The 57,671-nt window shown below is 44.6% G+C and carries 47 protein-coding genes (2 of these 47 cut by a window edge); 24 read left to right on the plus strand and 23 right to left on the minus strand.

All coding sequences use genetic code 11. The features are described 5' to 3' along the window. The 3 genes in view from apaG to ACO6S0_RS02340 are tightly spaced (at most 30 nt apart) and all read right to left on the minus strand, a layout consistent with a single transcriptional unit that may run on beyond the window. On the minus strand, positions 1-107 hold the 5' portion of the coding sequence (apaG, locus tag ACO6S0_RS02330) for a Co2+/Mg2+ efflux protein ApaG (protein WP_138838430.1). The gene continues 280 nt to the left of window position 1, outside the view; the window shows 107 of its 387 coding nt (coding positions 1-107); it begins with the start codon at positions 105-107; its stop codon lies off the left edge, out of view. A gap of 4 nt (positions 108-111) precedes the next feature. Next, positions 112-1,314 (minus strand): DUF3667 domain-containing protein, encoded by a 1,203-nt coding sequence (locus ACO6S0_RS02335; RefSeq protein ID WP_422350432.1) that lies wholly within the window; start codon positions 1,312-1,314, stop codon positions 112-114. Between the two features lie 30 nt (positions 1,315-1,344). Further along, entirely contained in the window at positions 1,345-2,589 is a 1,245-nt protein-coding gene (locus ACO6S0_RS02340; RefSeq protein WP_422350433.1) for a DUF5103 domain-containing protein, read from the minus strand. 153 nt (positions 2,590-2,742) lie between these two features. Here ACO6S0_RS02340 and ACO6S0_RS02345 point away from each other — a divergent pair, with 153 nt between their 5' ends. The 8 genes from ACO6S0_RS02345 to ACO6S0_RS02380 all read left to right on the plus strand — a co-directional run bounded on the left by ACO6S0_RS02345 (position 2,743) and on the right by ACO6S0_RS02380 (position 10,318). Next, on the plus strand, positions 2,743-4,095 hold the full coding sequence (locus ACO6S0_RS02345; RefSeq protein WP_422350434.1) for a Na(+)-translocating NADH-quinone reductase subunit A: 1,353 nt from the start codon (positions 2,743-2,745) through the stop codon (positions 4,093-4,095). 2 nt (positions 4,096-4,097) lie between these two features. Continuing rightward, positions 4,098-5,366 carry an NADH:ubiquinone reductase (Na(+)-transporting) subunit B gene (locus tag ACO6S0_RS02350; protein ID WP_422350435.1) on the plus strand — a complete coding sequence of 423 codons (1,269 nt, stop codon included), beginning with the start codon at positions 4,098-4,100 and terminating at the stop codon, positions 5,364-5,366. A gap of 2 nt (positions 5,367-5,368) precedes the next feature. Further along, the gene (locus tag ACO6S0_RS02355; RefSeq protein WP_422350436.1) at positions 5,369-6,118 is read left to right on the plus strand and encodes a Na(+)-translocating NADH-quinone reductase subunit C; all 750 of its coding nucleotides are present in this window, start codon (positions 5,369-5,371) and stop codon (positions 6,116-6,118) included. Between the two features lies 1 nt (position 6,119). Further along, positions 6,120-6,767: an NADH:ubiquinone reductase (Na(+)-transporting) subunit D gene (locus ACO6S0_RS02360; protein ID WP_422350437.1), complete on the plus strand. Its 648-nt coding sequence runs from the start codon at positions 6,120-6,122 to the stop codon at positions 6,765-6,767. Positions 6,768-6,777: 10 nt separating this feature from the next. Continuing rightward, positions 6,778-7,518 carry an NADH:ubiquinone reductase (Na(+)-transporting) subunit E gene (nqrE, locus tag ACO6S0_RS02365; protein ID WP_422350438.1) on the plus strand — a complete coding sequence of 247 codons (741 nt, stop codon included), beginning with the start codon at positions 6,778-6,780 and terminating at the stop codon, positions 7,516-7,518. A gap of 2 nt (positions 7,519-7,520) precedes the next feature. Next, positions 7,521-8,831 carry an NADH:ubiquinone reductase (Na(+)-transporting) subunit F gene (gene nqrF / locus ACO6S0_RS02370; RefSeq protein WP_420398886.1) on the plus strand — a complete coding sequence of 437 codons (1,311 nt, stop codon included), beginning with the start codon at positions 7,521-7,523 and terminating at the stop codon, positions 8,829-8,831. Between the two features lie 94 nt (positions 8,832-8,925). Further along, complete coding sequence (locus tag ACO6S0_RS02375; RefSeq protein WP_422350439.1) at positions 8,926-9,315, plus strand: Na(+)-translocating NADH-quinone reductase subunit F; 390 nt, start codon at positions 8,926-8,928, stop codon at positions 9,313-9,315. A 1-nt stretch (position 9,316) separates the two neighbouring features. Beyond that, positions 9,317-10,318, plus strand: a complete 1,002-nt coding sequence (locus tag ACO6S0_RS02380) for an FAD:protein FMN transferase (RefSeq protein WP_422350440.1) — start codon at positions 9,317-9,319, stop codon at positions 10,316-10,318. On the opposite strand, the gene ACO6S0_RS02385 is transcribed toward ACO6S0_RS02380, so the two are convergent. The 4 genes from ACO6S0_RS02385 to gpmI form a co-directional block, all read right to left on the minus strand. After that, complete coding sequence (locus ACO6S0_RS02385; RefSeq protein WP_422350441.1) at positions 10,315-11,082, minus strand: class I SAM-dependent methyltransferase; 768 nt, start codon at positions 11,080-11,082, stop codon at positions 10,315-10,317. The genes ACO6S0_RS02380 and ACO6S0_RS02385 overlap by 4 nt on opposite strands. 113 nt (positions 11,083-11,195) lie before the next feature. Further along, a complete protein-coding gene (locus ACO6S0_RS02390) occupies positions 11,196-11,570 on the minus strand; it encodes a GxxExxY protein (protein ID WP_422350442.1) in 375 nt (124 codons plus the stop codon). Positions 11,571-11,644: 74 nt separating this feature from the next. Continuing rightward, positions 11,645-12,463, minus strand: coding sequence for a type I methionyl aminopeptidase (map, locus tag ACO6S0_RS02395; RefSeq protein WP_422350443.1), 819 nt, complete (start codon positions 12,461-12,463; stop codon positions 11,645-11,647). 68 nt (positions 12,464-12,531) lie between these two features. Next, positions 12,532-14,049 (minus strand): 2,3-bisphosphoglycerate-independent phosphoglycerate mutase, encoded by a 1,518-nt coding sequence (gene gpmI / locus ACO6S0_RS02400; RefSeq protein ID WP_422350444.1) that lies wholly within the window; start codon positions 14,047-14,049, stop codon positions 12,532-12,534. 207 nt (positions 14,050-14,256) lie between these two features. On the opposite strand from gpmI, the gene ACO6S0_RS02405 reads away from it, so the two are divergent. Next, on the plus strand, positions 14,257-14,649 hold the full coding sequence (locus ACO6S0_RS02405) for an ankyrin repeat domain-containing protein (protein WP_422350445.1): 393 nt from the start codon (positions 14,257-14,259) through the stop codon (positions 14,647-14,649). A 94-nt stretch (positions 14,650-14,743) separates the two neighbouring features. Here ACO6S0_RS02405 and ACO6S0_RS02410 read toward each other — a convergent pair whose 3' ends face one another. The 8 genes from ACO6S0_RS02410 to ACO6S0_RS02445 form a co-directional block, all read right to left on the minus strand. Beyond that, a complete protein-coding gene (locus ACO6S0_RS02410) occupies positions 14,744-14,911 on the minus strand; it encodes a DUF6747 family protein (protein ID WP_313790998.1) in 168 nt (55 codons plus the stop codon). A 114-nt stretch (positions 14,912-15,025) separates the two neighbouring features. After that, positions 15,026-15,790: a M48 family metalloprotease gene (locus ACO6S0_RS02415; RefSeq protein WP_422350446.1), complete on the minus strand. Its 765-nt coding sequence runs from the start codon at positions 15,788-15,790 to the stop codon at positions 15,026-15,028. Between the two features lie 40 nt (positions 15,791-15,830). Next, positions 15,831-16,565: a M15 family metallopeptidase gene (locus tag ACO6S0_RS02420; protein WP_422350447.1), complete on the minus strand. Its 735-nt coding sequence runs from the start codon at positions 16,563-16,565 to the stop codon at positions 15,831-15,833. A gap of 73 nt (positions 16,566-16,638) precedes the next feature. After that, positions 16,639-17,778, minus strand: a complete 1,140-nt coding sequence (locus ACO6S0_RS02425; protein WP_422350448.1) for a gliding motility-associated C-terminal domain-containing protein — start codon at positions 17,776-17,778, stop codon at positions 16,639-16,641. 39 nt (positions 17,779-17,817) lie between these two features. Beyond that, positions 17,818-18,468: a hypothetical protein gene (locus ACO6S0_RS02430; protein ID WP_422350449.1), complete on the minus strand. Its 651-nt coding sequence runs from the start codon at positions 18,466-18,468 to the stop codon at positions 17,818-17,820. Between the two features lie 10 nt (positions 18,469-18,478). Beyond that, the gene (locus tag ACO6S0_RS02435; RefSeq protein ID WP_422350450.1) at positions 18,479-23,290 is read right to left on the minus strand and encodes a beta strand repeat-containing protein; all 4,812 of its coding nucleotides are present in this window, start codon (positions 23,288-23,290) and stop codon (positions 18,479-18,481) included. Between the two features lie 160 nt (positions 23,291-23,450). Next, positions 23,451-24,617 carry a gliding motility-associated C-terminal domain-containing protein gene (locus ACO6S0_RS02440; RefSeq protein WP_422350451.1) on the minus strand — a complete coding sequence of 389 codons (1,167 nt, stop codon included), beginning with the start codon at positions 24,615-24,617 and terminating at the stop codon, positions 23,451-23,453. A 3-nt stretch (positions 24,618-24,620) separates the two neighbouring features. Next, on the minus strand, positions 24,621-26,783 hold the full coding sequence (locus ACO6S0_RS02445; protein WP_422350452.1) for a beta strand repeat-containing protein: 2,163 nt from the start codon (positions 26,781-26,783) through the stop codon (positions 24,621-24,623). Between the two features lie 215 nt (positions 26,784-26,998). Between ACO6S0_RS02445 and ACO6S0_RS02450 the strand changes: the two genes are divergently transcribed. The 6 genes from ACO6S0_RS02450 to ACO6S0_RS02475 all read left to right on the plus strand — a co-directional run bounded on the left by ACO6S0_RS02450 (position 26,999) and on the right by ACO6S0_RS02475 (position 32,462). Continuing rightward, the gene (locus ACO6S0_RS02450; protein WP_420398901.1) at positions 26,999-27,739 is read left to right on the plus strand and encodes a hypothetical protein; all 741 of its coding nucleotides are present in this window, start codon (positions 26,999-27,001) and stop codon (positions 27,737-27,739) included. After that, a complete protein-coding gene (locus ACO6S0_RS02455; RefSeq protein ID WP_422350453.1) occupies positions 27,729-28,526 on the plus strand; it encodes a hypothetical protein in 798 nt (265 codons plus the stop codon). The genes ACO6S0_RS02450 and ACO6S0_RS02455 overlap by 11 nt, the downstream gene beginning before the upstream one ends. A 117-nt stretch (positions 28,527-28,643) precedes the next feature. Beyond that, positions 28,644-29,162, plus strand: coding sequence for a DUF6702 family protein (locus ACO6S0_RS02460; RefSeq protein ID WP_422350454.1), 519 nt, complete (start codon positions 28,644-28,646; stop codon positions 29,160-29,162). 62 nt (positions 29,163-29,224) lie between these two features. After that, positions 29,225-31,537 (plus strand): M1 family metallopeptidase, encoded by a 2,313-nt coding sequence (locus ACO6S0_RS02465; RefSeq protein WP_422350455.1) that lies wholly within the window; start codon positions 29,225-29,227, stop codon positions 31,535-31,537. Between the two features lie 85 nt (positions 31,538-31,622). Beyond that, positions 31,623-31,901 carry a Sec-independent protein translocase subunit TatA/TatB gene (locus ACO6S0_RS02470; protein WP_422350456.1) on the plus strand — a complete coding sequence of 93 codons (279 nt, stop codon included), beginning with the start codon at positions 31,623-31,625 and terminating at the stop codon, positions 31,899-31,901. Between the two features lie 3 nt (positions 31,902-31,904). Continuing rightward, positions 31,905-32,462, plus strand: coding sequence for a phosphatase PAP2 family protein (locus tag ACO6S0_RS02475; RefSeq protein ID WP_422350457.1), 558 nt, complete (start codon positions 31,905-31,907; stop codon positions 32,460-32,462). Here the strand turns inward: ACO6S0_RS02475 and ACO6S0_RS02480 are convergent. Further along, positions 32,440-33,081 carry an O-methyltransferase gene (locus ACO6S0_RS02480; protein ID WP_422350458.1) on the minus strand — a complete coding sequence of 214 codons (642 nt, stop codon included), beginning with the start codon at positions 33,079-33,081 and terminating at the stop codon, positions 32,440-32,442. The genes ACO6S0_RS02475 and ACO6S0_RS02480 overlap by 23 nt on opposite strands. 68 nt (positions 33,082-33,149) lie before the next feature. Here ACO6S0_RS02480 and ACO6S0_RS02485 point away from each other — a divergent pair, with 68 nt between their 5' ends. Both ACO6S0_RS02485 and kynU read left to right on the plus strand, forming a co-directional pair. Further along, positions 33,150-33,614 (plus strand): GNAT family N-acetyltransferase, encoded by a 465-nt coding sequence (locus tag ACO6S0_RS02485; RefSeq protein WP_422350459.1) that lies wholly within the window; start codon positions 33,150-33,152, stop codon positions 33,612-33,614. A gap of 49 nt (positions 33,615-33,663) precedes the next feature. Next, a complete protein-coding gene (gene kynU / locus ACO6S0_RS02490; protein ID WP_422350460.1) occupies positions 33,664-34,932 on the plus strand; it encodes a kynureninase in 1,269 nt (422 codons plus the stop codon). Here kynU and ACO6S0_RS02495 read toward each other — a convergent pair. Beyond that, positions 34,921-35,787, minus strand: coding sequence for a helix-turn-helix domain-containing protein (locus ACO6S0_RS02495; protein ID WP_422350461.1), 867 nt, complete (start codon positions 35,785-35,787; stop codon positions 34,921-34,923). The genes kynU and ACO6S0_RS02495 overlap by 12 nt on opposite strands. Positions 35,788-35,898: 111 nt before the next feature. Between ACO6S0_RS02495 and ACO6S0_RS02500 the strand changes: the two genes are divergently transcribed. Then, entirely contained in the window at positions 35,899-37,047 is a 1,149-nt protein-coding gene (locus ACO6S0_RS02500; RefSeq protein WP_422350462.1) for an MFS transporter, read from the plus strand. A gap of 11 nt (positions 37,048-37,058) precedes the next feature. Here ACO6S0_RS02500 and ACO6S0_RS02505 read toward each other — a convergent pair whose 3' ends face one another. Beyond that, entirely contained in the window at positions 37,059-37,733 is a 675-nt protein-coding gene (locus ACO6S0_RS02505) for a hypothetical protein (RefSeq protein WP_422350463.1), read from the minus strand. 101 nt (positions 37,734-37,834) lie between these two features. Between ACO6S0_RS02505 and ACO6S0_RS02510 the strand changes: the two genes are divergently transcribed. From ACO6S0_RS02510 to ACO6S0_RS02520, 3 genes are read left to right on the plus strand one after another with little or no spacing between them, the layout of a single operon-like run. Next, positions 37,835-38,461 carry an RNA polymerase sigma factor gene (locus ACO6S0_RS02510; RefSeq protein ID WP_422350464.1) on the plus strand — a complete coding sequence of 209 codons (627 nt, stop codon included), beginning with the start codon at positions 37,835-37,837 and terminating at the stop codon, positions 38,459-38,461. A 1-nt stretch (position 38,462) separates the two neighbouring features. Continuing rightward, positions 38,463-38,651: a hypothetical protein gene (locus ACO6S0_RS02515; protein ID WP_422350465.1), complete on the plus strand. Its 189-nt coding sequence runs from the start codon at positions 38,463-38,465 to the stop codon at positions 38,649-38,651. Between the two features lie 24 nt (positions 38,652-38,675). Further along, a complete protein-coding gene (locus tag ACO6S0_RS02520) occupies positions 38,676-39,503 on the plus strand; it encodes a mechanosensitive ion channel family protein (RefSeq protein WP_422350466.1) in 828 nt (275 codons plus the stop codon). A gap of 198 nt (positions 39,504-39,701) precedes the next feature. Here ACO6S0_RS02520 and ACO6S0_RS02525 read toward each other — a convergent pair whose 3' ends face one another. Next, positions 39,702-41,219: a Kelch repeat-containing protein gene (locus tag ACO6S0_RS02525; protein ID WP_422350467.1), complete on the minus strand. Its 1,518-nt coding sequence runs from the start codon at positions 41,217-41,219 to the stop codon at positions 39,702-39,704. A gap of 46 nt (positions 41,220-41,265) precedes the next feature. On the opposite strand from ACO6S0_RS02525, the gene ACO6S0_RS02530 reads away from it, so the two are divergent. Then, positions 41,266-41,526, plus strand: coding sequence for a hypothetical protein (locus ACO6S0_RS02530; protein ID WP_422350468.1), 261 nt, complete (start codon positions 41,266-41,268; stop codon positions 41,524-41,526). Here the strand turns inward: ACO6S0_RS02530 and ACO6S0_RS02535 are convergent. The 3 genes from ACO6S0_RS02535 to ACO6S0_RS02545 form a co-directional block, all read right to left on the minus strand. Continuing rightward, complete coding sequence (locus tag ACO6S0_RS02535; protein ID WP_422350469.1) at positions 41,518-43,488, minus strand: OmpA family protein; 1,971 nt, start codon at positions 43,486-43,488, stop codon at positions 41,518-41,520. The genes ACO6S0_RS02530 and ACO6S0_RS02535 overlap by 9 nt on opposite strands. An 11-nt stretch (positions 43,489-43,499) precedes the next feature. Beyond that, a complete protein-coding gene (locus ACO6S0_RS02540; RefSeq protein WP_422350470.1) occupies positions 43,500-44,408 on the minus strand; it encodes a type IX secretion system membrane protein PorP/SprF in 909 nt (302 codons plus the stop codon). A gap of 279 nt (positions 44,409-44,687) precedes the next feature. Continuing rightward, positions 44,688-54,236, minus strand: coding sequence for a Calx-beta domain-containing protein (locus tag ACO6S0_RS02545; RefSeq protein ID WP_422350471.1), 9,549 nt, complete (start codon positions 54,234-54,236; stop codon positions 44,688-44,690). Between the two features lie 450 nt (positions 54,237-54,686). Between ACO6S0_RS02545 and ACO6S0_RS02550 the strand changes: the two genes are divergently transcribed. Both ACO6S0_RS02550 and ACO6S0_RS02555 read left to right on the plus strand, forming a co-directional pair. Then, positions 54,687-55,235: a ClpP family protease gene (locus ACO6S0_RS02550; RefSeq protein WP_422350472.1), complete on the plus strand. Its 549-nt coding sequence runs from the start codon at positions 54,687-54,689 to the stop codon at positions 55,233-55,235. Positions 55,236-55,505: 270 nt separating this feature from the next. After that, the gene (locus tag ACO6S0_RS02555) at positions 55,506-56,864 is read left to right on the plus strand and encodes an FAD-dependent oxidoreductase (protein WP_422350473.1); all 1,359 of its coding nucleotides are present in this window, start codon (positions 55,506-55,508) and stop codon (positions 56,862-56,864) included. A gap of 31 nt (positions 56,865-56,895) precedes the next feature. On the opposite strand, the gene ACO6S0_RS02560 is transcribed toward ACO6S0_RS02555, so the two are convergent. Further along, positions 56,896-57,671, minus strand: the 3' portion of a protein-coding gene (locus ACO6S0_RS02560; RefSeq protein ID WP_422350474.1) for a zinc ribbon domain-containing protein. The gene runs 4 nt beyond the window's last position; 776 of the gene's 780 nt are visible here — the last part of the coding sequence; its start codon lies beyond the right edge, outside the window — the gene reads right to left on this strand; its stop codon occupies positions 56,896-56,898.

Consider the following 57,671-nt stretch of genomic DNA (forward strand, 5'->3'; position numbering starts at 1 on the left):
GTAATGGTATATCCAAAGGCGTAGTGCATTTTATAGTTCTTAAAAAATGTGCCTTCGAAGGTGGTTTGCACCGATACTTTAATTCCTTTGGTAATCTGAGTAAACATAATTCTAATATGTAAAGACGCTTCCTGTCAACAAACCTAACAACACAAACAGTGCCAAAAAGGCAAAAATAGTGTTCAGAAATACGTATTTAATAATTGTCTTTATCCTTCCTTGGCCGTAGAACCGTCTCATGGCTTTGTACAGGTAAAATCCGAAAATCAGCAAAAAGATTCCTGCACTGGCCGTATTGAAAATGGTATCAATTATTAGGCTAAGGATGAGCAAGATAAATAATAATGATTGGTTGTGAAAACTAAAGATCAGATGATCGGTGTAGGTGTATTTTTTTCTGATGTACACCATCGAAATGAAAAGAGTGAACACCGGAAGAAAGAAGAAAATGACAAAAGGGAGTTTGGAGATGGTCGTATTTACAAAACTTCCCGGTTCACGAATAACCCGTAATAGGCTAGCTGTTGAATTAAATGCCAGTCTGGAGGAGAAATTTTCTTGTACCCCATATCTGTCCCTTGCTTCTTTAAAATTGCTTATGGTGTCGTGCCGAATCACTTTGGAGAAAAACTCCATCTTTTCAGCAAGTCCGCCAATTCCAGAATTGTTCTTGATGCTATCAAAATAAGCTCTAGGGTTGGCAAGCATCATGGAGTCCTTGGTAGCTTGGTTCTGCGCCAATTTTTTACTAAAAACCCCTATGCTGTCCAGATACTTCAATTGCGCTGTAGCTGGAACATCACTCATGCCAAGGGAATCCATTCGTTGGAGCGCTTTTTCAGTTTGTTTGCGCATTTCTGTGCTGTCCGCTGTGAGCTGTCCTGTACCCACATCAAAAGAAACCGCGCTGGGATTCATTATTTTACCATTAAAGTTTTCCGCCGCCTTGTCCCAACTGGAAAACCTATTGTTGTAAGTGAACATCAGGAAATACAGAAAGGCCAAGCTCAAAAGAAATCTAAAGGGATTGGTGTAGGTAATTCGCTTTCCGTTGACATAATCTTTGGTGATGGTGCCCGGTTTTAGCAACATCGCATAAAGGGTTTTGATTAGTTTGGAATCGTAATTGATCAAACTGGAAAAAAATTCATCCCAAAAATCCTTTAGAACCAACTTTTTGGTGCTATTGGCTTGTGAACAATTGGGGCAGTATTTATCACTGATATCCAGTGGATGACCGCAATTTTTACATTCCGTACCCCTAAACTTCAGTTCGTACCGGCCTTTGGAAATTAAGCTTGGTTTGTTTCCCATTTCCTGATGGAGGTTATGGGTTAAAGATAATTAATTGCTGATTGTTCTGGAATTAACGGAGCCTATTCCAATGATGCTGTCATGCATGTCACCAAAATCCCGATAATAGACCAAAATGAGGTAATTGTTTTCCGTGAAATGAAAGTTACCTCCCACGTAGTTAAGGTCAACAACCCCATCTTCCCGTTCCACCACATATTTATAATTGTAAAATCCTTGCTTTATGGGTAGGGTTAGTTCCATTTTTCCATTATCGGAGTTGAAGGTCATCAAATTTTCCTCTTCCAAGGCATAGTTGTTGAACTTCCCAAAGACGTATACCTTGTCCAAACCAATGTCATTGGAGTAGGGAAGGCTAAAATGGACTTTGGAGTATTCCGCCTCCCTGGAAACATCATCACCCTGAAGCGTACGGATCACAAAATCCCCGTTGATATCCGGGAAATAGGTGTACGGCTGATCATGTCTGAACTCGTTAGTGAAAAGATAATGGTGGTACAGATCTTTAAATTCTACTTTGGAAATAGCAAAAGTGGGAGATCGTAAATCTTTGGTGTCAAAATTCAAAAATTCGTTGCCTCCATAAAAACTGGTTTCCTGGTCGTATTTATAAACCAACTCAGTTCCAAGGGTAAATTGGGGTTGAATATTGTAAATCGCCGTGGGCCAAAAATGATTTTGGATTATGGCAACCTTGACCTCCTTTTTGGGATTGACAACTGGGAATCCTGCAGTGTTGATGCGAAACTGAACTACTTGTTTGGTATTTAAAAACTGGAAATCCCGGGAACGTTTTATGGTGCCCCCAACCCGCACTAGATCCTTGTAAACCACAAACCTGCGGGAAAATTGGAGTTCCCCGTACATATTGTAAATCTCAAGAAGGTAGTTGCCACTGACTTTAAGTCCTACATTTTGGTTGGGTATGGTCAGCCTATAATTGGAATACGGTTGCAGGGTGTTGTAACTGTTCTCGTAATCAATAATGCGCTGGTTGTCGGTTCCGTTGAGGAATTGTGATTTTAACAATTGGGAAGGCGTCCAGTCGTAATCACAGTGAACGATCTTGTAGTAATAATCTTGTTCACTGGCTGTGAGGTCGTCAAACTCCAATGTCATTTTTTCGCCAAGCTGAATAACGGGGAATTGATCCTCCGTTGGGCCTGTAAAGACAACCGATTTTATGTGGGAAGGTGGATTTACTTCTTCTTGCACCTGTGCAAAAACTCCAGAAACAAAAAAACAACAGCACAATTGTTTAATCAATAAGCGCATATTAGGCCCAAATTTTGGGTAAAGGTAAACAAAAAGTGTGCCTAGCAAATTTAGCTCGATGTAATCCCATTTTTATGGTCAATTATTATGAAAACTATCCTTTTAATGCTAAATTTGCCTGCGATTTTTCATAACACTAAGGTCTACAACAATATGTCTAAAGACATCCGGATTAAGAAAGGGTTGGACATCAACCTTGTCGGGGCAGCAGAACAGACTACTTCCAAAGCCGTTTTAAGCAACGTTTACGCCCTAAACCTAGATGATTTTCACGGAATAACCCCTAAAATGCATATCAAGCAAGGTACTGAGATCAAGGCAGGGGAACCTCTTTTCTATAACAAGAACAAGGAGGAAATGCAATTTGTCTCTCCTGTTAGCGGGGAATTGGTAGAAATTGTCCGTGGAGCAAGGAGAAGGATTTTGAGCCTAAAGATTTTGGCTGACAAAACCCAGGAATATATACAGCATAAACCGTTGGATTTGGCGGGTACCGATGCAGAAACTATCAAGGCATTTTTGTTGCAGTCAGGTGCTTGGCCTTTTGTGAAGCAGCGTCCGTATGATATCATTGCCGATCCAGATGCTACGCCCAAAGCCATTTTTATATCAGGATATACCACAGCGCCCTTAGCGGCAGAGGCAGATTATATTTTGAACGGTAAAGAGGAGCAGCTTCAAGCGGCCATTACCGCTTTAGGAAAATTGACTCCTGGAAAGATTCATGTTTCCGTAGGAAAATCAGGGAATTCCCCGTTGGCGCAATTGGATGGGGTAAGCGTTCATAAAATTTCTGGACCACACCCAGCAGGTCTTGTAGGGACGCAAATCAATAAGATTGATCCCATTAATAAAGGAGAAGTGGTTTGGACAGTATCCCCACAGGATTTGATCATCATTGGGGAATTGTTGTTGACCGGAAAATTCAATGCAGAACGAACCGTGGCATTGGCCGGTTCCATCATAAAGGCGCCTAAATACTACACCACCAAAATAGGAGCGGAGATTTCGACCTTCCTTTATGCAAGTGGGGTGAATCAAGATAAATTCAGGCTGATCAACGGAGATGTGTTGACGGGATCCAAAACCCATCCGGAAGGCCACCTTGGTTTTTACAACAACACCGTTACGGCCATTCCTGAAGGCGATGACTATGAATTCTTTGGATGGAACAAGCCCGTATTCAATAAAGTATCTACAACAAGGGCATTGACCTTCTCTTGGTTGCAGCCCAAAAAGAAATACGACCTCAATACCAATACCAATGGAGAGCATAGAGCTTTCGTGGTAACTGGGCAGTATGAGGAGGTTTTTCCAATGGACATATACCCCCTACAGCTTTTAAAAGCCTGTATGGTGAAGGATTTGGATGAAATGGAGCAATTGGGATTGTACGAGGTAGCCCCGGAAGATTTTGCCTTGACGGAGTTCATCTGTATCTCCAAACAACCACACCAGCAAATTATTAGGGAAGGATTGGATTTATTACATCAAGAAATCGGATAAAAATGGGATTGAAAGAAAAATTACATACGTTCAGAGTAAAGAATCAGGATAAAAAGTGGTTTCCTGTTTTTAGCGGATTTCACACGTTCTTGTTTACACCAAATGAAATCACACATCATGGAACCCATGTAAAAGGTGCGGACGACTTAAAACGTACCATGAATACGGTGGTGATGTCGCTTATCCCTTGTTTGATTTTTGGGATGTTCAATACGGGATACCAACATTACTTGGCCCTTGGTGAGATTGATGCCATTACAGGTGGTTTTTTTGGTTCCGGTTTTTGGACTTGGGACAACTTCATTTTGGGATTCTGGAAAATATTGCCCTTGGTTGTGGTCTCCTATGTAGTGGGACTTACCGTTGAATTCATTTTCTGCGTCATCAAAGGGCACGAAATTGAGGAAGGATATTTGGTTACCGGTATGTTGGTGCCATTGATCGTTCCTGTGGACTTACCCCTTTGGATGTTGGCCGTTGCCGTTGTTTTTGGGGTGGTCATTGGGAAAGAAGTTTTTGGAGGTACCGGAATGAATATTTTGAATCCAGCCTTGACCATAAGGGCTTTTTTGTTCTTTGCCTATCCAACCTGGATGAGTGGGGATAAGGTTTGGGTGCATGGTGCAGTTGATAGCGCTGGAACGGCCGATGCAATCTCTGGTGAGACTGTCCTGGGCTACTTGGCACAAGGGAATACGACCGATCTATCCCAGAAATACGATTTAGCGGATATGTTCTTCGGATTTATTCCTGGTTCGGTTGGTGAAACATCCACCTTGCTTATTCTTTTGGGCGGATTGTTCTTGGTATTCTCAAAAATAGCCTCTTGGAGGATTATGTTAAGTGCTGTTATAGGTTCCTTGGCAATGGGATTGATTTTCAATGGAATTGTTGCTGCGGAGTGGATTCCGGAATATAGCAAGTTCTATAGTTTGATGAGCTTTGAATACTGGCAACATCTGTTGGTGGGAGGTCTGGCCTTTGGTATTGTCTTTATGGCAACAGATCCGGTTACCGGTTCACAGACCAACAGGGGAAAATGGATCTATGGATTCCTCATTGGATTTATGTCCGTTATGATTCGGGTTTTCAACCCTGGATATCCAGAAGGCGTTTTCTTGGCCATCCTATTAATGAACGTATTTGCTCCTACCATTGATCACTATGTGGTAAGAGGAAACGTCAAGAGAAGATTGAAAAGATTGAAGAACGCAACCATTTATCCCAAAGTATCAGGAGAGGTTGAAGCATTAAAAACGGAAACAGTTTAATTATGGCAATCAATACAGAAAAAAACACCTATACTGTAATTTTTGCTGCCGTAATGGTGGTCATCGTGGGATCTCTGTTGGCATTTTTGGCCTCAGGTCTACGCCCTAGGATAGATGAGAACGAACGCTTTGAAAAGCAGCAGAACATCCTGTATGCCATGGGTGTTAACCAAAATGAAGGCGAAGGAAGCGTGAATTTCATTCCAACCAATGTCGTGGAAGAAGAATTTTCCAAATACATCAAACAACAATTGGTTGTAGTGGGTTCAGAGGCCAAAGAGAAGGAGGAATCCTATCTTATAGATATGAAGAAGCAGCTGAACATCATTAAAAATGGTGATGAGGCTGAATTACCCCTCTTCATTGGTGAAAAAGATGGAAAACAATATTACATCATCCCCATGTACGGTAAAGGACTTTGGGATGCCATTTGGGGCTTTATTTCCTTGGACGAAAACATGGTAGTGCAAGGTGTTGTTTTTGATCATAAGGGAGAAACACCTGGATTGGGGGCCAATATTAAGCTTCGCTATTTCATGGATGACTTTGTGGGTGAGTCTGTTTTGGACGGAAACCGATATGCGGGTATTTCCGTGGTCAAAGGAAACAACGATCCCCTGAACAATGATAAAGAGGACAATGAAGTGGATGCACTGGCCGGGGCTACGATTACAGGTAACGGCGTGACTGCGATGATCAAGGAAACCTTGAAATTGTACAAACCTTATTTAGAAACAATTAGAACCAAGTAATATGGCGCTACTTTCAAAAAAAGATGCAAATCTAATTTTAGACCCTTTGGCGGATAACAACCCCATCACCATCCAGGTATTGGGTATTTGTTCCGCATTGGCAATTACGGCAGAGTTGAAAGCGTCTGTGGTGATGGCCATCTCCGTACTGTTTGTACTGGGGGTAGGAAACGTGGTGATTTCCTTATTGCGAAATGTAATCCCTTCCAAAATCAGGATTATTGTCCAGTTGATTGTTGTGGCCACCTTGGTAATTGTAGTGGATCAGGTGCTGAAGGCCTTCGCTTATGAACTGAGCAAGACTTTGGCAGTATTTGTAGGATTGATTATCACCAACTGTATCATCATGGGGCGTTTTGAAGCCTTTGCCCTAGGTAACGGACCTTGGAAGTCTTTTTTGGATGGAATAGGAAATGCCTTGGGATACGGAGTAATTTTAATCATTGTTGGGTTTTTCCGCGAATTGTTGGGTTCAGGAACCCTATTTGGGATTCCGGTTTTGGGAGATCCCATTGCAAAAACCGGATTGTACGCCACAGGTTATGAAAACAACGGATTCATGATCATACCACCTGCAGCATTGATTGTGGTTGGGATTATTATCTGGGTACAACGCTCCAGAAACAAAGCATTAATTGAAGAAGCATAAATAGGATAGCATGTTAGAGCATTTAGAACTTTTTTTTAAGTCGATCTTCATAGATAATATGGTGTTTGCGGTCTTTTTGGGAATGTGTTCCTATTTGGCCGTATCCAAAAAAGTATCTACCGCGGTAGGATTGGGCGCAGCGGTCATCTTTGTATTGGCCGTAACGGTACCCTTGAACTGGCTGTTGGATCAATATTTGCTGCGGGATGGAGCACTGGTTTGGTTGGGCCCAGAGTATGCGGACTACAACTTGAGCTTTTTGTCATTCATCCTTTTTATTGCAACCATCGCTACCATGGTGCAATTGGTAGAGATAGTGGTTGAGAAATTTTCTCCATCCCTGTATAATTCCTTGGGTATTTTCTTGCCTTTGATTGCGGTAAACTGTGCCATTTTGGGAGGTTCCCTTTTCATGCAGGCCAGAGAGATTCCAAGTTTGGGATTGGCCTTCAATTACGGGGTTAGTTCTGGAATAGGTTGGTTCTTGGCTATTTTGGCCATTGCCGCTATCCGTGAGAAAATCAGATATTCCAATGTGCCTGCGCCGCTTCGAGGTCTGGGTATAACCTTTATCATTACAGGATTGATGGGTATTGGATTCCAAAGCTTTGGTGGCATGTTGACCGGGGATAATGAAGCTCCGGAACCAACAGAAAATACCACCGTTGAAAGTATTGAAGAAAAAGAAATTGAAAAAGAGATTGAAAACGAAGAAAAAGCAGTCTCTTATAATGACCTTGTAAACAAATAAAGATGATTTTAGCCACAAGCACAGGAGGTACCATTCTAATCACGGTTGTAGCATTTCTAATTTTATTGTTGCTTTTGGTGGCCCTTTTGCTGTTCACCAAAGAGAAATTGTCTCCCTCTGGACCGGTTACCATTACCATTAACGGAGAGAAGCAAATAGAAGTAGCTTCAGGAAGTTCATTGTTGACCACCTTGGGAAATCAAAAGGTATTTTTGCCATCTGCGTGTGGAGGTGGAGGTACCTGTATCCAATGTGAGTGCCATGTGCTTTCTGGTGGAGGTGAAGCCCTACCTACGGAAACACCTCATTTCTCTAAAAAGGAGTTGAACCATGGAGCTCGTTTGGCCTGTCAGGTGAAGGTGAAGCAGGATATGGAAATCACCATTCCCGAAGAAGTTTTTGGTATTAAGAAATGGCCGGCTAAAGTGGTACGTAACTACAACGTGGCTTCCTTTATCAAGGAGTTTGTGGTGGAGATTCCAGAAGATATGAATTACAAGGCAGGAGGGTACATCCAGATTGAGATTCCCCCTTGTGAGGTAAAATATGCCGATATTGACATAACGGCCCACCCAGAGGAGCACGAAACCCCGGATAAGTTCCAAAACGAATGGGATAAGTTTAATTTGTGGCCCTTGGTCATGAAAAACCCAGAAACCGTGGAGCGTGCCTATTCCATGGCCTCTTACCCAGCTGAGGGACGCGAGATCATGTTGAATGTGCGTATTGCAACACCGCCATGGGATCGTTCCAAAAACGGTTGGATGGATGTAAACCCTGGGGTGGCATCATCCTATATTTTCAACCTAAAACCAGGTGACCCCGTGACTATTTCAGGTCCATTTGGTGAGTTCTTCATCAATGAATCGGAAGCTGAGATGTTGTACGTGGGAGGTGGAGCTGGTATGGCACCAATGCGTTCCCACTTATACCACTTGTTCAAGACATTAAAAACCAATAGAAAGGTTACCTACTGGTATGGTGGTCGTTCCAAGAGAGAGCTTTTCTATATAGAGCATTTTAAGGATTTGGAGCGAAACTTCCCGAACTTTAAGTTCTATATGGCGCTTTCGGAACCTTTGGAAGAGGACAACTGGAAAGTCAAAAAAGATATCAATGATGAGGAAGGTGATGGTTTCGTTGGATTTATCCACAACTGTGTAATCGATAATTACCTGGATCATCATGATGCTCCAGAAGATATTGAATTGTATTTCTGTGGTCCCCCATTGATGAACAAAGCTGTTCAGAAAATGGGAGAGGATTTCGGAATCCCTGATGAGAACATTAGATTCGATGACTTCGGTGGATAATCACGTATAGAACAATAATGTCACCTCGAGCGCCCGCCTTACGAAGTTTCGCACGGAGGACAGGCAGTCGAGAGGTAAATAATAAACCAAACCGATGCGAAAGTGTCGGTTTTTTTATATGGGAGAACGGAGAACACTTACGGAACAGGAACTGCACAATTTGGCCATGAATATTGTAGGCAGGGAATTGGAGGCAGATGGGTTTGAATTTATGGCTATAAACAGCAAACCCAAGAAAAATCCGCAGTATGTATGTTTAAAGAACAAGATTCTGCATTTTATTGTGGTTCGCAACACGGAATACCCAAAGAACCCAAGGGAGTATGATCAGGAGTTGATGCGCAAAGTAAAAGATCAGGCCACAAAGTTTGAGGCCAGATGCTATTTTGCGGGAGTTGGCCTTTCCAATGCCACAAATCAAGAACTTCCAGTTTATCTAAATGAGGAATACATAGTAGATTATCAAGGTTTAATAGAGATTTGAGATGAAACAACTCGTTGTTGGAATTGGCATATTGTTTTTGGTTGGATGCACCCCAAAATCCTGGGTGAAAAATCAGACCTCGGGAGCCGCCTTGGGAACCTCTTATTCAATCCTCTATATATCGGGTGGGGAATTGGACTATCAAAAAGAAATTGACTCGGTTTTTCAGGTGTTGAATCGGTCCATGTCTACCTATATCCCGTCTTCGGACATTTCCAGAATTAATGAGGGCGATTCCACAATCATCGTGGATGAGATGTTTCAAGATGTTTTCAAAACATCCAGTGCTGTTCATAAAGCGTCTGATGGGTATTTTGATCCCACGGTTGGGGTGTTGGCCAATGCCTGGGGTTTTGGCCCAGGGGAACAAATGGATTTGGACAGTTTAAGGGTGGACAGCCTTCTGGCTTATGTGGGTTGGGAAAAGGTGCGGCTAAATAAGGATGGAACCATTTCCAAAATGCATCCTTCCATCCGCTTTGATTTCAACGCGGTGGCCAAAGGATATGCCATAGACCGTTTAGGAGCATTGCTTGATGCAAAGGGAATCGAAAACTATTTGGTTGAAGTTGGGGGAGAAGTACTGACCAAGGGAATCAATGTGATTTCCGGTAAAAAATGGTCTGTAGGTATTGATGATCCCCAAGTAGAGGTGGGGCGGCAACTGAAGTTGATCGTTTCATTGGAAAATAAGGCCATGGCCTCCTCGGGAAATTACCGCAAATTCCGGGTAGATCCCGAAACTGGTGAAAAGTATGTCCATACCATTGATCCAAAAACCGGATTTACCAAAAATTCTAGTGTGTTGGCGGCAAGCGTGGTGGCTAATAATTGCGCAGAAGCGGATGCCTATGCTACCGCTTTTATGGCCATGGACCTGACGGACACAAAAAAGCTTTTGGAAACAGAGGACGATTTGGAAGCCTATATCATCTATTTGGATGGCAATGGGGAAACCAAGGAATTTATGACTCCTGGATTTAGTGAATTGATAAGAAATTAAGTCTTCCTTACAAAGGGAACAATTTCCCCTTTGGCAAGTCTATATCTTTCAATTTCTTCTGGAGTATAATCTTGGGTCAAATCAACTTCTTCCACCTTAAAACCAATTTTTCGAAGTTTATCAAAATAATCCCTTCCGTAGATGCGGACATGATCGTACTGACCAAAAATCTTGGCACGTTCTTTTTTATCCGTTATGGAATTGTCTTCAAAAGTATGTTCCCTGCCTAAATCCTGCGGAATTTGAAAAACTCCCCAACCTCCTGGCTTCAAAACGCGGTACAGTTCCTGCATGGCTTTGGTGTCGTCAGGAATATGTTCGAGCACATGATTGCAAAGAATAACGTCAAAACTGTCGTTTTCAAACGGGAGCTTGCAGATATCGGCTTTTACATCCGCCAAAGGAGAATTTAAATCGGTGGTCGTGTAAGTGATGTTCGTAAGCTTTTTAAACCGTTTATAAAAAGCTTGTTCAGGAGCAAAATGCAACAGGCTCAGATCTTTGCTAAAAAAGTCCGTGCGGTTTTTCAAAAATAACCATAACAGGCGATGACGTTCCAAGGAAAGGGTAGAGGGGGAGAGCACATTTTCCCGCGGACTCTCGTAACCATAGGGTAGAAATTTCCTGAAACTTGTGCCATCAATGGGATCCGTATAGGTGCTTCCTCTTAAAAAAAATGCGATAAGTGGTCGCACCCAATAGCTCAGTTTAATAAGCCATGGTCTTGGGATGAGGTTAAGAAAAAACTTAAATATTTTAGACAATGGTAGCTTTATTTATCGAACCTTCAGGCAGGTAAAACCATCGGTGTAAATTCGTGGAATTCGTGTCAAACTTAATGCTATTGGACACGAATTCCGCAAATTTACACGAATAATTAAAGGATAACTCTTCGATAGACTAAACTATCTTCTCCAAAGTTGGCTAACAAACCAAGTTTCATTTTTGAAACGGCCAAATAATTCAAGGTTTGTTTAATGTGACTTTTTGCTAGGGTCTGAATGGCTTTGAGTTCCAGAATAATCTTCCCGTCCAAAACAAAATCTGCATAGTAACAATGCTTAAGCCTTTTTCCCTTGTAATCAATATGGAATTTCATTTCCCTTTGATACGGCACCCCGTTTTCTTGGAGTTCTACTTCCAAAGCTTCGGCATAAACGGCCTCACTAAATCCTTTGCCCAGTTCATTATGAACGTCCATACAAAGTCCGATAATGAAATAAGATTCTTGTTTATATAATACCTCTGTCATATCAATACCAGTTTATTGATTTTAACGAGGTTGATTTTTATGGAATGGGGAAGGTGTTTAAACCAACCCTTTTTTTATAGCACGAGGTTCTGATGTCTGAATTCCTCCTCCTCACTACTCTCAATTCCCAACGCTTTGTAGATGTATTGAAAAGTAGATAAAAGCTCAGGTTTACCATCCACTAAAGCCACATCATGCTCAAAGTGGGCGCTAGGCTTTCCATCTGCGGTCAAGATGGTCCAGCCGTCCTGTAATTGTTTTATTCTTCGGGTACCCATATTGATCATCGGTTCAATGGCCACGACCATCCCGTTGGTAAATTTCTTGCCCCTTCCACGTTTGCCATAGTTGGGCATTTGGGGGTCTTCGTGAAGCTCTGTGCCCAACCCATGTCCTACCAGTTCCCGTACCACACCGTAACCATGATTTTCACAGTACTTCTGAATAGCAAAGCCAACATCACCAACCCGGTTGCCCTCTTTAAATTCCCGGATTCCAACATATAGGGACTCCTTGGTAACCTTCAGTAGTTTTTTGGTAGCCTCGGCAACCTCTCCCACTTCAAAGGTGTAGGCATGATCGCCATAATACCCATTTTTAAGGGCACCACAATCCACAGATATAACATCCCCTTCTTTTAGGGGTTCGTTGTTAGGAATACCATGAACCACTTGGGCATTTGGGCTCCAATTCAAGGTGTTGGGAAAGTCGTACATCCCTAAAAAACCTGGTTCTGCGCCTTGTTCCCTAATAAACTCTTCGGCCATTTTATCCAAAGCCAAAGGATTGGCTCCAGGTTTGATTTCCGAGGCCAGCATGCCCAAAGTTCTGGAAACGACCAATGCGCTCTCGCGCATCAACTCAATTTCCTCTGCAGTCTTAATTTTTACCATGGGTGCAAAGATAATCGGAAATCAATAAACACAAGGGTTTTACGTCCTTAGCGCATAAAAAAGAGGATTTATACCAGAGAATTCTGGGTCATTAGCTCCGGTTTTGGGATACCCAATAGGTGCAAGATGGTAGGTGCAATATCACCCAGCACTCCATCTTTGATGGACGTAATATCCGAATCGACCAAAATTAATGGTACGGGATTGGTCGTATGGGCTGTGTTTGGACTGCCATCTGGATTGATCATGGTATCGCAGTTTCCGTGATCCGCAATAACGATGGAAGAATACCCGTTTTCCAGACCTGCGGTTACCACATCCCTTGCACATTCATCCACCGTTTCGCAGGCTTTTATCGCAGCTTCCATGATTCCTGTATGACCAACCATATCTGGATTGGCAAAGTTGAGACAAACAAAATCCGCTTCCCCCTTTTTCAGTTCAGGAATTATGGCATCCCTAATATCAAAGGCACTCATCTCAGGTTGAAGATCGTAAGTGGCCACTTTCGGGGATGGGCATAAAATTCTGTTTTCGCCATCAAAAGGTTCTTCACGGCCACCATTAAAAAAGAAAGTTACATGGGGATACTTTTCGGTCTCGGCAATTCGAATCTGTTTTTTACCGTTATTGGCCAGTACCTCTCCAAGGGTATCCTTAATATTTTCCTTGTCGTACACTACATGGATTCCCTGGAACGAATCATCATAATTGGTAAGGGTTACATAGTGCAGGTTCAATTTGTGCATGTTGTGTTCATGAAAATCCTGCTGGCTTAGAACTTGCGTAAGTTCACGTCCTCTATCCGTCCTAAAATTGAAAAACACAATAACGTCCCCTTCCGATATTTGAGCCACGGGCTTGCTATTGGAATCGGTCAAAACCAACGGCTTAATGAATTCATCGGTAACGCCTTCATCATAACTTTTTTGCATGGCCGCAGAAATGTCCTGGACTTTTTCTCCTTCATTGTTGACCATAACGTCATAAGCCAACTTTACCCGCTCCCATCTTTTATCCCGATCCATGGCATAGTACCTTCCGGTAACGGTAGCCAAGTCAGTGTTTTTATCCGAACAAAACTGATGAAGATCTTCTAGAAATCCTTTACCACTTTTGGGGTCAACATCCCTTCCATCCATAAATGCATGGATGTAGGAGTTGGCAACTCCACTTTCATCCGCAGCATTGACCAAGGCCTTTAAATGGTCAATATGACTATGTACCCCTCCATCACTGACCAAACCAAGAAAGTGTACTGGTTTGTTGTTGGATTTGGCATAGGAAAAGGCAGTTTGCAACACTTCCTCGTTCTTTAGGGTGTCCTCTGCCACGGCCTTGTTGATCTTGGCCAGATCTTGATAGACAATCCGCCCCGCACCCAAATTCATGTGCCCTACTTCGCTATTGCCCATTTGTCCTTCAGGTAATCCCACATTCATGCCATCCGTAAGCAAATTGGAGTTTGGATATTGGGTGTAAAGCGAATCTATAAATGGAGTGTTGGCCTGTTCAATGGCCGAAACTTTGGGGTCTGGAGATTTTCCCCATCCGTCCAAAATCATTAGGATTACCTTCTTGTTCATGCTGTTGGATTAAGCTTCAAAAATAGCATGAAAGCACTGGATACCCTAGTGTTTGTTAAGATTTCTAACTGAGGATTTGTTAATTATTTATGTTAAAAAAAAGGCTGTTGTTAAAGTTTAGTTATTTAAGTGTTAATGCTGTAACATTTGATTCCATATAGAGTCTACTTTTATATTAATCATTTCATTAATCAAAAATTATTCATCATGAAAAAAGCAATCCTAAGCGTAGCCGCGGCCTGTATGGTCATGGTTGCAGGTGTTAATGCCAACGAAAATTCCGCAATGGTTGAAGACCATTTGAACAGCACTGTGATTACAGCTGAAATCAACTCTTTTTGTAAGGCCATTGTAAAAGGGGATGTGGAAACGGTAAAGAAACTTATCGAATTGGGGGAGGACGTAAATCAGAAGTCATTGGGAATGGCACCCATCCATTTTGCCGCTCGTTACAATCAAACTGAAATTCTTGAAGTGCTTATTGCCAATGGAGCCAACCTTAGAAAGAAGTGCGATAAAGGATACACGGCAAAAAAATATGCAGAACTTTCCAATGCCGTGGAAGCATTGCGTGTTCTGAAAGATGCTATGAAGAAATAAAAGAGAGGGGTTTATTCATCCAAAAAAAGGCCCGTCCAACTGGACGGGCCTTTTTGCTCATTTACTTATAGTGTTCTTGTAAAAGAGAAAGTTCTTAAAAATCAAAGCCGGTCAATACTCTAAACATGAATGCGTATAGAGCCATTGACAACAAAATGGCGCAAAAAATCGCGTAGCCTTTTAAAAATAATACCAGATAACTAGGCTTACAGTCATCGAAAGCTTCAAAATAAAGCTGCTTAAAATGCAATAGTGTTCCCATATGTCCTCTCGTTTAATAGCACAAATGGGTTAAAGTAAAGCATGTTTGATTTGGGTACTACAAAGGTATTCAAATCTTGGAAACACCCATTTTTAATCGACAAATGAGGTAAATCTATCGACCTGAATACTTTTTTATGGCTTCTTTAATCTTTTCAATCCGGTTTTCTGGATCTGGATGGGTACTTTGAAATTCAGGAACGCGGTTGGGACCAGCAGCAGCTTTCAAGATTTCCATGACCCTGATCATCTCATAAGGGTCATATCCAGCCTGAATCATAAACATTACACCCAACTCATCACTTTCCAACTCATCGCCCCTGCCGTTTTTCAGTAGTGTATTCTGCCCAATGCTTCCAACAATGCTGCCCATATCTGCCCCAACATTGGCTCCCATAGTGAGGGTCTGCCAAAAACTGCTTTCGGCAATTCGCTCAGCGGAATGCCTTCCTATTACGTGGGCGATTTCATGACCCAATACACCTGCCAGTTGGGCTTCGTTTAACTGGGAGAACAAAGCGTAGGTGATAAAGCACTGGCCCCCAGGCAGGGCAAATGCATTAATAGTACGGTCATCCGCCAACAAATGAAAATCGTATTTATAAGGAGTTTCCCGGGCATAACTATTGTTTACCAGTTTTTGGCCAACAGCGTCAACCAAGGCTTGCATCCTTTGGTCCGGATAAAGCCCACCGTGTTGTTGGGCCATTTCGGGTGCACTCTGAAGACCAATCGCAATTTCCTGGTCCGGGGTCATGTTTATGTTCTGTACCCTTCCGGTATAGGGATTTTCCTGTTTGTTATTACAACGCTGGATAAAGGCAAAGGCAACAATGGCCAATCCTATAAAGATTCGGATTTTCCAACTTCCTCTTCTCATGGTGTTAGTGTTCTAGATAAATGAAATTACAAAAAATAGCTTACAAAAGCTCCGGGTTGATTCCCAATATGTTATCCTGAATATAACTTCTCAAGAATCCGGTAGTAAAATAATCACAGCCCAATAAATCCTGACTTAGCAGTATCCTTATTATGTTGATTTTTCTATAGGCCGCCAGCATAGGAATTGAAATTGGTGCATAGCTGTAATGCCAAGGCTCGTACTTAAATCCGGGTCTTTTGGGTTCATCGGTGTACACCAGATAGAAACCAAACTCCTCGGAATTTTCATCCAGCCAAAGTTTAAGCCCTTCAAATGGCCCGCCTTTCTCAAATTTTTGAGGAACCAGAACATCTCCTGAAGACTTCACGTTGCCATCAATAATGTCTATATCGGTACCCCAATGGTGCCTACTGGTTCCAGGGATTGTGGAATACTCAATGATTTTATTGATAGCATCCAAAGGTTGCATACCGTCATCTTCTGTGTAGCGAAGAAATTTCCGTTCCCAAATGCTTTCCTGCCTAAAATAATCCCGATAACTGGAAACCATTTGAATATCAAATCCCGCTTTAAGGGCGGCTTTTTTCATGGCAACGAACGCATGATAGGCCTCTTCCCTTAAATTAATGCCTTTACCATAAAGATCTATGTCTGCTTTTCCAATCAATTCATCAAGGGAATAATCCGAATCGGAGTGAACGGGAATCATTGGAGGTAGGGCGCATGCCAAGCTTGTTATGGAAGCCTTTTTTATAAATGTCCTTCGCTTCATGGATGTGATTTGTTGACCAAGTTAAGAAGTATTTTTAAGCCGGAATATGTCAGAATTCCGTTTTGCAAGTTTGTTATTGGGAAATATAGAGGTAACCTTGATATTTCTCTCTGGTATCTGTTACAGTAAGGATATAGAAGTAAACTCCTGCGGAAAGCCCTGAGGCTTTGCTAATTACTCCGTTCCGATTTGATTTGCCGTTAAATTCGTTGGTGTAGTTCAATTTGGAATATACCAACACACCGTAACGGTTATAGATGTTGAGTACATTATTGGGAACATTTTCAATACCGTCAATCAAAAGAAAATCGTTAACCCCATCATCATTTGGGGTCATAAAGTAATTGTCAAGTTCTAGAACCGTAAAAGGTTCCAAAAGATCATCTGTTCCGCCTAGTGTAATAATTTCGTAGTCGTTGGGCACAAAAGTCTCTGAAGAAATACTTCCTGTTTGCATATTACCGGACACCGTAGTATTGCCCAATCGTTCCCATTGGTTGGATGTTTTGTTCCATCCCACCACCAGTAAACTCTCAACCGTTTGGGCCAAAAGTTCCACGGCACTATTGGTATCCCAGGTAAGGGTGACTACGGAAGGCTGATCACCTTCCAATCGCCAAAATTCCAAGGTGCTGACTTGAAGGTCTTCAGTAGCTTTGCTATCTGTTGGGAATTGTTGGGACAATGAAACTGAATCATTGGGGTCTTCAGGATAATAAGCGCATTTGGCCAAAGTGTTGGCTGTACTTGAAGACAGGGTCAAATATCGAAAAAACTCCCCGTCCCCGACAGGAAAAGTTATGATTTCCTTATTTGTTGCGCCGGCATAGCCATTGATATGTGCCAAATTACCAGATCCCATATAAAAGGAATTATCGATAAAATTCAGATAGCTTGCAGAGTTGGATTTGGAGGTTAAAACATCTCCCACCACAAAATTGACATTTCCTGTTACACCTAGCCAAGTCTCCAACAGCAACCCATTGTCTGCAACAATTTCTATGTCCTGGAAAATCGGACTGCTTGAGCCGGAAACGGTCAGCAAGTTTCCGCTATAAAACCCAGTAAGTCCTGTATTGTTATCAAAAGCGCCATCGTTGATTACATCCAAATGAAAACCGACCGACGAGGTTCCGTGAAACTGAATATTGCCGAAATTATGAAAGGCCGTCTGTCCCCAAAAAAGGGTCGGAACTGCCATTAGGGAGCTCAAAAGTAATTGTTTTATATGTGGACTTAGGATGATCATGGATTATCTAAATGCTTGAAAGATGACAACGATTCCATCAGCAAAACTGTCTGTGTTTAAGGTGAATCCGTCTGTGTTAAAACTGGTGACCGTTGCTGATGTGATCCCAAGATTGTTTCCGTTCTGATTACTGTATCTAAGACCAATGCTATGGGTGTTGGATGCGTATCTTGAAATATCGTTTATTGAATTCCCACTTCCTCCAATGTAGATGACCTGTTCTGAGATGGAACCGCCATCGTTTCTTGCAAAACCATTCATGGAACCGTAGGCGTTGGCAATACCACTGTTATTGTTTCCTACGCCGTTGTCAGTGTTTAAATTGAAACTTTCCACATTGGCATGGGCCGAAAAGGTGATACTGGAAGGCTCAAACGGAATTCCCGTAATAGTTTGGTTGCCCAATCCCGAAATTTGGAAGGCACCCACATAGGTATTGGCCACGTTTGGAACTTCCACCCAGGCCGAATTGCTGTAAAAATGCATGCTGCTCGTTGTGGTGTTATAGACCATGGAGCCCTCCACTGGATTGGAAATACTGTTCATCTCCAATGTGGTCACATTATGTATGGCTACCAAGTCCCCGGCAGTAGGTGTTTGTGCACATAGACCCAATAGTGAAAAGAATAATATAGTGGTAAAAATGCCTCTCATTGTTCTTCTTTTATAGGTCTAGAATGGTAAACATAAATTCCGAATTGAACCTGTTTCTATCTGTACCCCCGTTGTCATTATCCCCTACAATTACTTCAAAGCTGGAACTGGTCTGTGCCCGATACGAAATACCGGGGTCGTCATTTCCAGATCCATCCCGACTTGGCTGTGCCAATTGAATAATATAGTTGGCGTCACTTACAAGTCCTGAAGGTAGGTTGACTCTGTAATATCCATTACCTGCGAGTTTGGTTACTGTAATTCCTGTTGTTGCCCGGGTGACGCTTCCATTGGCGGCAATTTTCCCAAATGCTTTAATGGGACTTTCATAGTAAGCACCACCATTGGCTCCTACGGTTATACTATTGTCCGTCTCCGCTCCAACCACATTGGCTGTTTGGTTCGCCGTAGCTTCGTTGGTATATGTGATAACACCGGTTGTTGTGTTTTGGGAAAGCGTGGTAACGGTGTCATCATCCCCATCCGCAATATCCGCGGGTATGTTGGCTAAGGATGACCAATCTCCGTCAAAATCGTCCGTGACATCGGTGTCCAGATTGGGGAACTCGTTGTTGACGGCCGTTGCCACCTGTGCATCGGTCAGCTGCGTATCGTTGTCGATGTCGTCGGCAAACCCGGCGGGCACGTTGTTGAGGGATGCCCATTCCCCGTCAAAGTCGTCGGTGGAGTCCGTGTCCAAGTTGGCCGGTACATTGGTCAAATCATTGAAATCCCCAGAAAAGTCATCTGTCACATCGGTATCGAGGTTGGGGAACTCATTGTTGACGGCCGTTGCCACCTGCGCATCGGTGAGCTGTGTATCGTTGTCGATGTCGTCGGCAAAACCGGCGGGCACGTTGTTGAGTGAGGCCCACTCCCCGTCAAAGTCATCGGTGGAGTCCGTGTCCAGATTAGCGGGCACGTCCGTAAGGTCGTTGAAGCTGCCTGAAAAGTCATCCGTCACATCTATGTCCAGATTGGGGAACTCGTTGTTGACGGCGGTTGCCACCTGCGCATCGGTCAGCTGCGTATCGTTGTCAATGTCGTCGGCAAATCCTGCGGGCACGTTGTTGAGCGAACCCCAGTCCCCATCAAAGTCGTCGGTGGAGTCGGTGTCGAGATTAGCGGGCACATTGGTCAAATCATTGAAATCCCCAGAAAAGTCATCCGTCACATCTGTGTCCAGATTGGGGAACTCGTTGTTCACTGCCGTTGCCACCTGCGCATCGGTCAGTTGTGTGTCGTTGTCGATGTCATCGGCAAAGCCAGCGGGCACGTTGCTGAGCGAGGACCACTCCCCGTCAAAGTCGTCCGTGGAGTCCGTATCGAGGTTCGCGGGCACATTGGTCAAATCATTGAAATCCCCTGAAAAGTCATCCGTGACATCGGTATCAAGGTTGGGGAACTCGTTGTTGACGGCCGTTGCCACCTGTGCATCTGTGAGCTGTGTATCGTTGTCGATGTCGTCGGCAAAGCCGGCGGGCATGTTGTTGAGGGAACTCCATTCCCTGTCAAAGTCGTCTGTTGAGTCCGTATCAAGGTTCGCGGGCACATCCGTAAGGTCGTTGAAACTTCCACTGAAATCGTCGGTGGAATCGGTGTCCAGGTTGGGGAACTCGTTGTTGACGGCCGTTGCCACCTGTGCATCTGTGAGCTGTGTATCGTTGTCGATGTCGTCGGCAAAGCCTGCGGGCACGTTGTTGAGGGAACTCCATTCCCCGTCAAAGTCGTCGGTGGAGTCGGTGTCCAGGTTGGCCGGTACGTCCGTAAGATCGTTGAAGCTGCCACTGAAATCATCCGTGGAGTCCGTATCGAGGTTGGCCGGCACATTGGTCAAATCATTAAAATCCCCTGAAAAGTCATCGGTCACATCGGTGTCCAGGTTGGGGAACTCGTTGTTGACCGCCGTTGCCACCTGTGCATCTGTGAGCTGTGTATCGTTGTCGATGTCATCGGCAAAGCCAGCGGGCACGTTGCTGAGCGAGGACCACTCCCCGTCAAAGTCGTCCGTGGAGTCCGTATCGAGGTTCGCGGGCACGTCCGTAAGGTCGTTGAAACTTCCACTGAAATCGTCCGTCACATCGGTATCCAGGTTTGGGAACTCGTTGTTGACGGCCGTTGCCACCTGTGCATCGGTCAGCTGTGTATCGTTGTCGATGTCATCGGCAAAGCCAGCGGGCACGTTGCTGAGCGAGGACCACTCCCCGTCAAAGTCGTCCGTGGAGTCCGTATCGAGGTTCGCGGGCACATCCGTAAGGTCGTTAAAACTTCCACTGAAGTCATCCGTTGAGTCCGTGTCGAGATTGGCGGGCACATCGGTAAGGTCATTGAAGCTGCCTGAAAAGTCATCGGTCACATCGGTGTCCAGGTTGGGGAACTCGTTGTTGACGGCCGTTGCCACCTGTGCATCGGTCAGCTGTGTATCGTTGTCGATGTCATCGGCAAAGCCAGTGGGTACGTTGTTGAGGGACGCCCACTCCCCGTCAAAGTCGTCTGTGGAATCAGTGTCCAGGTTCGCGGGCACATTGGTCAAATCATTAAAATCCCCTGAAAAGTCATCCGTGACATCGGTGTCCAGGTTGGGGAACTCGTTGTTGACGGCCGTTGCCACCTGTGCATCGGTCAGCTGTGTATCGTTGTCTATGTCGTCGGCAAATCCGGCGGGCACGTTGTTGAGGGAACTCCATTCCCCGTCAAAGTCGTCTGTGGAATCAGTGTCCAGGTTCGCGGGCACATTGGTCAAATCATTAAAATCCCCTGAAAAGTCATCTGTCGCGTCGGTGTCCAGGTTGGGGAACTCGTTGTTGACGGCGGTTGCCACCTGTGCATCGGTCAGCTGGGTATCGTTGTCCACATTATCGGCAAAGCCGGCGGGCACGTTGTTGAGGGATGCCCATTCCCCGTCAAAGTCGTCGGTGGAGTCCGTGTCCAGGTTCGCGGGCACATCGGTCAAATCGTTGAAATCCCCTGAAAAATCATCGGTTACATCGGTATCCAGGTTGGGAAACTCGTTGTTGACGGCCGTTGCCACCTGTGCATCGGTCAGCTGGGTATCGTTGTCGATGTCGTCGGCAAAGCCTGCGGGCACATTATTGAGTGAGGCCCATTCCCCGTCAAAGTCGTCTGTTGAGTCCGTGTCCAGGTTCGCGGGCACGTCCGTAAGGTCGTTGAAGCTGCCTGAAAAGTCATCGGTCACATCGGTGTCCAGATTGGGGAACTCGTTGTTGACGGCCGTTGCCACCTGTGCATCGGTCAGCTGTGTATCGTTGTCGATGTCGTCGGCAAATCCGGCGGGCACGTTGTTGAGCGAGGCCCATTCCCCGTCAAAGTCATCGGTGGAGTCCGTGTCCAGGTTCGCGGGCACGTCGGTAAGGTCGTTGAAGCTGCCACTGAAATCATCTGTTGAGTCCGTGTCCAGGTTGGCCGGTACGTCCGTAAGGTCGTTGAAACTTCCACTGAAGTCATCCGTTGAGTCCGTGTCGAGGTTGGGAAACTCGTTGTTGACGGCCGTTGCCACCTGAGCATCGGTCAGCTGTGTATCGTTGTCGATGTCGTCGGCAAAGCCTGCGGGCACGTTGTTGAGGGATGCCCATTCCCCGTCAAAATCGTCCGTGGAGTCCGTATCAAGGTTCGCCGGAACGTCCGTAAGGTCGTTGAAGCTGCCTGAAAAGTCATCGGTCACATCGGTGTCCAGGTTGGGGAACTCGTTGTTGACGGCAGTTGCCACCTGTGCATCGGTCAGCTGTGTGTCGTTGTCGATGTCATCGGCAAAGCCGGCGGGCACGTTGTTGAGGGAACTCCATTCCCCGTCAAAGTCGTCGGTGGAGTCCGTGTCCAGGTTGGCCGGTACGTCCGTAAGATCGTTGAAGCTGCCACTGAAATCATCGGTGGAGTCCGTGTCCAGGTTCGCGGGCACGTCGGTAAGGTCGTTGAAACTTCCACTGAAATCGTCCGTCACATCGGTGTCCAGGTTGGGGAACTCGTTGTTGACTGCCGTTGCCACCTGAGCATCGGTCAGCTGTGTATCGTTGTCGATGTCGTCGGCAAATCCGGCGGGGACATTGTTGAGCGAGGCCCACTCCCCGTCAAAGTCGTCGGTGGAGTCCGTATCAAGGTTCGCGGGCACATCCGTAAGGTCGTTGAAGCTGCCTGAAAAATCATCGGTCGAATCCGTATCATAACCACTAAGGTCAATTGTGGTGGTATCAGGATCGTTGGTTAATGAAATTACACCTGCATTAAATTGCAAATCTTGAATTTCATTTTGACTATCTGCATCCGCATCGTCAACATTGATTGCTATGGTGTTTCCGTTAGCAATGCCAATATTTCCTGGATTTCCATCGGTATTTAGGTTTTGGCTATCTGTATTTGCTGCATTGATAACTGTTTGTGCCCCGGATTCGTTGGTAAATGTATATGTCCCATCCAAGTTGTCAACTAAAGTGGTAATGGTTTCAGGTGCTCCATTGAATGTAAGATCATTTCCAAGACCATCTGACAGCGTAATGGTTCCATCTCCGTTGTCAACAAAAGAAAAACCTGTGGTATTGGATGAATTGCAAAGGTTTATCCACTGCCCACCATTGAAATAATGGACGCAGGAGGTGTCTATGTTATAAACTACGGCACCGTTTAGCGGAGTAATGCTTTGCATTTGGGCCGAGGTCAACCTAGTAAGTACCAGAGCCTTGTCGCTGCTCTCCAGTTCCATGATGGATGCCGGATGTATTGCATTGGGGTTATCTCCCACCTTGACTTGGCCGAATGCGATGATAGAAAAAAACAGGGCAAAAAAGGGTAAACTTCTTCTCAATTCCATTACAACTTGTTTGATAGCGCGCTAAAAATAAGGTCGGCGGTAGAGAAGAACCACAAAATGTTGTGTATGTGGATAAGATTGTTGTAAATGGGAATTGAATGGACAATCCTTTAAAAGATAGCTTGTTACGCTAGGTAATGTGAAGTATAATTCTTACAGGCTAGCGGTCCAAAAACAAAAAGCCTTGGTATTCCAACCCTAAATCATCCAAAGTGACCAAATAGAAGTAAACACCTTCGGGAAGCCCAATATTCTGGCTTAGATAAAAATTTCCGGTATTGGATTCTCCTATGAATTCGTCTACGTAGTTGATTTTTTCATACACCTTCTGTCCAAACCGATTGAAAATTCTAAGGCTATTGTTTGGGGATTCAGACATATTGTCCAGCACAAGAAATTCGTTGATGCCATCCCCATTTGGACTTAGGAAATAATTGCCCAAAGTAGGATTGTTCACGGCAAATGTATCTGTAGGTAATGGAATGGTCCCGAAGGTAATGGCTCCAAAATCGTTAGGATTAAAGACTTCGGAGGTGATAAAACCGTTTGTAATATCACCGCCTTTAGCTGCATTTCCGATGACAACCCATCGATTTGACGCTATACTCCAGCCCACCACAATAATGGACTCAAAACTGGCATTGGGAATGGAAGCCAAATCACTGCGTGCGTTCCAACTAATGGTTACCGATGCGGGGACGCCACTGTTGAGAATCCAGAATTCTTGATCGGTCACGGTTCCAATTTCCGGTACTTTGCTGTTTACATCAAAGGTGGATGTAAGAGATGTTGGACTGGAAGGGTTTTCAAACAAGTAAGCACACCGTGCCAAAGGTGTACTGCCTTGCGAATTGAGAGTCAGTGGTCGTAATTGGTTTTCATCACCAATCGGAAAAGAGAAAAAATCCCTGTTATTTATGGCGGCAAAGCCGGTTATTTTTGCACCACCCCGTTCCCCAGTAAAAAAACCGTTCTGCATAAAATTGAGATAAACGGTTTGGTCATTCAAGGGTGAGTCTACATTGCCGTCCACAAAATTGGTGTTGTTTTGTACATGCACCGGGATTCTTAGCATGACATTACTGGGAACAAAAAACTCCGCATCCCAAAAACTTGGGGCCACATTGCCAGAAACCTCAATAGAGCTGTTTCCATAGAAACCGGCCAAACCTATATGTTGGTCAAAGGAAGCATTGTTGATAAAATTAGTATGAAATCCGATGCTGCCATTAGAGTGTATCTTGATATCGCCTCCATTATATAGGGCGTTTTGGGCTTGTATAAGACCAGAAAATAGCAGAACGAATAAGAAACTAAAATATCTCAAAATTTAGAAGCTTAAGACTGTGAAATACCAATCGGAATCTGCAGCTACTCCTGTTGCATCATAAATCTGCACGTTAAACGATGCTGCTCCATGATTTGTGACCTGTATTGTTCTTACGTTTCCCACCGTGCTGTTTACAGAAAGTTGAACTACATAATCGGTTGGTGTACTAGAAAGGTTTATGGTATATGAACCTCCAGTATTGTTTACAAAAGTTGCACCTGTCAAACTAGTGGTGACTCCACTAGCAATTCTTCCCATAGCAATGACAGGGTTAAGGACCGAAACCTGAAAGTCCTGACCGATCTGGGCCACGTTGATTCCCGCTCCCGCGGAGACTGTCTGGTTCTCGTTGTTTGGGTCGCTGTCTGCATCGTTCAGGGAAGCCACGTCCACTGTAAGGTTGGGATACGTTCCCCCGATTGTTACGTTGCCGCTTCCCCCGTCAGCCAGCGTTACCGTCTGGTCCGGAGCCGAGTTGGTCACCTGGAAGTCCTGACCGACCTGGGCCACGTTGATTCCCGTTCCCGCGGAGACTGTCTGGTTCTCGTTGTTTGGGTCGCTGTCTGCATCGTTCAGGGAAGCCACGTCCACTGTAAGGTTGGGATACGTTCCCCCGATTGTTACGTTGCCGCTTCCCCCGTCAGCCAGCGTTACCGTCTGGTCCGGAGCCGAGTTGGTCACCTGGAAGTCCTGACCGACCTGGGCCACGTTGATTCCCGCTCCCGCGGAGACTGTCTGGTTCTCGTTGTTTGGGTCGCTGTCTGCATCGTTCAGGGAAGCCACGTCCACTGTAAGGTTGGGATACGTTCCCCCGATTGTTACGTTGCCGCTTCCCCCGTCAGCCAGCGTTACCGTCTGGTCCGGAGCCGAGTTGGTCACCTGGAAGTCCTGACCGACCTGGGCCACGTTGATTCCCGTTCCCGCGGAGACTGTCTGGTTCTCGTTGTTTGGGTCGCTGTCTGCATCGTTCAGGGAAGCCACGTCCACTGTAAGGTTGGGATACGTTCCCCCGATTGTTACGTTGCCGCTTCCCCCGTCAGCCAGCGTTACCGTCTGGTCCGGAGCCGAGTTGGTCACCTGGAAGTCCTGACCGACCTGGGCCACGTTGATTCCCGCTCCCGCGGAGACTGTCTGGTTCTCGTTGTTACTATCAGTATCCCCATCAGCAGCATTGGAAGCAGTTATTTCGGCATCAACATAGGCCATGGTAGCTGCATCTTGCGCTACCGTAGGGTCTTGTAAGTTATTGATTTGAAAACCTCCCATGCTTACATTGGCCGTTGCCGGTCCAAAACCACTGAGTGGAATATTTGCTTTGTCCAGTTTCGCATCTGTCACATTGCCATCAATTATTTCATTCGTCCCGACCGCATTATTGGCCATTTTATCATTGGTAACGGCATCGGTGGCCAAATCCAAATTGCTTACTTGACCATCTGCAATTTTTAACGAGTTAACCGCATTATCGGCAAGCTCTACAGTGTTGATTCCTCCCGCATTAACGTCCAACAGAAATGGGTTTAAGGCATCCCCTGTTCCAGACAGCACCAAGGTTGCATCAGCCGGTCCTGTAACTTCGTTTCCAACCACACCGTCCACTTCGGTAACGGTCAAGGCCGACTCATCCACCAAAATCCATTGTGTTCCGCTCCATTGCAACAACTCGCCAGTTGTGGTTCCAGGCCCTAACTTATCAAAAGAAATGGCTTCTGCTGCTATTCTATCTCCAGTAATGGATTGTGGCTGAATGTGAAGTTGTCCATTTACAGAGGTTGGAACAATATTCTCGCCTCGGATCATGCCTACTTCAAAATTGAAATTGGTACCATCCTCCGTGATTACAATGGTAGGGTTTGCATTTACAATGGGGTCCGTGGAAAAAGTCTGCTCGTCTGGCTGGTCGCAGGGATTGATCCATTGTGTTCCGTCGAAGAAATGCACGCACTCGGTATCCACGTTGTAAACCATGGCGCCTTGCAATGGGGTTATGCTTTCCATTTGGACCGTATTCATACGGGTAATGACCAAGACCCTGGAGGTACTTTCCAATTCCAGAACGGACGCCGGATGCAAAACTTCAGGGTTTTCCCCAATTTTGATTTGGGCTTGTAGCGAACAGATCATCAGTAGTCCAATGATCAAACTTGAAAATTGTTTTTTCACGGTGTCTGAGGGTTGAGGATATTTAGACTTAATGGGCAAAACTAGGCCTATGATCCGAGAATTCTAATAATTACCGTCAAAATACCTTAGTTCAAAGGTGAACGGATAAGTAATACCACAGAATTTTTAGGAGAATTAACAAAAGTTTAGAACAGGGATATTTTTTTATGTGGTCGCCAAGGGTTTTCTTTAACTTCGGCTAAATTGCCATGCTTATGAAAAACTTTACACTGATTTTATTTTTTCTTGCTTGCGCTGGTAGTTTGCTAGCTCAAGATAATAGACAAGTATTAAGGGGCAAGGTGATTTATCGTGGGATAAATGTGCCTAACGAAAACGTAATCAATTCCACTTCGGAAACGGCTACAATTACCAATGAAGATGGGGAGTTTGTGATATTGGTCAAGGAGGGTGACCAATTGGTGTTTACCGCAGTGAATTATCAGCTGGAGGTTGTAACAATCACTCCTGAAATTTTACACAACAATCGCCTTGTAGTTGAGGTGACTGAAAAAGTTACCGAGCTGGAAGGGGTGGTGGTAACTCCAGAAAATCAAGAGAAATTTTTGGAAGTCAAAAACGAGGACTTCAAAGAATTTGAATATGAAATAGACCGATCTACCGAAGTTGAGAATATTGCCGAATCCAGAACCGTAAGGGGAATGCGGGATGGAATCAACTTTGTAAATATTTTCAAAGCTCTGTTCAAGGCCAAAAAACTTGAAGGTGAAACAAGGGAGCCGTTAAAGGTAAGCGAGGTTTTGAGACAGGTCTACGAAGACGAGTTTTTTGTGGTGGATTTGAAATTACCACAAGATAAAATAGATGCTTTTTTGGTCTATTGTGATGACAAAGTTCCCTCGCAGACCTTGTTGCGTAAGGAAAATGAGTTCCAGCTAATAGATTTCTTAGTGACCCATAGTAAAACCTATTTGGCCGAGTTGGATGCGGAGTAAAGCACTACTTTTCCTTTGTATTTTTTTTTCGGTTACCCTTTATGCCCAGCAAACGGGCACCAAGCAGCTTCGAGGAAGGGTATACAGCACCAATGAGGATGTTGTAGGGGTTGTGGTACAGAACCTTACATCCCAAAAGGCAGTGATTACCGATATGGATGGGAATTTTTCCATTCTGGTCGCTCTTCAGGATACGTTGGCATTCTCAGCGGTCCAATTTCAACGCAAGTTCATTGTGGTCAATGATGTGGTCTATAATACAAGCTTTATCTCGGTTCCCTTGGAGGAATTTGTGAACGAGCTGAAAGAAGTTGTGGTGAGACCTTATGATTTATCTGGCGACCTAAACCAGGATTTAGATCAGCTTCAGCTGGAAAAGGACGTTAGTGCAGAAGCTTTGGGATTGCCCAATGCACACGCAAAAATCCCTACCCAGAGCGAACGGAAATTACAGCAGGCTTCTTTTGGGAAATTCAACGTGGGAATGATTTTGACTCCTCCCTTGGATCCAATCATCAATGCCATTACGGGACGAACAAAGATGCTTAAGAATAGGGTCAAAGTAGATAAAACCTATGCCAGAACCCAACGGGTACAGGGTTTTTATGCCGATTCCCTAATTAGCACCAACTTAAAGATTCCCGTAGAAAAACTGGATGATTTCATGTATTTCTGTGAGGTGGATGAGGATTTTCAGCGCACCGTGGACTCCCATGATAAATTGAAGATTTGGGATTTTATGGTTGTAAAGAGTAGGGCGTATCGCAGAAACAACAATTTGGACTAAAGGGTTGGCATGCCGTTTGTACTTTTGTTAATTGAATGCAAGGTTTTAGGAAGGTTTTTTATTTCTAAGTCCTAAAATTCCTTGTAACGAAAAATTGAAAATGTAGTCTGTTACCATATGATAAAGTTGAAAAAAATAGGAAATGCATTGGGCCTTTTGGGCATTTTACTGTTGTTTTCTTTTACCACCGCGCATAAATTCTATCTAAGTGTTACCAATGTGGTTTACTCAGAAGAAAACGCCTCCTTTCAAATTACTACCCGTATCTTCATTGATGACCTGGACGATGTTCTGGAAGAACGATACGGAATCAAGGCAGAATTGGCAACAAAAAATGAGGCCCCAGTAGCAGATACCTATATTGAAAAATACCTCCGTGCAAAATTTGCCATGGCGTTAAATGACGAAATTGTCCCCTACACTTTTTTGGGAAAAGCATATGACAATGATGTCGTAATCTGCTACATGGAGTTGGAAAATGTGGACATTTCCAACTTAAAATCAGTCTCCATCCAGAATGAAGTTCTTACCGACCTTTTTGAAGAACAACAAAATGTGGTCCATGTAAAATGGAAAGGACAGAAAAAAAGTTTTGTGCTGATCAAGGAGAATAATAAAGGAATGTTAAACTTATAACTGCCTTTTAACAGTTCGTTAAAAAAAAGTTATTTTTCACCGTTTTAAAAATCAATAAGAAAATGAACAAAATCAAGTATTGTTTTGCTTCCATGCTGTTTCTTTTTGGTGCAATGGCCTTTGCACAGGAAGAAGGGGAAACCAAAGAGCAAAGGGAGCCTGGTCATGTAAACCAAAGCAAGTTTAAACAGTTGTACGAGGAGTTCTCCACTCCAAACACCTACCGTTCAGCCTCCGGAGCTCCCGGGCCTGATTACTATCAGCAGAGAGCAGACTATGTAATGGACATTGAATTGGACGATAAAAATGCCAAGATTTATGGCGAGGAGACCATTACTTATTTCAACAATTCTCCAGATGATTTGGAGTTCCTATGGGTGCAGCTAGATCAAAATGTACGGGCTAAAGATTCCAAGTCTCCCTTAAGAAATGGAAATGGAGTGAGCTTTGCCTATATGGCAGGGGATTTTGCCCAAACCTATGTTACCGAGCCTTTTGATGGCGGTTTCAATATTGAATTTGTTAAGGATGCCAATGGCAAGCCCTTATCGTATACCATCAACCAAACCATGATGCGTTTGAATATTCCTCAACCGCTGAAGAGTGGGGAGCAGATTTCATTTTCCATCAAGTGGTGGTATAATATCCCTGATCATACTGTAAATAGGGCTCGTTCTGGTTTCGAATACTTTGCGAAAGACGGGAACCGCGCCTATGTTATTGCCCAGTTTTTCCCAAGAATGGCTGTTTATAGCGATGTGGAAGGATGGCAAAACCATCAGTTTTGGGGAAGTGGTGAATTTGCCCTTCCATTTGGTAACTATGAGGTAAACATTACCGTACCGGCCGATCATATTTTGGATGCAACGGGAGTCTTGCAAAACAGGGAGCAGGTATTCTCCAAAGAAATGATGAAGCGTTACAAACAGGCCAAAAAATCGTATGATAAACCTGTCCTTATTGTAACCCAAGAAGAAGCTGAAGCCGCGGAAAAAGGCTTTTCGGATAAGAAAAAGACTTGGAAGTTCAAAGCTACCAACGTTAGAGATTATGGTTTTGCGACCTCAAGAAAATTTGTTTGGGACATGCAGGCCGTAAAAATTGGGGGAAAAGATGTAATGGCTGTTTCCCTATATCCTAAAGAAGGAAACCCGCTTTGGGAAGAGCAATCCACCAAAGCTGTGGTGCAAACCTTGAAAACCTATTCAAAGCATACTTTTGATTATCCATACCACAAGGCAATTTCAGTACATGCCAAAAACCAGGGCATGGAATACCCCATGATTTGCTGGAACTATGGACGTCCCAACGAGGATGGTACGTATTCCGACAGAACCAAGTACGGTATGATCAGTGTGATTATCCACGAGGTGGGTCACAACTTCTTCCCTATGATCGTAAACTCTGATGAGCGCCAGTGGGGATGGATGGACGAGGGTCTGGATACTTTCATGCAATATTTGACCGAGCAGGAATTTGGAAAAAATTATCCAGATGTCATCGCTCCAAATTCCAAATATCCTTCAAGAAGAGGTGAGGCAGCGAAAATTGTACCGTATATGGCGGGTGACCAAAGTCATATTTCACCCATCATGTCCAATCCAGAGAATGTGTATCAGTTGGGGCCAAATGCCTATGGTAAACCGGCTACCGCTTTGAACATTCTTAGGGAAACCGTTATGGGCCCCGAATTGTTCGATCACGCATTCAAAACCTATGCCCAGCGTTGGAAATTTAAGCATCCAACCCCAGAGGATTTCTTTAGAACCATGGAAGATGCGTCTGCTGTGGACTTGGACTGGTACTGGAGGTCTTGGTTCTATACTACCGATTATGTTGATATCGGTGTAAAAGGAGTGAAAAAATACTATGTTTCAGACAAGCCTACCAAACAAATGGAAAAGTATATGGCAGATAGAAATATCACAGAAGCCGATTTGCCTCCATTGGTTTATTTGGCAGAAGAGGATAGTGAAGATTACAACCCCGACCTCAAGGGAAAGGCACCTACAGAGGTTTCCCAGAACTTAAAGGAATTCATGATGGATAACTTGAGTGCTGAGGAAAGGGCCCAGGTCCAGGAGCCCAAGTATTTCTATGAGATTACTTTTGACAAGCCCGGAGGGATTCCAATGCCTTTGATTGTGGAATATACCTACGCCGATGGTACAAAGGAAAACGTGACCTATCCACCGGAAATATGGAGAAAGAACGATGAAGAAGTGAAACGTGTATTATCTTCCCAAAAGGAATTGGTGGGTATTGTGGTTGACCCGAAGGCTGAAACCGCTGATATAGATACCGCCAATAATTCTTGGCCGAAGAAAGAGGAAAAATCCGATTTCGATAAGTTCAAAGAAAACATCAAAGGGTAGTCAAACCCTAGATCAAGTGTTAAAAGCCCTGTGAAATCGCAGGGCTTTTTTTAGTTTCCAAGCAAGTTCTCATTATATTTGTCCTATGCATTTTCTATTCATCAGCGGCGGAGAAATCTTTTTTATCCTTTTTATTGTGGTCATGGTTTTTGGTGCCGACAAAATTCCAGGTATTGCCAAAGGTCTGGGTAAGGGAATGCGACAATTACGGGATGCCACCGACGATATTAAGCGCGAGATCCAAAAGAGCGCTGAAAGTCAAGGCATTGATACCGATTTCACCAAAGACATCCGAAAAGAACTGAACGAAGTAAAGAAAAATGTGGATGAGGTAACCGGAGCTGTCAAAAGAAGCACCAAATAACCCATGTTGGACCAGCTCCTACAATGGGATCAGGACTTTTTCATTTATCTTAACGGGCTTGGTGTCGAATTTTGGGATCCTTTTTGGTCGGCGGTGACCAAGATTTCAGTTTGGACGCCCTTATTCCTTTTATTTCTAGTGCTGTTTTTGCTTAAGTTTCCTAAAAGACAGGCTTTTTCCAGAATTACGGCGGTTGTCTCGCTGGCATTTTTCATCACCTTAATTACCCATTGGACCAAAATTGGTTTTAAAAGACTACGCCCCTGTGACGATGCAGAAATAAATTCCTTTATCCGTATTTTGGATACCCCTTCGGGCTATAGTTTTTTTTCGGGCCATGCCTCCAGCTCCTTTGCCATTGCCCTTCTGGTCTACCTGCTACTTAGAAACAAGATAAAATGGGCAGGTTTGTTTTTTATTTGGCCCTTGCTGTTCACCGCCAGTCGTATTTATGTTGGGGTGCACTATCCTTTGGATGTTTTGGTTGGAGCAGTGGTTGGAGTGCTTTCGGGATTGCTTTTCCATCGGTTGCACCAAGCTATAGCACCCGGCACATCGTAAGCCCATCGCGTATGGGGAGCAAAACGGTTTCAACTCTTGGGTCTTGTTTTAATTTCTGGTTATAGGCCAACAAGGAAGCCGTAGCCTTATCCGAAGGAATCAAAGGTTCCACTACTTTACCGGACCAGAGCACATTATCGCTTAAAATGATACTCCCAGGCTTGGTTTTTTCAATGACGGCCTCAAAAAAAGCATCATACTGGACTTTTTGGGCGTCGATGAACACCAAATCAAATTGATGATCCAATTGGGGAACAATGTCTAGGGCATCTCCAATATGTTGCTTGATCTGTGCTCCAAAACCACTTTTATCAAAGTACTTGCGCTGCATGCCGTGCAATTCCTCATTCACTTCAATGGTGTGCAACTCGCCTGACTTTTGAAGTCCCTCGGCCAAACAAATGGCAGAATACCCTGTATAGGTCCCTATTTCCAATATAAATTTGGGTGAAATAATTTTGGAGAGCATGCTCAGTACCCTTCCTTGAAAGTGACCCGTGATCATTCGTGGTTGAATAACCTTTAGGTGGGTCTCACGGGTGAGCTCGGTTAAAATTGCTGGTTCCGACTCCGAGTTTTCAACAATATAGTTTTCCAATAAAGGAGATAAAAAATGCATGCGTAAATTTTCGCAAAAATAGAGAAAAGAAGTACATTGGATATACCATTTATCTCGAACTAGAACATATGGTTTCATCCAATTTTACAACCAGAAATGCCAGAATGGAGGATTTGCCCATTCTGTTGGATTTTGAGCAACAATTGATCAAGGCAGAAAGACCTTTTGATATCACCATTAGGGAGGATCCCGTTAGCTATTATGATATCAAGGCTATGATTGATAATGATGACGCCTGTGTTCTGGTGATTGAACATGAGGGAAAAATTGTGGCCTCTGGGTATGCCATTACCAAAAGAGCAAGACATTATCTGGATCATGAGTTCTATGCTTACTTGGGCTTTATGTATACCCACCCCAATTTTAGGGGGAAAGGACTGAATGCAAGAATAATCGAATCGCTCAAGCAATGGGCCGATTCCAAAGGACTTGCTGAAATGCGCTTGACGGTTTACGAGGATAACATTCCAGCAGTAAAAGCCTATGAAAAAGTAGGCTTCAAAAAACACATTAGTGAAATGCGACTGGAATAAAACTAGAGAAAACGATATTTAATTTCCATATTTAACCCAAACAAAACGTATGAGTTTTCAGCATTCCCTGGAATTTGCACAACAGTTGGACACCCAAGACCCCCTGGCCAAGTATAGGGAGGAGTTCCACTATCCCCAGCACAATGGAAAGGATGTAATCTATTTTACGGGCAATTCTTTGGGACTTCAGCCTAAACGTAGCCAGAAGTTTGTGGATGATGTCATGAAAGACTGGAGGGAAATGGCGGTGGAGGGGCATTTTTATGCTGAAAAACCATGGTGGGACTATCATGAGCGCTTGGCGGAAGGCTTGTCCAAAATTGTTGGGGCCAAAAAAGAGGAGGTTTCCGTAATGAACACTCTTACGGTGAATCTGCACCTGTTAATGGTGTCCTTCTATAGACCCACAGGCAAAAGGATAAAGATTTTGTGTGAGGAAAAGGCGTTTCCATCCGATCAATACATGCTACAGAGTCAAGCTAGGTATCATGGTTTTAAACCTGAAGATGTGATTGTGGAGGTTAAAAAAAGGGATGGTGAACATTTTTGGAGAACGGAGGACATTCTTGATAAGATCAATGAGGTAGGAGAGGAGCTGGCTTTGGTCTTAATGGGAGGGGTCAATTATTACAATGGCCAGGTACTGGACATGGAAGCAATTACCAAAACCGGAAAAGCTGTTGGGGCAAAAGTAGGTTGGGATTTGGCCCATGGCGTAGGAAACGTTAAGCTTAACCTGCATGATTGGGGTGCAGATTTTGCGGCTTGGTGCAGTTATAAATATATGAACAGCGGCCCTGGGAATGCTTCTGGAATCTATGTGAATGAAGACTATCTGGGACAAAAGGATATACTGCGTTTTGAAGGTTGGTGGGGCACCAAAAAGGAAACCCGCTTTTTGATGCAACCGGAATTTGACCCGATAGATACGGCAGATGCCTGGCAGTTAAGTAATCCTCCCATTCTTTCCGTAGCACCCTATTTGGCTTCGCTGGAGTTGTTTGATGAGGTGGGAATGGATGCTTTGGTGCAAAAACAAAAGAAAATAGTGGCCTTTCTGGAATTTGTTCTAAAAGAAATAGATAAAGAGGTGGAAAGTACCTTTGAAATCATTACTCCGGAAGATAGAGGATGTCAACTTTCCGTTTTTCTACATGGAGAAGGGCGCCCCCTATTTGATTATCTGATGAACAATGGGGTCATCACGGATTGGAGAGAACCCAATGTGATCCGATTGGCTCCCGCTCCTTTGTATTGCTCGTACGCTGACATGTACAATTTTGGACAAATATTAAAGGAAGGGATTTTAAGTAAGTGAGGTAGAGTACCTTCGCTTTACGTATACGGAAGGCGATAGGCCCTGATATCTCCTAAATTGCTTACTAAAGTAAGAGGGATCCGTGAACCCGCATTGGTACATGACCTCGGCAATGGTTGAATTGTCCTCATTGAAAAGTTCCACCGCTTTGGTTATCCGATACTCATTGACAAAATCCAGAAACCGTCTTTGGGTCATTTTTCTAAAAAAACGGCTAAAGGAATTGGGAGTGAAACCCAGTTGTGCTGATATTTCAGGCACGGAGATTTCTTTATGATAGCTGGTGTTTACATATTCAAAGACGTGTTCCAACCGCTTAATTTCATCACTTTTAAACTCGTTGATTGAAAATGTGTCCAACAGGGTTTTATAGCTTTTTTCCTTGGACAGATCACTTAGGATGGACAACAGATTGATTAATCTACTTTGATTGTCTTGATAGGCAAAGGCTTCAAATTTGGATTGTAATTCATCCTTGCACTGCTGGCTGAAGACAAGTACATGACCGGATTTTTCAATTAGCCTTTTGATACTATCAAATTCTGGGAATACTTTGATTTTTTCATCCAAAAACTCCTTTCTAAACTGGATGACCACCTCTATGTTATCTTCATTATCCTTGTTGCCAAAGTCTGCATGGGGAATGTTCCCTGCCAAAAACACCAGCGTTCCATGGGTATAATGGCTTTTGTTGGAACCAATATGCAAACAACCCGTTCCATTTTTCACATAGACCAATTCGTATTCCGGATGCACATGCCAACCCGCAGACTCGCAATAACTGGAATTGTTATACGTAGCTACCTTTAAGGAAGTGTTGTGGGAGACATTAATGGATTCCAACATGGGTTTCATGCTGTAAAACTACCAATAAAAACCTATTTGCATCCAGTTTGGGAATAAAACAGACAAGTATTGGAATGTTTTCAGCTATAAAGTTCCGCTGGGGTTCGGTTATTTTGCCATATGAAATCACTTCAACTCATTTTTTCCAATCCCCGATACTTTGCACCAGCTTGGGTTTTTACCACCCTTAACATTTGGTTCGGTACCTGGGCCATTTATATCCCAACGGTAAAAGAAAAATTGGACATTAACAAAGCCGATTTAGGGATTGCCCTGTTTTGTTTGTCATTGGGAGTTTTTGCCATTTTTCCCTTAGCACCCAAAATCATCAATAAACTTGGCGTGGGAAAAGCAACCTGGGTAGGAGTATTGTTAGGTAGCCTAACAGCCCTATTTCCATTATTGGCGCCCAATTACATTACATTGGCGGTAACCCTCTTTCTTTTTGGGGCAGCCAATGGACTTACAGATATTGCCATGAATACCCTGGTAACTGAGATTGAAAAGGAGGATAAGCAGAATTTTATGTCTGCGGCCCATGGATTTTTTAGCTTGGGGGGTGTTGTTGTGGGCGTGGGCAGTTTTTTAATTCCCATCATAGGAAACCCGGCACTGCATATGGGTATAACCGTTGGTGTTGCGTTTTTGATCAATTTGTTCTTTTTCCGCCATTATATAAACATTAAGGCAGCCCCACAGGAAAATGAGGCCTTCAATTTGAAGCTGTTCAAGCCGCTGCTTTTATTAGGACTGATCAGCTTTGTAGCTTTTGGTAGTGAAGGCGCCATTGTGGACTGGAGCGGACTTTATTTAAAAGAGATAACGCTGGCTCCAGAAGCACTAATCGGCTCTGGATTTCTGGCCTTTTCCATCGCTATGACCCTAGGAAGGTTTTTGGGGGATGGCATTAGTGCTCGGATTGGTTCCATTAAAATTGTGGTGTTGGGAGCTTCGGTGGCGCTTTTAGGGTATCTGTTGGTGCTTTCAGAACACACCCTTTTGGCCATTGTGGGCTTTGCCTTGAACGGTCTTGGGTTTTCCGTTATAGTCCCTGAGCTTTTCAGAATTGGGGGTAACGTAAAGGGGGTGGAATCGGCACAAGGAGTTTCCTTTATTGCAGGTACCGGATACTCAGGGTTTTTAATGGGGCCTGTTGTTTTGGGCTTTGTGGCGGAAAGCACTTCCCTCACCCACAGCTTCTATGGCCTTTTGGGCTGTATTCTGCTGGTTTTGGGAACCAGCTTGTTCCTTCAGAAAAAGAGAGCCTAGAAGTTCCGGAATTACTCTTTGATCACAGATAGGTTGGTAAAATTCAAGCTGAATTCTTCTACTGATTTTCTATGATCTTGGGCTAGTTTCAGTCCTTCCATAGTCACATAATCTTCCCAAGTGGTGGTCATGGAAGGTTCTGCTTGATTGGCCTTTCTAAATACCCATTCACGCAGTACAAAGTCGTCCTTAAAATAGAAATCATAGGCATCTCCGGGGGTATACCCACCTTCGTTGCCATATACTATGGTCAACTTCTGCATGGATTCCCCACTAATTGGTGCCTTCTGCCCTTTTTTGTGTTCCGGAGTATAGTTGTTGGCATCCCAAATTAGATTGAACGGCGCCAAAATCCAGAATCTGTCATTGATAAAACCAGCATTTCGTTCAAGGGCAACGCTATCCATGGATTTTCGATTGTAAACTAAAGTGTCCGAGGAAATTGAAGTGACCTGGTTGGTTTTAGGCTCCCAGACCCAGGTACGTTCAAAATGGGTGGTATCCCTGTCCACATTAAATGTAAATGTGATTTCCTTCACGGATTTCCACGCATCGTACCCATGTGCTTGGGCTATTTTTTCCGTAATGGACAGTTCTTTTTCAGGAGTGGGCTCAGCTTTGGGTTCATTTTTACAAGCGGAAATCAATGTAAAGCTGAGCAAGGCTAAAAAGAAGTAGTATTTCATCTGCTAATTTTCCATAAATATAAGGTCAATTTCATTTATCTTGGTGAGATATTCCCTAAAAGGGAAAACTTCATAAAAAGAACCCGAACAAACCTCGTCCAGTGACTTTTATCAGAAGATTGTTTCTAACTCTTATACATTACATTGATAAGAATTCATTGGAAACAGATGACCCATATGCCCATCTGACGGATGAGGAGCTGGTGAAGAAAATTGTTGCCAACAACAATCCGTTGCTCTTTGGTAAGTTGTATGACCGGTACGCAAAAATGGTCTATAACAAATGCTACGGATTTGCCAGATCGGAAGATGAGGCGGAAGATTTGACCCAGGATGTGTTCCTGCAGCTGTTCATAAAACTGAAGATGTTCAAAGGGAAATCCAAGTTTTCCACTTGGTTGTACTCCTTTACCTATAATTTCTGCGTGAACTATGTGAACAGGAACAAGCAACGAAAGATGAGTGATAAATCAGTGCCTGTGGAAGACTCGGAATACAAATTGACAGCGGAAATACCCGATGACAGCCTTTTTGAAATGAAGACCAAGAAATTGAAAAAAGCCTTGGAATTGGTTTCGCCAGAGGATAAGTCCATTTTATTGCTGAAATATCAGGATGGAGCCTCCATAAAAGACCTTGTAAACCTTATGGAAATAGGGGAGAGTGCCGTAAAAATGCGGTTAAAAAGAGCAAAAGAAAAATTAATGGAAATCTATAAAACCTTGTAACATGGCAAAGAAAATTAGAAATCCGTTTAAGGAATTGGAAGCTTCGTTACGGGAAGTTCCACCAGGCATGAAGAAAAAGGTAATGAACGATATAGCTGCTGCCAAATTGATAATGGATATGGCTTCGTTATTCTCGTTCAATGTGGGATCCGCCTTGCGAAAGCTTTTTAAAACCCCAGGAAATAATTGATAACTGCACTATAAAACTAAAGATATGGAAACACTAAACGAATGGAAGAACCTGACCTTTGATTCCCTGGCTGCAATGGGCAGGGATGTGGCATTGGCCCTCCCCAAGATCATTGGGGCACTGATCATATTACTGATTGGTTGGATTGTAACCAGAATCATACTCTTTGTCCTGGGCAAAATATTGAAGCTGGCCAAAGTGAATGTGTTGAGCGATAAGATCAACGATATGGAATTGTTTGGCAAAGGGGATTTTAAGATTGATATCCTAAAAATAATCCTTGGCTTTGTGAAATGGGTGTTGTTATTGGTTTTCTTGATTGTGGCCGCGGATATTTTGAGTTGGGAGATCATCTCTACCGAAATTGGCAATCTGTTACGCTATTTGCCAAGATTGTTCAGCGCACTGGCCCTGATGATGATCGGACTCTATATTGGGAATTTTATCAAGAAAACGGTCAAAAAAATCTTTGATTCCCTTGAGTTTGGGGGCTCCAACTTGGTGAGCAATCTGTTGTTTTACATTATCGTGATATTTATTTCCATTACGGCCTTGAACCAAGCGGGAATAGATACCACGATTATCACTAACAATGTGACCATGATCTTGGGCGCATTTCTATTGGCTTTTGCGATTGGTTTGGGCTTGGGGTCGCGCGATGTGATCACAGATTTATTGCGTTCCTTTTACACCCGTAGGACCTTTGCTGTGGGCGACAAACTGGTAATTGGCAAACATTCAGGTACGGTAGAAGCTATTGAAAATAACAGCTTGACTTTGGTTACGAAAGACGGAAAATTTGTGATCCCTATCAAGGATGTGGTGAAGAGTAAGGTGGAGGTAAAGTCGTGAGGCACCCCCTCCGGTTCCAACGTAGTTGGAACCACCTCCCCTTTGCGAAGGGAGGAGCCCCTTGGTTAACCCTGCACATGCTCCTCCCCCCAAGCTAGGGGAGGTGTCCGAAGGACGGAGGGGTTATATAAAACAAAAAAGCCGCCCAGAATTACTTCTTGGGCGGCTTCCTTTTTTGGTTGGCCTTGGGTGTTATGGTTACTCATTTTGTGGGTCAAATTCCCAGATGTCGTTATAGTATTCATCGATATTTTCATCTTCTGAACTGTAATACCCCAAACCTATATAAGCTTTTCCGTTGTATGAGATAGCACTTGCTCTAATTCTTCCATACTCGGCAGCAAAATCCACTTTTTTTGCCCATTTATTGGTAGAGGGATTGTATTCCCAGATGTCTTTATAATATTCCTCATAGTTGTCTCCTCCATATCCCAGTGCAATGTAACCTTTGTCCCCAATTGAAAAACCAACAGCTGAAGATCTTGGTCCGCCAGGAAAATCTGCTAATTTTTTCCAAGAATCTTGTTCTGCATCGTATTCCCAAAAATCATTAAAAAATTCTCCATCTTTTTCACCGGTTCCTATATATCCTTTGTTTCCAATGGAGAAACCTACTGCTGATTCCCTTCCAACTTCATCTGGTCCGTCTAGAGTAACCCAACTATCTGTACCAGGGTCGTATTCCATTAAATTGGAATATTCTGCGTTTCCATTTCTGCCACCATAGACGTAGCCCTTTCCATCAATTACAAAGGCTACTGAATTTGACCTCCATGCATCGCCTATATTTGCTCGTTGATACCAGATATTCAAAGCAGGATCATACATCCACAGGTCATAGACTTGGATTCCACCGGCATAGTAGAATTGATCATCAATTATGAAACTTGCCCCAGCAGTTCTTGCGCCCTCTGGAAACATCTCAGCTTCAAACGAATTTCCGCTGTCCAAACTATATGACCAAAGATCATCCCTATGTCCTCCTAAGCTATGATTTGTTCCCATAGCAATAAAAAGACTTTGGTTGCGTGCATACATAGCCGCACCGTACCTGGCTGGTCCTCCAAAATCTTCAAGTTGCGTCCATCTACCAGATAACAAGGTAAAATCATCTTCACTGACTATCGTTTCACCGTCCAGATAAATACTGATCGGGCCAGTTACTAAGGAGCCGGGCACAACCACAACCAGTTCGGTGTCAGATACACTTATCACATCTGGATTAGCCCCATTTCCACTAAATCTTACATTATAGTCGTCAGAATCATAATTTGCATCTAGACCAATACCGGTTATGGTTACTTCCGTGCCAGGCCCACCTTCCATGGGCGTAAAACTTAGGATTTTTGGGGAAGGGTCGTTCACCACAAACTCATTTTCACTGGTGGCGGTTTGGTTGTTTACGGTGACGGTAATCTTGGCGGTTTCCGCCCCATCTGGAACGGTAACATCCAGTTTGGTGGCTGTTGCGTTCGTAACCTCGGCATCCACATTACCAAACTTCACCAGATTTTCACTTAGCGTAGTACTAAAGTTTGCTCCAATGATGTCCACATCATCACCTACTTCACCTTCATAAGGATCAACGTCGGTAATCTCTGGTGGGTCTGCGGAAGGGTTGTCGGGTATTTTTGGGTCATCATCATCTCCGCCGCAAGCTAAAACAAGCACAAGACAAAATAGTGAGGTTACATAAAAAAGGGTATTCTTTCCCATAACTCAAATTTTTAAAGGTTAAAACCCAAAGAAACGTGAATACGTTATGGATTGGGTCTCCCAATTGACGGATGGCCGTTTTGAATTGACGGATGCGACCCAACCCCTCCGGCACAATGTAATTGAGCCACCTCCCCTCTACGAAGGGAGGAGCTATATATTTAACTCCAAATTACGCTCCTCACCTTGGAAAGGGGAGGTGATTCAATGCAAAGCATTGAATCGGAGGGGTTATATAAAACAAAAAGCCGCCCAGAATTACTTCTTGGGCGGCTTTTTAAAAGAATCCCTCTACTATTTATTTTGATTTTGCCAAATAGTTATTGTTGAGTTGAACCACCGGAAATTCGGTTCTACGGTTCAATTCCAGTTGTTCTTGATCACAGTCTTCCAAACCGTTGCAATCGTTGATCAATTTTCGTTTTCCATATCCTTTATAAGAGATAATACGGTGTCTTGGTATACCGTGGGCAATGAGATACTCGTAGGTAGATTTTGCCCTCCGTTCAGATAGTTTGTCATTGTAATTGTGGCTTCCCACGGGATCGGTATGCGATTCCAATCGGATAACCATTTCAGGGTAGGTTTCCGACATGAGTTTCACCACCTTGTCCAGTTCCCTGGCGGCATCGGGCCTAATATTACTTTTATTAAAGTCAAAATAGATTTTATTGAGTCCAGCCAAAACCTTTACATCCATTACAGGTTCCAGTTCAATATTCTGAACAACCGTTTTAGTAACCCGCTGTACCGTTTGTGTGCTAAAATACACGTGCTTATGGGGGTGGGTTTTCCGAACCGCTTCAATCAAGTAATTTTGTCCACGATTCACAAACATTTCGTATTTACCTTGATCGTTGGTCATGGTTTTCTGAACCAACTCCCCCGTATTTTGATCAAACAAGGAGATGGTAACACTGTCCAAAGGCTGAAGATTGATGGCATCCGTGACAGTTCCCTCAAGCATCAAGGAAGGAATGAACTTAAATCGATAGATGTCATCACTTCCTTTGCCCCCTTTACGGTTGGAACTAACATATCCATCCACACCGTTATCTAGGGCATAATAACCAAAATCGTCTTTTTCACTATTTAGGGGCTTTCCTAAATTGATCACATCTTTGATGTTTCCTTCCTCATCCGAAATAGCGGCAAAGACATCCAATTGTCCAAAGCCTACATGTCCATCGGAAGAGAAGAACAGCTGCCCTTCATTGTTGATGTACGGAAACATTTCGTTCCCAGGAGTATTGATTATGGGGCCAGCGTTTACTGGGAGTCCCACACCGCCCCTAGGGTGTATTTTACAGTAATAAATGTCAGTACCCCCATAGCCACCGGGTCTGTCGGAAGCAAAGTACAACAGCGTTCTATCAGTATTTACCGTCGGGTGACCGGTAGAGTAGTGGTCGGCATTGGTCTTAAGGTTTCGGGTAACCTTCCAGATACCATCCACTTTTTCCCCTTTATAAATTTTTAGGTTGTTTAGTTTTTCTACGTTCTTGTCTTCCTTTTTCTTGGTGAAAAAGCTCTCTTTATTTTGGAAGTAGCTGTTTCGTGTAAAGTAGACAATGGTATCGTTTTTGTAATCGGTGGAAAAAACCAAGGAACTTTCATGGAACTTGGAGTTGATCTCGCCTTGAAACTTTCTGGGAACATCCATGGTACTTCCTTCGGTAACATGGAAAATATCCAACCAAGATTCGTTGTTCCATCCGTAAATATCTTCAGAAGCAACCTCTTTTCTACTGGAGCTGAAATACAACTGCCCATCATGGACAAAGGCGCCAAATTCGCTGTATCGCGTATTGAAATGTACAGGCTCCACTTCGTATCGTTCCCTACTGTTGAAGACCACCGAAGCCAAGTTGCCATCCTTTAAAAACTGCTTGACACGTGCATCGTTTTTATGGAATTTTCTATAGCGTTTGAGCCACTTAACCGCCTCTTTCTCCTGACCAGAACTTTTTAGGGCCATGGCATACTTAAAGTAATAGTTGGTTGGGGTCTCGGGCTCGTTGATAAACCTTTTGAAATAGGGCAATGCCTTTTCAAAATCCCGAAGCATCAAATAACACTCGGCCAGCCGCTGATAGGCATGCACAGCGTTTTTTCCGGTGACCATTTTTTCGTACTCTGGAATGGCCTTTGCGTAAGCAAATTTATAGAACAATTGGTCCGCCCTCTTTTGGACTGTGGATTGTGCGGTCATGGTAACCACTCCAAAAAAGGCAATGAATAAAATTGATATGAGGTTGTGGCGCTTCATTGGAATTGATTTTAAAAATATCTTGGTGACTTATAAAGATTGGTCTTCTTAGAAAGTCTTGGTTCAAAGATCAAAATGACTTCATGAGTCCCACCCGTGTAGGGCCTAATGGTTGAAGTAGGAAGGTCGTAAGCATAGCCAATTCTAAAATTGTTGGAAATCTGGTAGTCCAAAAACGCTCCAAAATTGGAGGCGTCATTGAATCGGTAAGAAGCTCCAAGCCATACCTTTTCATATAGCAGAAAGCTATTGGTAATATCGTAGGTAGATGGTGCTCCATTGGTGAATTTGGTGATAAATGCAGGACGTAACTTAACGTCAGCGGAGATATCAATGACCAAACCTCCAATAGCATAATAGCTATTACGCTCCAAGGCTTCAAACTCCCCTTCGTTCAAATCCGTGTTCAAAATTCTAGGAGAGGAAATACCCGCATACCATCTGTTGGTACTCAAATAAACACCGGCTCCAAAATTGGGTTTCCAACTGTTAAAGTTGGCATTGAAGAAGGGATCGTTATAATCAGGATTTTCCAAGCGGTAATTGGTGAATCCGGCTTTTAATCCAAAAGAAAGTTTTGCTTCGGCCGTTACGGGAATGGTATAACTAAAATCCCCGTACACATAGTTGGTGCTCTCAAACCCCAATTGATCTGTGATATAGGAAATCCCCAATCCCACGCGTTCATTGTTCATGGGAGTGTGGAAGGAGAATGTACTTGTGGTCGGATTCCCGTCTAGTCCAGCCCATTGGTTCCTGTGAAGGGCGGTCATGTTCATACTCTCTCGGCTACCAGCATAGGCCGGATTTACAGAGATAGTGTTGAACATATATTGTGTAAACTGAGGAAGTTGTTGAGCCATAGCGCTGGATCCAACAATTGCCATCAATGCCAAGGTAATCTTGCGAAGCGTTTTCATATGGTTTCGGTTAAGGTTTTGCCCGGTTGCCCAGACTGGAATTTGGGTTTAAATTCTATATCAAAGCAACGGCAAACGGGTGTTATTGAGTAATATAGCCGTTGAATGAACTTGAATAATCGGCCTGAAACAAGAGGCTCGATAAAGTGCCTTTTTCTGTGGACGAATGCGGTAAACAGCCCGGTTCGCAAAAGGGCTTTGGTCTAAGAAATAGTTCGATAATCGATACAAAAAAAGGCCAGCCGCACAGGCTGACCTTTTAAAGTAGTTGCAGTTTGTTTAGTTTGCACCAGTTCCCAGATAAATGTATCCGTTCAGTGGTTTAATATCTGTATTTATCACGTTGATGATATAGTAGTACGTACCTGAAGGAAGCATACCGGAATTTCCAAAGGCATTGCTCGGAGCAAAACCACCCCAGTCATTCTGATAGTTCTTGGATTCGTAAACTTTATCTCCCCAACGGTTGAAAATCATCAGCTCAAAGGAATAGTTACAATACTCTACTCCAGTAATGGTAAACATATCATTGATATTATCTCCATTGGCAGTAACCGTTTTGGAAACGATGATCTCATCCCTGCCACATGGCACACAATCACTGTTTACGATGATGGTGAAATCTACATAATACTTACAGGTTCCTTCAGTAGAACTATAGCTGATCAGGTATTCTCCAACTTCCAAGTTGGCTGGATTAAAGATGCTTCCATCCAAGACAACATTACCGCTGACCAACTCAAATGTCCCGTTGGTATCAAAGGATTCAGGTAAATAGTCAATCAAGTTAATGGCATCGTCCTCAACGCAAATGTTGATTTCAACTTCCTCAGGTTGAGGCTGCATAACAAATATCACTTGTTCAAAAGAGGCTGTATTACCACAAGAGTCGGTCACATCCCAAGTTCTGGTAATCATAAAGTCCTCAGTATCGACCAAACTAACGGTCTCTTCAGAGAATTCTACCTGATAATTACCACATCCACCCATAAAGGTCAATTGTGGCACCTCAGGAATCTCATCCCCACAAATTAGGTTGATTTCCTCCTCGTAAGCACTTGCGGTTATAGGACCAGTAGGTTCTATCGTGATAACCTGGGTGTGGGTATTGACATTCCCCGCACAATCTTCTGTTGACCAAGTTCGGGTAACGGTATAGCCAGTTGCACAATTGGAATCATTGGTAATTATCTCATCGAAAGTCACCGCAGTAGTTGTATCACAATTGTCAATTGCAGTTAGAACAACAGCATCAGGAACTTCGTTACACATGGCTGTCATGCTTTGTGGCAAGTTTTCCACAAATGTAGGAGCAGTAGTATCCTCCACCGTGATAACTTGTGTATGACTCACAGGATTACCTGCACAGTCAGCGGTACTCCATGTTCTGGTAATGATGTAGTCGGAACCACAAGAATCAGAATCCGTGATTTGCTCATCAAACATTACTGTGATATTTGGATCACAATTGTCCGTAGCTGTCAAGATTTCCGCGGTCGGAACATTGTCGCACGACACAGTTATATCCAGGGGCAACGTTTCCAAAAATGTAGGAGCTGTAGTGTCCTCTACCGTAATTATTTGGGTATGACTCACAGGATTACCAGCACAATCAGCCGTACTCCATGTTCTGGTAATGATGTAGTCGGAACCACAAGAATCAGAATCTGTGATTTGCTCATCGAACACTACGGTGATGTTTGGATCACAATTGTCAGTAGCTGTCAAGATTTCTGCTACTGGAACATTGTCACACGAAACGGTCATATCCGTTGGCAAGGTTTCCACAAACGTAGGAGCTGTAGTATCCTCCACAGTGATAACCTGTGTATGGCTTATTGGGTTACCCGCGCAATCTGCTGCATCCCATGTTCTTGTGATGATATAATTGGATCCACAAGAATCAGTATCCGTGATTTGTTCGTCAAATACTACAGTGATATTTGGATCACAGCTATCAATGGCCGTTAGGACATCGGCAACTGGAATATTATCACAGGAAACTGTAGTATCCGTCGGAAGTACTTCAACAAATGTCGGTGCTTGGGTATCTATCACGGTGATCACCTGTATATGCTCACGAACGTTTCCAACACAATCTGTAAAGGTCCATGTTCGCGTAATGGTATAATCCATGGCGCAGCCATCGTCCTGTCCTGTAATGGACTCGTTGAAATCCACTGTAGTTGCACAGCTGCTGTTTACGGTAATTACTTCGGCAGTTGGAATCGTATCACAAGCTTCAAGCGTAATATCAGTTGGATAACCTTCATTTCCATCATTGTCAATAATGTTAACCGTAGCGGTATCGTTAGCCAGGATATTGACCAATGTGGTTGAAATATTGGTCAAGACTACCTGGAAGTCTTCCGTACTTTCAATAATGATGTCATCAATAATCGGAATGATTATGTTTTGATTGTTACTATTGGCTGCTCCAAAGGTCAATACTTGGGTGTTCTGGGGAATACCAGTATAATCAAATGCATCTTGAGCCGAACCATTGACGGTATAAAACTCCACGGTAAATTCGTCCTGTACGTCCACATTAAGGCTTACAGGTACTGAAACTGTTCCGGCATCTTCATCAATGTTAATGTTGGTGATATCGAATTGAATTCCATTCCCGGTACCCCCATCGTTATCGTTGATTGTTCCAGTTGCATTGGCGTTCAAGATGTTTATCAATCCAGTAGACAGGTTGGAGATGGCTATGGACAGGTCCTCGCTGTTCTCGATAAGGCCGTCGTCAAGTATGGTGACGGTCACGCTGTGCTGTTCGCCCGCGTTACCGGCAAATGCGATGTTCCCGGAGGCGGCGGCCACGTTATAGTCGGAACCTGCAATAGCGGTACCATCGGCAACGGCATAGTCCAGGTCAAAACCTCCCTGTACGTCGGCGTTGAGCGATAGTACAAAGTCAGCGGTACCGACGTCCTCGTTCACGCTGAAGCCCGCAACGGACACCCCGTTCCCGGCACCCCCGTCGTTGTCACCTATCGTTCCCGTTGCATTCCCATCGATGATGGAGATAAGCCCCGTTGAAAGGTTTGAAAGTGCGATGGACAGGTCCTCGCTGTTCTCTATCAATGCATCGTCAAGTATGGTGACGGTCACGCTGTGCTGTTCCCCGGCGTTACCGGCAAATGCGATGTTCCCGGAGGCCGAGGCCACGTTATAGTCCGAACCTGCGATGGCGGTCCCGTTAGCAACGGCAAAGTCCACATTGAACCCTCCCTGAACGTCGGCGTTGAGGGAAAGCACGAAGTCGGCCGTACCTGCGTCCTCGTTCACGCTGAAGCCCGCAACGGACACCCCGTTCCCGGCCCCGCCGTCGTTGTCACCTATGGTACCGGTGGCGTTCCCATCAATGATGGAGATAAGCCCGGTCGAAAGGTTGGAAAGTGCGATGGACAGGTCCTCGCTGTTCTCTATCAGTGTATCGTCAAGTATGGTGACGGTCACGCTGTGCTGCTCCCCGGCGTTTCCGGCAAATGCGATGTTCCCGGAGGCCAAGGCCACGGTATAGTCGTCCCCTTGGATGGCGGTGCCATCGGCAACGGCAAAGTCCAGGTCAAAACCTCCCTGAACGTCGGCGTTGAGCGACAGCACGAAATCGGCCATACCTGCGTCCTCGTTTACATTAAAGCCCGCAACGGAAACCCCGTTCCCGGCACCCCCGTCGTTGTCGTTAATGGTACCTGTGGCGTTCCCATCGATGATGGAGATAAGCCCCGTTGAAAGGTTGGAGATCGTAATGGACATATCCTCGCTGTTCTCTATCAATGTATCGTCAAGTATGGCAATGGTGACACTGTGCTGCTCGCCCGCGTTACCGGCAAATATAATGTTCCCGGTGGCGGATGCCACGGTATAGTCACTGCCCACAAGAGCGGTGCCATCGGCCACGGCAAAGTCCAGGTCAAAACCTCCTTGTACGTCGGCGTTGAGGGAAAGCACGAAGTCGGCGGTACCGGCGTCCTCGTTTACGTTGAACCCAGTAACGGACACCCCGTTCCCGGCACCCCCGTCGTTGTCGTTAATGGTACCTGTGGCGTTCCCATTCACAATGGAGATAAGCCCGGTCGATAGGTTTGAAAGTGCGATGGACAGGTCCTCGCTGTTCTCTATCAATGTATCGTCAAGTATGGTCACTGTCACGCTGTGCTGCTCGCCCGCGTTACCGGCAAAGGCAATGTTCCCGGAGGCGGATGCCACGGTATAGTCGTCCCCTGCGATGGCGGTGCCATCGGCAACGGCAAAGTCCAGGTCAAAACCTCCCTGAACGTCGGCGTTGAGGGAAAGCACGAAGTCGGCCGTACCGGCATCCTCGTTTACGTTGAACCCAGTAACGCTTACCCCGTTCCCGGCCCCGCCGTCGTTGTCGCCTATCGTTCCCGTAGAGGAACCATCGATGATGGAGATAAGCCCAGTCGAAAGGTTGGAAAGTGCGATGGACAGGTCCTCGCTGTTCTCGATCAATGTATCGTCAAGTATGGTGACGGTCACGCTGTGCTGCTCCCCAGCGTTACCGGCAAATGCGATGTTCCCGGAGGCGGATGCCACGGTATAGTCACCGCCCGCAATGGCGGTCCCGTCGGCCACGGCAAAGTCCAGGTCAAAACCTCCCTGAACGTCGGCGTTGAGGGAAAGCACGAAGTCAGCGGTACCCGCGTCCTCGTTTACGTTGAACCCAGTAACGCTTACCCCGTTCCCGGCACCCCCGTCGTTGTCGCCTACCGTACCGACAGCGTTGGCGTTCAAAATACCTATAAGCCCCGTTGACAGGTTGGAAAGTGCGATGGACAGGTCCTCGCTGTTCTCGATAAGGCTGTCGTCAAGTATGGTGACGGTCACACTGTGCTGCTCGCCCGCGTTACCGGCAAATGCGATGTTCCCGGTGGCGGATGCCACGGTATAGTCGGAACCTGCGATGGCCGTACCGTCCGCAACGGCAAAGTCCAGGTCAAAACCTCCCTGAACGTCGGCGTTGAGGGAAAGCACGAAGTCGGCCGTACCTGCGTCCTCGTTCACGCTGAAGCCCGCGACGGACACCCCGTTCCCGGCCCCGCCGTCGTTGTCACCTATCGTTCCCGTTGCATTCCCATCAATGATGGAGATAAGCCCCGTTGAAAGGTTGGAAAGTGCGATGGACAGGTCCTCACTGTTCTCTATCAATGTATCGTCAAGTATGGTCACGGTCACGCTGTGCTGTTCCCCGGTGTTACCGGCAAAGGCAATGTTCCCGGAGGCCAAGGCCACGGTATAGTCGTCCCCAGCGATGGCGGTCCCGTCGGCCACGGCAAAGTCAACGTTGAACCCGCCCTGTACATCCGCGTTGAGCGACAGTACAAAATCCGCTGTACCTGCGTCCTCGTTCACGCTGAAGCCCGCAACGGACACCCCGTTCCCGGCCCCGCCGTCGTTATCGTTTATGATACCTGTGGCGTTCCCATCAATGATGGAGATAAGCCCGGTCGAAAGGTTGGAAAGTGCGATGGACAGGTCCTCGCTGTTCTCGATAAGCGTATCGTCGAGTATGGTCACGGTCACGCTGTGCTGCTCGCCCGCGTTACCGGCAAATGCGATGTTCCCGGTGGCGGATGCCACGGTATAGTCGTCCCCAGCGATGGCGGTCCCGTCGGCCACGGCAAAGTCCACGTTGAACCCGCCCTGTACATCCGCGTTGAGCGACAGTACAAAATCCGCTGTACCTGCGTCCTCGTCCACGCTGAAGCCCGCAACGGACACCCCGTTCCCGGCCCCGCCGTCGTTATCGTTTATGATACCTGTGGCGTTCCCATCAATGATGGAGATAAGCCCGGTCGAAAGGTTGGAAAGTGCGATGGACAGGTCCTCGCTGTTCTCGATAAGCGTATCGTCGAGTATGGTCACGGTCACGCTGTGCTGCTCGCCCGCGTTACCGGCAAATGCGATGTTCCCGGTGGCGGATGCCACGGTATAGTCACCGCCAGCGATGGCGGTCCCGTCGGCCACGGCAAAGTCCACGTTGAACCCGCCCTGTACATCCGCGTTGAGCGACAGTACAAAATCCGCTGTACCTGCGTCCTCGTCCACGCTGAAGCCCGCGACGGACACCCCGTTGCCGGCCCCGCCGTCGTTGTCACCTATGGTACCTGTGGCGTTCCCATCGATGATGGAGATAAGTCCCGTTGAAAGGTTTGAAAGTGCGATGGACAGGTCCTCGCTGTTCTCGATGATGGTATCGTCAAGTATGGTCACTGTCACGCTGTGCTGCTCGCCCGCGTTTCCGGCAAAGGCAATGTTCCCGGAGGCCAAGGCCACGGTATAGTCGGAACCTGCAAGAGCGGTGCCATCGGCCACAGCAAAGTCCACGTTGAACCCGCCCTGGACGTCGGCGTTGAGGGAAAGCACGAAGTCGGCCGTACCTGCGTCCTCGTTTACGCTGAAGCCCACAACGGACACCCCGTTCCCGGCACCCCCGTCGTTGTCACCTATGGTACCAGTGGCGTTCCCATTCACAATGGAGATAAGCCCGGTCGATAGGTTGGAAAGTGCGATGGACAGGTCCTCGCTGTTCTCGATGATGGTATCGTCCAGTATGGTCACGGTCACGCTGTGCTGTTCGCCCGCGTTACCGGCGAAGGCGATGTTCCCGGAGGAGGCGGCCACGGTATAGTCGCTGCCCGCGATGGCTGTGCCATCTGAAACAGTGAAGTCCACGTTGAACCCACCCTGTACATCCGCGTTGAGCAACAGCACAAAATCTGCGGTACCTGCGTCCTCGTTCACGTTGAACCCAGTAACGCTTACCCCGTTCCCGGCCCCGCCGTCGTTGTCACCTATGGTACCTGTGGCGTTCCCATCGATGATGTAGATAAGCCCCGTTGAAAGGTTGGAAAGTGCGATGGACAGGTCCTCGCTGTTCTCTATCAATGTATCGTCAAGTATGGTGATGGTGACACTGTGCTGTTCGCCTGCGTTACCGGCAAATGCGATGTTCCCGGTGGCGGATGCCACGGTATAGTCGCTGCCCGCAAGAGCGGTGCCATCTGAAACGGCAAAGTCCACATTGAACCCTCCCTGAACGTCGGCGTTGAGCGACAGTACGAAGTCAACGGTACCCGCATCCTCGTCCACGCTGAAGCCCGCAACGGACACCCCGTTGCCTGCACCCCCGTCGTTGTCGTTGATGGTTATCTCTCCAGCATTGTCATTGATCGCTGGTGTATTGTTGCCATTAGACAATTGGACGGTGAAAGCTTCTGTTGCTTCAATAATGTTGTCATCATTTATTGGAACTGAAATTGAAACCAATTCCCCATGCGTTCCATTGAAATTCAATGTGCCAGAAGTTAGGCTGTAATCCAAGGATTCCACAGCTGTTCCATCAGCAGTAGTATGATTTACTGTAAAACCTCCAATAACTTCACCTACATGGAATACTTCCAAAGTAGCATTTCCTGCATCTTCATCCACCGTAATATCATTGATGTACAAACCAAGAGGGTCTCCATTTTCAGTAACAAAAATTTGTTGGGTATGATCAACGGAATTCCCTGTACAATCGGACGCAGTCCATGTCCTAATGATGGTATAGGTGGTACTTGTATTATCTCCAACATAAGTTTCAGAAAAGCTTACACTGGCATTGGTATCACAATTATCATTTGCTGTGAGTGTTTCTGCACTTGGAATCGCATTGTAAGCAGCAACCGTATCCGAAGGAAGCGTTTCCAAGAAGGTAGGCGCAGTAGTGTCCTCAACAGTAATTGTCTGTACATGCTCAGTAGTGTTTCCAGCACAATCCTCCACAGACCAAGTTCTTGTTATGGTATAATCGGAAGGACAGGAATCACCGTCTGTAATTTGTTCATCAAAGGTTACAGCAACGCCATTGTCACAGTTGTCCGTAGCCGTTAATACATCTGCAACCGGTACGCTGTCACAGGAAACCGTGGTATCTGTTGGCAATGTCTCCACAAAGGTTGGTGCAGTGTTATCTTCCACCGTAATGATTTGGGTGAATGTATCACTGGTTCTTCCGCAGGCATCTGTGAACGTCCAGGTATTGGTATATGTTCCTTCGCCAGGACAACTTGGGTCGGCAACAAAACTACCTGCAACCTTGTTCAAAGTAAAATTGCAAAATTCAGTAGCCGGTTCAAGGTTTTGGGCTGCATTTAAAGCATCAGTGTCATCACAGGAGACAGTAGTGTCCAGTGCATTGGCCGCTGTTGACCAGTTTACCTGATTGGGTTCATTGATGTCTACCACAGTAGGATCAAAGTTACCGATGCCGCAACTGTCCACTGTTCCTGAACTCTGGGCCACTACTGGATTGGTATTGGTTACACCACTAAAAGTTGCGGTGGCTTGCATGGCAAAGTTTGCGGAACAAGCTGTCTCCAAGAAATGACATTGGTCCTTGATTTGAACATTGAAATCCAAAGTATACAATGGATCTCCTACATCGGTATTGCCATCAGGAACAAAAAAGCGCAACTCCCTTGTGGAAGTATTAAAATTGTATGTTACTCCAGCGGGCAAAGATTCTGTATTCACAAAATCCACCTCTTGTGGAAGGGTGGTATAAATTTCCAAGTTTTGGATATCATCGTTACCAGAGTTTTCAACGCTAAGTGTCATTTGAACGTTGTCCCCTGGGTTAAAACCTGTACCTGAAGTTGAGGAAGTAAAGTTCAAGGCACCAAGGCTGGGTTCATAAACCTCAACACTTAATCCAAGCAAATAAAGACCATAACTTTCTTGGTCCGAAGTAATTTTCAGGGTAGCTGATGTTTGGTTATTGTCTATAAACTTGTTAGCTGTGTTCTGCAAATCAAAAACGGCAGCGTCAAAACCTAGGGTGTTGGTACTTGCGGGATTTCTATCCGTGAAGTCCGCCCCATCTATGGTAATCCGACTATTAAAGAAGTTGTTACTATCCCTAATTGGGGTTGAGATGTTGGACCAAGTGCTGTTGGTATCGAAGATTTGCAACTGGTCACCAGAGATATCCCTGTCCCCTTCAAAAGATCCAAGAACAATATCTGCATTTACATTTCCTGTAGGAACTGTTTGGAACCCATTAAAGTCGAATTCCACCTCTCCTTGTGTTTGTGTAATGTGCACATAGCCATCAAAAAGGGTGATGTTTTTTCCAATCATGCTCGGGTTTTCATAGACAAACACAATTTGCCATCCTCCCGAAGTACCTGTATGTGATCCTGTATGTGAGTATAAATCACCTTCAGTAGCTTTCACATTGGCTACCTGGAAATTTCCATAAGGATTGTCCAAACCAACTACGTCTGATGTAATATCCTTGACACATATGTAAGGATCGTTTACGAAATGCTCATCCCTTCCTCTATAGATTACTTCATCAGCCGTAATTGTGCTGTACGAAGATTGACCAGGAAGCATAAGCTTTACCTGGTTGTAATTCCAAACAGGTTCAGAACCACCATTACCAGTATTGTCATCAACAGAATACTCCTTGTCAGCTGCTGCCCAGTACAACAAGACCTTTTTGAAATTCAAACAGCTAAGGCTTGGTTCTGGATTTGAGAAATTGGCGCTACTGGAATTAAAGGTGGAGGCATCCGAATCAATATCTACAAAAAGATTGTTTGAGAAATCGTGGTTACCATCTGTTCCATTGTACGCATTTGTGGCATGACGTGAAAGCACATTATTGGCGATGATCGTCACATCTCCCTTAATGGTTTCTGAATACCTAGGGGTAAATGCCTTTTTAACCTGCCCCATCATACTGAACGAGAACAAGAGTAAGAAAGAAACAATTACCAGTTTAAATGTAGAAGTAGTTTTGCTCTTCATAGGTTTAGATTTGAGATGATCACTTATTTGATCGTCCAAACTTTATGAAAGTCTAACCTGCTAGGATTGGGTCACTAAAAACGTGCTTTGAAGAAAATCGCTGTAGGTTAAGGTTTTCACTGTTGGATTGGAATTATTAAGATTTGGGTTCATAATTCGTTTCAAAGAAATGCAGGATGTACTGGAATAGGAAAGTTACACGATATAGGTGTTGGATAAATCGACGTACGACCCGTTTTTCGATAAGGCGAAGAAATCATAGATAACTGTCAATCAGGTACTTATATTGATTATTTTATCGGTAAACGTGTGCAAATTATCGATGTGGAACACTTTTGCTGGCATTTTTAGCTCTTGGATGGTAATCCGTTTCGTTATGGATATTTCCTTGGGTTAAGGATTTTGGTACTTATAATTTGATTAATTTTGAAACTTTACAAAACACAAAGAATGAGTTCAAAAAAAGGTAAGGTTAATGAATTGATCCAAGAGAAATTATTGGATGAGCGTAAGGTGTTTTTATGGGGAATGGTAGATGATGATTCGGCAAAACATGTTATTGATCGCTTGTTGTATTTGGATCTTCAAAGCAATGATGAAATTCAACTGATTATCAATAGCCCTGGAGGGTATGTAACCTCGGGCTTTGCAATCTATGATACCATAAAACAAATTAAAAGTCCGGTGTCAACCGTATGTTCAGGGTTGGCAGCTTCCATGGGGTCTATTTTACTTTCGGTAGGGGAAAAGGGAAGACGATTTATCCAACCTCACGCGCGGGTTATGATCCATCAACCTAGCGGGGGTGCCCAAGGGCAGGCTTCCAATATAGAAATACAGGCCAAGGAGATTATCAAGACCAAAGAATTGGGGGCTAAAATTCTAGCAGATAACTGTGGACAGGATTATGACAAGGTGATGAAAGATTTTGATCGCGATTATTGGATGGGAGCCGATGAATCCCTGGAATACGGAATAGTGGACGGCATTTTGGAATAAAACGCTTCTTACAAAGGAAAAAGTCCTTCGCAATAAATTGTGAAGGACTTTTTATATATAGAGACGCCGAAGCGGAATATTTAATATATATACGGCAACTATGGTGCCAAAAGTTTATCCCAACCCAAAAAAAACTTTTCACATCAAGTTTTTCCCATAGAATAAGGACCTTTGAAGATGAAGTTTCACTGGTGCCCAAGAGACGGTAGGGTATAAATACAGCCTATTTTCCGTACTTTTATAGTTTAACTAGAATAGGCCCACGGGCATATGACACAGACTCCAAAAAATATTGCCATCATCGGTTCAGGATTGGTGGGTTCCCTCTTAGCTATATTTTTAAGAAAAAAAGGACATTCGGTAACGGTATTTGATCGTAGACCGGATATCAGAACTATAGAATTTTCAGGAAGGTCCATTAATTTGGCCATGAGCAATAGAGGCTGGAAGTCGCTCCGCAAGGTAGGGCTCGAAGATAGTATTAGGGAAATAGCCATTCCTATGGACAAAAGGGCCATGCATGTATACGACAAGCCTGTTTATTACCAGAATTACGGCAAAGATGGGGAAGCCATTTGGTCCATATCCAGAGGGATTCTCAATAGAAGAATGATTGACCTGGCGGAAGAGGCAGGGACAAAGTTTCGATTCAACGAAAAAGTGTGGGATGTGGATCTTCCGGAAGCTAAGATATATACGGGTGAAACCGTTAAAAGTGCTTGGAAGGAGTATCAATTTGACCTGATTTTTGGATGTGACGGGGCCTTTTCACGGGTTAGGCATAAAATGCAACGCCGGAGTAGGTTCGATTACTCACAGGATTTTATTGATGTGGGTTACAAGGAGCTCACGATACCACCCAATCCGGATGGTACCCATAAATTGGGTAAAAACTCATTCCATATTTGGCCAAGAGGGCAGTTTATGCTCATTGCCTTGCCCAATATTGATGGGAGTTTCACCTGTACGCTGTTCCTGCCTTTTGAAGGTGAGGTCTCTTTTGATAAGATAAAAACGGAGGAAGATGCGAAAACTTTTTTCAAAACCTACTTTCCCAATGTTCAGAAGGAAATAGAGAATCTTACCCAGGATTTCTTTAAGAACCCCACCAGTGCCATGGTTACCATGAAATGTTATCCTTGGACCTATTGGAACAAGGTTGCCCTTGTTGGGGATTCGGCGCATGCCATAGTTCCCTTTTATGGGCAGGGTATGAACGCTGGATTTGAAGATATTTATCAGTTGGACGAGCTCATGGATCAGTATGGTGATGATTGGGACCGCATTTTTGGAGAGTATCAAAAACTACGCAAACCCAATGCCGATGCCATTGCCGAGCTCAGTTACCGAAATTTCATGGAAATGAGCAGTAAAACAGCCGATTCCATGTTTTTATTGCAAAAGAAAATTGAAAAGCATTTTGCTGCCAAGCACCCTGATAAATGGATTCCGGTGTATAGTAGGGTTACTTTTTCGGATAGGCCTTATTCGGAAGCACTGGCCATAGGGGACAAGCAGGAAAAAATCATGCAAGAGGTAATGGAACTTCCCGATATCGAGTCCAAGTGGGATTCCGAAGAGGTTGAAAAAGAGATTTTGAAACTGCTCAACAATAAAAAAGCCACCTAAAAGGTGGCTTAGTTTTACTTTTCGGTCCAAATTAGATTTTGGCAAACAATTCTTGCATTCTTGCTTGCTCTTCCTCAGCCAATAATGGATCTACCAAGATTCTTCCACTATGTTCATCAGTAATGATTTTCTTTCTGGAAGCAATCTCAACCTGAACTTGGGGAGGGATAGTAAAGAAAGAACCACCGGAAGCGCCCCTTTCAACAGGAACCACGGCCAAACCGTTTTTCACATTGTGGCGGATTCTCTTGTAGGCCTGAATCAAGCGCTCTTCGATTTTCTCCTCAAATTCCTCTGACTTCTTTAAAAGTGCTTTTTCTTCTTTTTCAGTTTCGGCCAAAATAGCATCCAGCTCACCTTTTTTATGCTTTAGGTGACCTTCTCTTTCGGTCAATTTTTCCTTGGTTTCGGCAATGACCTCTTTTTTCTGCTCTATTTGGGCCTTAAATTCTTTGATGTTCTTTTCAGCCAATTGAATTTCCAATTCCTGGAACTCTACCTCTTTGCTCAAAGAGTTAAACTCACGGCTATTCCGAACATTCTTTTGTTGTTCGGCATATTTTTTAATCAATGCTTTGGACTCCTCAATGAGATTTTTCTTGGCCGCAATCTCAAAATTTACGGTTTCAACGTCGGTCTTTAGCTTGTCCATTCTGGTTTTAAGCCCCAGAACCTCATCTTCCAAGTCTTGCACCTCCAAAGGAAGTTCGCCCCTAACATTGCGTATTTCATCAACCCTGGAATCGATAAGTTGTAGATCATATAAAGCTCTTAACTTTTCTTCCACGGTGTTTTCACTTTTGTTCG

It is taken from the genome of Flagellimonas sp., assembly GCF_965233845.1.
Classification (GTDB): domain Bacteria; phylum Bacteroidota; class Bacteroidia; order Flavobacteriales; family Flavobacteriaceae; genus Flagellimonas.

What these genes read in the sequence shown, in the direction of transcription:
- ACO6S0_RS02335 (WP_422350432.1), bottom strand. Translation starts at nt 1,314, where the DNA reads ATGGGAAACAAACCAAGCTTAATTTCCAAAGGCCGGTACGAACTGAAG.
- ACO6S0_RS02340 (WP_422350433.1), bottom strand. Translation starts at nt 2,589, where the DNA reads ATGCGCTTATTGATTAAACAATTGTGCTGTTGTTTTTTTGTTTCTGGA.
- ACO6S0_RS02345 (WP_422350434.1), top strand. Translation starts at nt 2,743, where the DNA reads ATGTCTAAAGACATCCGGATTAAGAAAGGGTTGGACATCAACCTTGTC.
- ACO6S0_RS02350 (WP_422350435.1), top strand. Translation starts at nt 4,098, where the DNA reads ATGGGATTGAAAGAAAAATTACATACGTTCAGAGTAAAGAATCAGGAT.
- ACO6S0_RS02355 (WP_422350436.1), top strand. Translation starts at nt 5,369, where the DNA reads ATGGCAATCAATACAGAAAAAAACACCTATACTGTAATTTTTGCTGCC.
- ACO6S0_RS02360 (WP_422350437.1), top strand. Translation starts at nt 6,120, where the DNA reads ATGGCGCTACTTTCAAAAAAAGATGCAAATCTAATTTTAGACCCTTTG.
- nqrE (WP_422350438.1), top strand. Translation starts at nt 6,778, where the DNA reads ATGTTAGAGCATTTAGAACTTTTTTTTAAGTCGATCTTCATAGATAAT.
- nqrF (WP_420398886.1), top strand. Translation starts at nt 7,521, where the DNA reads ATGATTTTAGCCACAAGCACAGGAGGTACCATTCTAATCACGGTTGTA.
- ACO6S0_RS02375 (WP_422350439.1), top strand. Translation starts at nt 8,926, where the DNA reads ATGCGAAAGTGTCGGTTTTTTTATATGGGAGAACGGAGAACACTTACG.
- ACO6S0_RS02380 (WP_422350440.1), top strand. Translation starts at nt 9,317, where the DNA reads ATGAAACAACTCGTTGTTGGAATTGGCATATTGTTTTTGGTTGGATGC.
- ACO6S0_RS02390 (WP_422350442.1), bottom strand. Translation starts at nt 11,570, where the DNA reads ATGACAGAGGTATTATATAAACAAGAATCTTATTTCATTATCGGACTT.
- map (WP_422350443.1), bottom strand. Translation starts at nt 12,463, where the DNA reads ATGGTAAAAATTAAGACTGCAGAGGAAATTGAGTTGATGCGCGAGAGC.
- gpmI (WP_422350444.1), bottom strand. Translation starts at nt 14,049, where the DNA reads ATGAACAAGAAGGTAATCCTAATGATTTTGGACGGATGGGGAAAATCT.
- ACO6S0_RS02405 (WP_422350445.1), top strand. Translation starts at nt 14,257, where the DNA reads ATGAAAAAAGCAATCCTAAGCGTAGCCGCGGCCTGTATGGTCATGGTT.
- ACO6S0_RS02410 (WP_313790998.1), bottom strand. Translation starts at nt 14,911, where the DNA reads ATGGGAACACTATTGCATTTTAAGCAGCTTTATTTTGAAGCTTTCGAT.
- ACO6S0_RS02415 (WP_422350446.1), bottom strand. Translation starts at nt 15,790, where the DNA reads ATGAGAAGAGGAAGTTGGAAAATCCGAATCTTTATAGGATTGGCCATT.
- ACO6S0_RS02420 (WP_422350447.1), bottom strand. Translation starts at nt 16,565, where the DNA reads ATGAAGCGAAGGACATTTATAAAAAAGGCTTCCATAACAAGCTTGGCA.
- ACO6S0_RS02430 (WP_422350449.1), bottom strand. Translation starts at nt 18,468, where the DNA reads ATGAGAGGCATTTTTACCACTATATTATTCTTTTCACTATTGGGTCTA.
- ACO6S0_RS02435 (WP_422350450.1), bottom strand. Translation starts at nt 23,290, where the DNA reads ATGGAATTGAGAAGAAGTTTACCCTTTTTTGCCCTGTTTTTTTCTATC.
- ACO6S0_RS02450 (WP_420398901.1), top strand. Translation starts at nt 26,999, where the DNA reads ATGAAAAACTTTACACTGATTTTATTTTTTCTTGCTTGCGCTGGTAGT.
- ACO6S0_RS02455 (WP_422350453.1), top strand. Translation starts at nt 27,729, where the DNA reads ATGCGGAGTAAAGCACTACTTTTCCTTTGTATTTTTTTTTCGGTTACC.
- ACO6S0_RS02460 (WP_422350454.1), top strand. Translation starts at nt 28,644, where the DNA reads ATGATAAAGTTGAAAAAAATAGGAAATGCATTGGGCCTTTTGGGCATT.
- ACO6S0_RS02465 (WP_422350455.1), top strand. Translation starts at nt 29,225, where the DNA reads ATGAACAAAATCAAGTATTGTTTTGCTTCCATGCTGTTTCTTTTTGGT.
- ACO6S0_RS02470 (WP_422350456.1), top strand. Translation starts at nt 31,623, where the DNA reads ATGCATTTTCTATTCATCAGCGGCGGAGAAATCTTTTTTATCCTTTTT.
- ACO6S0_RS02475 (WP_422350457.1), top strand. Translation starts at nt 31,905, where the DNA reads ATGTTGGACCAGCTCCTACAATGGGATCAGGACTTTTTCATTTATCTT.
- ACO6S0_RS02480 (WP_422350458.1), bottom strand. Translation starts at nt 33,081, where the DNA reads ATGCATTTTTTATCTCCTTTATTGGAAAACTATATTGTTGAAAACTCG.
- ACO6S0_RS02485 (WP_422350459.1), top strand. Translation starts at nt 33,150, where the DNA reads ATGGTTTCATCCAATTTTACAACCAGAAATGCCAGAATGGAGGATTTG.
- kynU (WP_422350460.1), top strand. Translation starts at nt 33,664, where the DNA reads ATGAGTTTTCAGCATTCCCTGGAATTTGCACAACAGTTGGACACCCAA.
- ACO6S0_RS02495 (WP_422350461.1), bottom strand. Translation starts at nt 35,787, where the DNA reads ATGAAACCCATGTTGGAATCCATTAATGTCTCCCACAACACTTCCTTA.
- ACO6S0_RS02500 (WP_422350462.1), top strand. Translation starts at nt 35,899, where the DNA reads ATGAAATCACTTCAACTCATTTTTTCCAATCCCCGATACTTTGCACCA.
- ACO6S0_RS02505 (WP_422350463.1), bottom strand. Translation starts at nt 37,733, where the DNA reads ATGAAATACTACTTCTTTTTAGCCTTGCTCAGCTTTACATTGATTTCC.
- ACO6S0_RS02515 (WP_422350465.1), top strand. Translation starts at nt 38,463, where the DNA reads ATGGCAAAGAAAATTAGAAATCCGTTTAAGGAATTGGAAGCTTCGTTA.
- ACO6S0_RS02520 (WP_422350466.1), top strand. Translation starts at nt 38,676, where the DNA reads ATGGAAACACTAAACGAATGGAAGAACCTGACCTTTGATTCCCTGGCT.
- ACO6S0_RS02525 (WP_422350467.1), bottom strand. Translation starts at nt 41,219, where the DNA reads ATGGGAAAGAATACCCTTTTTTATGTAACCTCACTATTTTGTCTTGTG.
- ACO6S0_RS02530 (WP_422350468.1), top strand. Translation starts at nt 41,266, where the DNA reads ATGGATTGGGTCTCCCAATTGACGGATGGCCGTTTTGAATTGACGGAT.
- ACO6S0_RS02535 (WP_422350469.1), bottom strand. Translation starts at nt 43,488, where the DNA reads ATGAAGCGCCACAACCTCATATCAATTTTATTCATTGCCTTTTTTGGA.
- ACO6S0_RS02540 (WP_422350470.1), bottom strand. Translation starts at nt 44,408, where the DNA reads ATGAAAACGCTTCGCAAGATTACCTTGGCATTGATGGCAATTGTTGGA.
- ACO6S0_RS02545 (WP_422350471.1), bottom strand. Translation starts at nt 54,236, where the DNA reads ATGAAGAGCAAAACTACTTCTACATTTAAACTGGTAATTGTTTCTTTC.
- ACO6S0_RS02550 (WP_422350472.1), top strand. Translation starts at nt 54,687, where the DNA reads ATGAGTTCAAAAAAAGGTAAGGTTAATGAATTGATCCAAGAGAAATTA.
- ACO6S0_RS02555 (WP_422350473.1), top strand. Translation starts at nt 55,506, where the DNA reads ATGACACAGACTCCAAAAAATATTGCCATCATCGGTTCAGGATTGGTG.